This is a genomic window from Acinetobacter sp. HZNU-JH01 (assembly GCF_037996845.1).
GTDB lineage: Bacteria > Pseudomonadota > Gammaproteobacteria > Pseudomonadales > Moraxellaceae > Acinetobacter > Acinetobacter haemolyticus.
Genome location: NZ_JBBMZX010000001.1, coordinates 1,787,818 through 1,845,488 on the forward strand (window position 1 = coordinate 1,787,818; position 57,671 = coordinate 1,845,488).

General features: G+C 40.3%; 56 protein-coding genes and 1 pseudogene (2 of these 57 only partly in view). 36 read left to right on the forward strand and 21 right to left on the reverse strand.

The window, feature by feature from the left end; translation table 11 throughout:
- The 4 genes from urtB to AAC851_RS08580 all read right to left on the reverse strand — a co-directional run.
- Positions 1–130, reverse strand: partial view of an urea ABC transporter permease subunit UrtB gene (gene urtB, locus AAC851_RS08565; RefSeq protein WP_445290554.1) — the beginning only. It extends 1,505 nt beyond the left edge of the window; only the first 130 of its 1,635 coding nucleotides appear in the window; the start codon lies at positions 128–130; its stop codon lies off the left edge, out of view.
- A gap of 91 nt (positions 131–221) precedes the next feature.
- Entirely contained in the window at positions 222–1,499 is a 1,278-nt protein-coding gene (gene urtA / locus AAC851_RS08570; RefSeq protein WP_005087235.1) for an urea ABC transporter substrate-binding protein, read from the reverse strand.
- A 237-nt stretch (positions 1,500–1,736) separates the two neighbouring features.
- Entirely contained in the window at positions 1,737–3,620 is a 1,884-nt protein-coding gene (gene parE, locus AAC851_RS08575; protein ID WP_004641617.1) for a DNA topoisomerase IV subunit B, read from the reverse strand.
- Positions 3,617–4,225 (reverse strand): YqiA/YcfP family alpha/beta fold hydrolase, encoded by a 609-nt coding sequence (locus AAC851_RS08580; RefSeq protein ID WP_075314364.1) that lies wholly within the window; start codon positions 4,223–4,225, stop codon positions 3,617–3,619. The genes parE and AAC851_RS08580 overlap by 4 nt, the downstream gene beginning before the upstream one ends.
- Positions 4,226–4,487: 262 nt before the next feature.
- Between AAC851_RS08580 and AAC851_RS08585 the strand changes: the two genes are divergently transcribed.
- Positions 4,488–5,834, forward strand: a complete 1,347-nt coding sequence (locus AAC851_RS08585; protein WP_004641622.1) for a PGAP1-like alpha/beta domain-containing protein — start codon at positions 4,488–4,490, stop codon at positions 5,832–5,834.
- Positions 5,835–5,892: 58 nt separating this feature from the next.
- On the opposite strand, the gene AAC851_RS08590 is transcribed toward AAC851_RS08585, so the two are convergent.
- Both AAC851_RS08590 and gshA read right to left on the reverse strand, forming a co-directional pair.
- Positions 5,893–6,390: a disulfide bond formation protein B gene (locus AAC851_RS08590; protein ID WP_340600766.1), complete on the reverse strand. Its 498-nt coding sequence runs from the start codon at positions 6,388–6,390 to the stop codon at positions 5,893–5,895.
- 71 nt (positions 6,391–6,461) lie between these two features.
- Entirely contained in the window at positions 6,462–8,039 is a 1,578-nt protein-coding gene (gshA, locus tag AAC851_RS08595; protein WP_005087247.1) for a glutamate--cysteine ligase, read from the reverse strand.
- A 183-nt stretch (positions 8,040–8,222) separates the two neighbouring features.
- Here gshA and AAC851_RS08600 point away from each other — a divergent pair, with 183 nt between their 5' ends.
- From AAC851_RS08600 to AAC851_RS08610, 3 genes are read left to right on the forward strand one after another with little or no spacing between them, the layout of a single operon-like run.
- Positions 8,223–8,762, forward strand: coding sequence for a DUF924 family protein (locus AAC851_RS08600; protein ID WP_004641629.1), 540 nt, complete (start codon positions 8,223–8,225; stop codon positions 8,760–8,762).
- Between the two features lie 26 nt (positions 8,763–8,788).
- Positions 8,789–9,346: a CC0125/CC1285 family lipoprotein gene (locus AAC851_RS08605; RefSeq protein ID WP_340600768.1), complete on the forward strand. Its 558-nt coding sequence runs from the start codon at positions 8,789–8,791 to the stop codon at positions 9,344–9,346.
- Positions 9,347–9,363: 17 nt separating this feature from the next.
- Positions 9,364–10,671, forward strand: a complete 1,308-nt coding sequence (locus AAC851_RS08610) for a DUF445 domain-containing protein (RefSeq protein WP_008942118.1) — start codon at positions 9,364–9,366, stop codon at positions 10,669–10,671.
- Positions 10,672–10,770: 99 nt separating this feature from the next.
- On the opposite strand, the gene AAC851_RS08615 is transcribed toward AAC851_RS08610, so the two are convergent.
- On the reverse strand, positions 10,771–11,211 hold the full coding sequence (locus tag AAC851_RS08615) for a hypothetical protein (RefSeq protein ID WP_004641634.1): 441 nt from the start codon (positions 11,209–11,211) through the stop codon (positions 10,771–10,773).
- A 319-nt stretch (positions 11,212–11,530) separates the two neighbouring features.
- On the opposite strand from AAC851_RS08615, the gene AAC851_RS08620 reads away from it, so the two are divergent.
- Together AAC851_RS08620 and AAC851_RS08625 are read left to right on the forward strand one after the other, a co-directional pair.
- A complete protein-coding gene (locus tag AAC851_RS08620; protein WP_340600769.1) occupies positions 11,531–12,685 on the forward strand; it encodes a methionine aminotransferase in 1,155 nt (384 codons plus the stop codon).
- Between the two features lie 100 nt (positions 12,686–12,785).
- Complete coding sequence (locus AAC851_RS08625; RefSeq protein ID WP_005087253.1) at positions 12,786–14,153, forward strand: MATE family efflux transporter; 1,368 nt, start codon at positions 12,786–12,788, stop codon at positions 14,151–14,153.
- A gap of 46 nt (positions 14,154–14,199) precedes the next feature.
- On the opposite strand, the gene AAC851_RS08630 is transcribed toward AAC851_RS08625, so the two are convergent.
- Entirely contained in the window at positions 14,200–15,027 is an 828-nt protein-coding gene (locus tag AAC851_RS08630; RefSeq protein WP_075314354.1) for an SDR family NAD(P)-dependent oxidoreductase, read from the reverse strand.
- 304 nt (positions 15,028–15,331) lie between these two features.
- On the opposite strand from AAC851_RS08630, the gene AAC851_RS08635 reads away from it, so the two are divergent.
- The 3 genes from AAC851_RS08635 to phoR all read left to right on the forward strand — a co-directional run bounded on the left by AAC851_RS08635 (position 15,332) and on the right by phoR (position 18,334).
- Complete coding sequence (locus tag AAC851_RS08635; protein ID WP_075314352.1) at positions 15,332–16,009, forward strand: TetR/AcrR family transcriptional regulator; 678 nt, start codon at positions 15,332–15,334, stop codon at positions 16,007–16,009.
- Between the two features lie 250 nt (positions 16,010–16,259).
- Entirely contained in the window at positions 16,260–16,970 is a 711-nt protein-coding gene (gene phoB, locus AAC851_RS08640; protein WP_004641646.1) for a phosphate regulon transcriptional regulator PhoB, read from the forward strand.
- Positions 16,971–16,978: 8 nt separating this feature from the next.
- Complete coding sequence (phoR, locus tag AAC851_RS08645; protein ID WP_004641648.1) at positions 16,979–18,334, forward strand: phosphate regulon sensor histidine kinase PhoR; 1,356 nt, start codon at positions 16,979–16,981, stop codon at positions 18,332–18,334.
- Between the two features lie 65 nt (positions 18,335–18,399).
- Here the strand turns inward: phoR and AAC851_RS08650 are convergent, their stop codons facing one another.
- Entirely contained in the window at positions 18,400–18,852 is a 453-nt protein-coding gene (locus tag AAC851_RS08650; RefSeq protein ID WP_340600770.1) for a PACE efflux transporter, read from the reverse strand.
- Between the two features lie 94 nt (positions 18,853–18,946).
- Here AAC851_RS08650 and AAC851_RS08655 point away from each other — a divergent pair, with 94 nt between their 5' ends.
- Positions 18,947–19,837 (forward strand): LysR family transcriptional regulator, encoded by an 891-nt coding sequence (locus AAC851_RS08655; RefSeq protein ID WP_340600771.1) that lies wholly within the window; start codon positions 18,947–18,949, stop codon positions 19,835–19,837.
- Between the two features lie 469 nt (positions 19,838–20,306).
- Positions 20,307–21,326, forward strand: coding sequence for a hypothetical protein (locus AAC851_RS08660; protein WP_100833045.1), 1,020 nt, complete (start codon positions 20,307–20,309; stop codon positions 21,324–21,326).
- Positions 21,327–21,418: 92 nt separating this feature from the next.
- Here AAC851_RS08660 and asd read toward each other — a convergent pair whose 3' ends face one another.
- From asd to AAC851_RS08685, 5 genes are all read right to left on the reverse strand, one after another.
- Positions 21,419–22,270, reverse strand: coding sequence for an archaetidylserine decarboxylase (gene asd, locus AAC851_RS08665; RefSeq protein ID WP_335963983.1), 852 nt, complete (start codon positions 22,268–22,270; stop codon positions 21,419–21,421).
- A complete protein-coding gene (locus tag AAC851_RS08670) occupies positions 22,267–23,115 on the reverse strand; it encodes a sulfurtransferase (RefSeq protein ID WP_005087267.1) in 849 nt (282 codons plus the stop codon). The genes asd and AAC851_RS08670 overlap by 4 nt, the downstream gene beginning before the upstream one ends.
- A 380-nt stretch (positions 23,116–23,495) precedes the next feature.
- Positions 23,496–24,707: a nicotinate phosphoribosyltransferase gene (gene pncB / locus AAC851_RS08675; protein ID WP_125502525.1), complete on the reverse strand. Its 1,212-nt coding sequence runs from the start codon at positions 24,705–24,707 to the stop codon at positions 23,496–23,498.
- Between the two features lie 138 nt (positions 24,708–24,845).
- Entirely contained in the window at positions 24,846–25,331 is a 486-nt protein-coding gene (locus tag AAC851_RS08680) for an ankyrin repeat domain-containing protein (RefSeq protein ID WP_125502488.1), read from the reverse strand.
- A gap of 129 nt (positions 25,332–25,460) precedes the next feature.
- Positions 25,461–26,984, reverse strand: a complete 1,524-nt coding sequence (locus AAC851_RS08685) for a catalase (RefSeq protein ID WP_100833041.1) — start codon at positions 26,982–26,984, stop codon at positions 25,461–25,463.
- Positions 26,985–27,185: 201 nt separating this feature from the next.
- Between AAC851_RS08685 and dtd the strand changes: the two genes are divergently transcribed.
- On the forward strand, positions 27,186–27,626 hold the full coding sequence (gene dtd / locus AAC851_RS08690) for a D-aminoacyl-tRNA deacylase (protein ID WP_100833040.1): 441 nt from the start codon (positions 27,186–27,188) through the stop codon (positions 27,624–27,626).
- A 54-nt stretch (positions 27,627–27,680) separates the two neighbouring features.
- Here dtd and AAC851_RS08695 read toward each other — a convergent pair whose 3' ends face one another.
- From AAC851_RS08695 to serB, 3 genes are all read right to left on the reverse strand, one after another.
- Complete coding sequence (locus AAC851_RS08695) at positions 27,681–28,160, reverse strand: SCP-2 sterol transfer family protein (RefSeq protein ID WP_100833039.1); 480 nt, start codon at positions 28,158–28,160, stop codon at positions 27,681–27,683.
- A 148-nt stretch (positions 28,161–28,308) separates the two neighbouring features.
- Positions 28,309–28,644, reverse strand: a complete 336-nt coding sequence (gene aciT, locus AAC851_RS08700) for a ciprofloxacin tolerance protein AciT (RefSeq protein ID WP_100833038.1) — start codon at positions 28,642–28,644, stop codon at positions 28,309–28,311.
- A gap of 408 nt (positions 28,645–29,052) precedes the next feature.
- Entirely contained in the window at positions 29,053–30,273 is a 1,221-nt protein-coding gene (serB, locus tag AAC851_RS08705) for a phosphoserine phosphatase SerB (protein WP_340600772.1), read from the reverse strand.
- Between the two features lie 86 nt (positions 30,274–30,359).
- Here serB and AAC851_RS08710 point away from each other — a divergent pair, with 86 nt between their 5' ends.
- The 12 genes from AAC851_RS08710 to AAC851_RS08765 all read left to right on the forward strand — a co-directional run bounded on the left by AAC851_RS08710 (position 30,360) and on the right by AAC851_RS08765 (position 44,944).
- A complete protein-coding gene (locus AAC851_RS08710; protein WP_100833036.1) occupies positions 30,360–31,634 on the forward strand; it encodes a hypothetical protein in 1,275 nt (424 codons plus the stop codon).
- A gap of 284 nt (positions 31,635–31,918) precedes the next feature.
- Positions 31,919–33,040, forward strand: a complete 1,122-nt coding sequence (gene ribBA, locus AAC851_RS08715) for a bifunctional 3,4-dihydroxy-2-butanone-4-phosphate synthase/GTP cyclohydrolase II (protein ID WP_004637205.1) — start codon at positions 31,919–31,921, stop codon at positions 33,038–33,040.
- A gap of 11 nt (positions 33,041–33,051) precedes the next feature.
- Entirely contained in the window at positions 33,052–33,522 is a 471-nt protein-coding gene (gene ribH / locus AAC851_RS08720) for a 6,7-dimethyl-8-ribityllumazine synthase (protein WP_004637206.1), read from the forward strand.
- A 3-nt stretch (positions 33,523–33,525) separates the two neighbouring features.
- Positions 33,526–33,975, forward strand: coding sequence for a transcription antitermination factor NusB (nusB, locus tag AAC851_RS08725; protein WP_004637207.1), 450 nt, complete (start codon positions 33,526–33,528; stop codon positions 33,973–33,975).
- Between the two features lie 14 nt (positions 33,976–33,989).
- On the forward strand, positions 33,990–34,907 hold the full coding sequence (thiL, locus tag AAC851_RS08730; protein WP_125502490.1) for a thiamine-phosphate kinase: 918 nt from the start codon (positions 33,990–33,992) through the stop codon (positions 34,905–34,907).
- Positions 34,885–35,406 carry a phosphatidylglycerophosphatase A family protein gene (locus AAC851_RS08735; RefSeq protein ID WP_005088737.1) on the forward strand — a complete coding sequence of 174 codons (522 nt, stop codon included), beginning with the start codon at positions 34,885–34,887 and terminating at the stop codon, positions 35,404–35,406. Before thiL ends, AAC851_RS08735 begins: the two co-directional genes overlap by 23 nt.
- 22 nt (positions 35,407–35,428) lie before the next feature.
- Positions 35,429–36,793 (forward strand): bifunctional UDP-N-acetylglucosamine diphosphorylase/glucosamine-1-phosphate N-acetyltransferase GlmU, encoded by a 1,365-nt coding sequence (glmU, locus tag AAC851_RS08740; protein ID WP_100833034.1) that lies wholly within the window; start codon positions 35,429–35,431, stop codon positions 36,791–36,793.
- A 12-nt stretch (positions 36,794–36,805) separates the two neighbouring features.
- Positions 36,806–38,644 (forward strand): glutamine--fructose-6-phosphate transaminase (isomerizing), encoded by a 1,839-nt coding sequence (gene glmS / locus AAC851_RS08745; protein ID WP_100833033.1) that lies wholly within the window; start codon positions 36,806–36,808, stop codon positions 38,642–38,644.
- 154 nt (positions 38,645–38,798) lie between these two features.
- On the forward strand, positions 38,799–39,602 hold the full coding sequence (locus tag AAC851_RS08750) for a heteromeric transposase endonuclease subunit TnsA (protein ID WP_005087286.1): 804 nt from the start codon (positions 38,799–38,801) through the stop codon (positions 39,600–39,602).
- Positions 39,586–41,727: a Mu transposase C-terminal domain-containing protein gene (locus AAC851_RS08755; RefSeq protein WP_005087287.1), complete on the forward strand. Its 2,142-nt coding sequence runs from the start codon at positions 39,586–39,588 to the stop codon at positions 41,725–41,727. The genes AAC851_RS08750 and AAC851_RS08755 overlap by 17 nt, the downstream gene beginning before the upstream one ends.
- Positions 41,728–41,756: 29 nt before the next feature.
- The gene (locus AAC851_RS08760; RefSeq protein WP_005087289.1) at positions 41,757–43,439 is read left to right on the forward strand and encodes an AAA family ATPase; all 1,683 of its coding nucleotides are present in this window, start codon (positions 41,757–41,759) and stop codon (positions 43,437–43,439) included.
- A 2-nt stretch (positions 43,440–43,441) separates the two neighbouring features.
- Positions 43,442–44,944 carry a TnsD family Tn7-like transposition protein gene (locus AAC851_RS08765; RefSeq protein ID WP_005087291.1) on the forward strand — a complete coding sequence of 501 codons (1,503 nt, stop codon included), beginning with the start codon at positions 43,442–43,444 and terminating at the stop codon, positions 44,942–44,944.
- Here AAC851_RS08765 and pdxR (AAC851_RS08770) read toward each other — a convergent pair.
- The gene (pdxR, locus tag AAC851_RS08770; RefSeq protein ID WP_340600773.1) at positions 44,941–46,428 is read right to left on the reverse strand and encodes a MocR-like pyridoxine biosynthesis transcription factor PdxR; all 1,488 of its coding nucleotides are present in this window, start codon (positions 46,426–46,428) and stop codon (positions 44,941–44,943) included. The genes AAC851_RS08765 and pdxR (AAC851_RS08770) overlap by 4 nt on opposite strands.
- A 105-nt stretch (positions 46,429–46,533) precedes the next feature.
- On the opposite strand from pdxR (AAC851_RS08770), the gene AAC851_RS08775 reads away from it, so the two are divergent.
- From AAC851_RS08775 to AAC851_RS08785, 3 genes and pseudogenes are all read left to right on the forward strand, one after another.
- The gene (locus AAC851_RS08775; RefSeq protein ID WP_005088748.1) at positions 46,534–47,730 is read left to right on the forward strand and encodes a benzoate/H(+) symporter BenE family transporter; all 1,197 of its coding nucleotides are present in this window, start codon (positions 46,534–46,536) and stop codon (positions 47,728–47,730) included.
- A 67-nt stretch (positions 47,731–47,797) separates the two neighbouring features.
- Entirely contained in the window at positions 47,798–48,619 is an 822-nt protein-coding gene (locus AAC851_RS08780) for an MFS transporter (RefSeq protein ID WP_340600774.1), read from the forward strand.
- A 36-nt stretch (positions 48,620–48,655) separates the two neighbouring features.
- Positions 48,656–49,003, forward strand: a pseudogene (locus tag AAC851_RS08785) (MFS transporter); the annotation flags it as partial.
- A gap of 49 nt (positions 49,004–49,052) precedes the next feature.
- Here AAC851_RS08785 and AAC851_RS08790 read toward each other — a convergent pair.
- Positions 49,053–49,289, reverse strand: a complete 237-nt coding sequence (locus AAC851_RS08790) for a thioredoxin family protein (protein WP_005087304.1) — start codon at positions 49,287–49,289, stop codon at positions 49,053–49,055.
- A 147-nt stretch (positions 49,290–49,436) separates the two neighbouring features.
- Here AAC851_RS08790 and AAC851_RS08795 point away from each other — a divergent pair, with 147 nt between their 5' ends.
- Together AAC851_RS08795 and AAC851_RS08800 are read left to right on the forward strand one after the other, a co-directional pair.
- Positions 49,437–49,739, forward strand: coding sequence for a winged helix-turn-helix transcriptional regulator (locus tag AAC851_RS08795; RefSeq protein ID WP_005087308.1), 303 nt, complete (start codon positions 49,437–49,439; stop codon positions 49,737–49,739).
- 143 nt (positions 49,740–49,882) lie between these two features.
- Positions 49,883–50,338: a GNAT family N-acetyltransferase gene (locus AAC851_RS08800; RefSeq protein WP_005087311.1), complete on the forward strand. Its 456-nt coding sequence runs from the start codon at positions 49,883–49,885 to the stop codon at positions 50,336–50,338.
- Positions 50,339–50,382: 44 nt separating this feature from the next.
- Here the strand turns inward: AAC851_RS08800 and AAC851_RS08805 are convergent, their stop codons facing one another.
- Positions 50,383–51,168, reverse strand: a complete 786-nt coding sequence (locus AAC851_RS08805) for a DUF4145 domain-containing protein (protein WP_005087312.1) — start codon at positions 51,166–51,168, stop codon at positions 50,383–50,385.
- A 185-nt stretch (positions 51,169–51,353) separates the two neighbouring features.
- A complete protein-coding gene (pdxR, locus tag AAC851_RS08810; RefSeq protein ID WP_005087314.1) occupies positions 51,354–52,793 on the reverse strand; it encodes a MocR-like pyridoxine biosynthesis transcription factor PdxR in 1,440 nt (479 codons plus the stop codon).
- A 105-nt stretch (positions 52,794–52,898) separates the two neighbouring features.
- Between pdxR (AAC851_RS08810) and AAC851_RS08815 the strand changes: the two genes are divergently transcribed.
- From AAC851_RS08815 to AAC851_RS08845, 7 genes are all read left to right on the forward strand, one after another.
- Positions 52,899–53,681 carry an aldolase gene (locus AAC851_RS08815; RefSeq protein ID WP_005087316.1) on the forward strand — a complete coding sequence of 261 codons (783 nt, stop codon included), beginning with the start codon at positions 52,899–52,901 and terminating at the stop codon, positions 53,679–53,681.
- Between the two features lie 5 nt (positions 53,682–53,686).
- The gene (locus tag AAC851_RS08820) at positions 53,687–54,571 is read left to right on the forward strand and encodes a dihydrodipicolinate synthase family protein (protein ID WP_340600775.1); all 885 of its coding nucleotides are present in this window, start codon (positions 53,687–53,689) and stop codon (positions 54,569–54,571) included.
- 82 nt (positions 54,572–54,653) lie between these two features.
- Positions 54,654–55,109, forward strand: coding sequence for a hypothetical protein (locus tag AAC851_RS08825; protein WP_005087319.1), 456 nt, complete (start codon positions 54,654–54,656; stop codon positions 55,107–55,109).
- A gap of 119 nt (positions 55,110–55,228) precedes the next feature.
- Positions 55,229–55,969: a YggS family pyridoxal phosphate-dependent enzyme gene (locus AAC851_RS08830; RefSeq protein ID WP_005087320.1), complete on the forward strand. Its 741-nt coding sequence runs from the start codon at positions 55,229–55,231 to the stop codon at positions 55,967–55,969.
- A gap of 3 nt (positions 55,970–55,972) precedes the next feature.
- Positions 55,973–56,233 (forward strand): hypothetical protein, encoded by a 261-nt coding sequence (locus tag AAC851_RS08835; RefSeq protein WP_004910162.1) that lies wholly within the window; start codon positions 55,973–55,975, stop codon positions 56,231–56,233.
- Entirely contained in the window at positions 56,230–57,417 is a 1,188-nt protein-coding gene (locus tag AAC851_RS08840) for an aspartate aminotransferase family protein (protein WP_151707849.1), read from the forward strand. Before AAC851_RS08835 ends, AAC851_RS08840 begins: the two co-directional genes overlap by 4 nt.
- A protein-coding gene (locus AAC851_RS08845) for a glutamine amidotransferase (protein ID WP_005087327.1) crosses the window boundary here: on the forward strand, positions 57,414–57,671 show its 5' end (the start). Its footprint extends 441 nt past the window's final position; the window shows 258 of its 699 coding nt (coding positions 1–258); it begins with the start codon at positions 57,414–57,416; the stop codon falls past the right edge of the window. The genes AAC851_RS08840 and AAC851_RS08845 overlap by 4 nt, the downstream gene beginning before the upstream one ends.

The window sequence follows — 57,671 nt, forward strand, 5'->3', positions numbered from 1 at the left end:
TCGCATCTTGGCTTGCAACAGGCGTTATCACTGAAGAGGTGGTTGCTAGAGGATCTTGCTCTGCCCATGCAAGACTACAAAAAAAATGTGTCATCACGCAGAGCAATGCTAAAACATAGTGTTTTGCCATACGACTCGCCCTTATGGATCGTAGATTTTACGAAGAACCGAAAAAGAAAATGAAGAAACCTGCCATCGAAATAGCAGGTTGTAGAACAAGCTTATTTTGGGATATAAGGGCTCCAAGGCTCTGCCTTGATGGTTTCTGGTGTTTTATAAACCACGTCAAATTGCCCATCTGCACGAATTTGTCCGATCATCACAGGTTTGTGTAAATGATGGTTGCTTTCATCCATTTTTAAGGTATAACCTGACGGCGCTGCGAAAGTCTGTCCTGCCATTGCTTCACGGACTTTATCGACATCTGTAGTCCCCGCTTTTTCAACCGCTTGCTTCCACATATTGATCCCAACATAGGTTGCTTCCATCGGATCGTTAGTCACAACTTTATCGGCATTTGGAAGTTTGTATTCCACAGCAAATTGCTTGAATTTATTAACAAACTCAGTATTTTTTGGATTTTTGACTGACATGAAATAATTCCATGCTGCCAAATGCCCCACCAATGGTTTGGTATCAATACCACGTAACTCTTCTTCACCCACCGAAAATGCCATGACAGGGATATCAGCGGCTTTAATCCCTTGGTTACCCAGTTCACGATAAAATGGTACGTTTGAATCGCCATTGATGGTCGAAATCACTGCGGTTTTTTTACCTGCAGAAAACTTTTTAATATTGGCAACAATAGTCTGATAATTACTATGACCAAATGGGGTGTACTCTTCCATAATGTCCGCATCGGCAATGCCTTTAGACTTCAAGAAAGCACGTAAAATTTTATTGGTGGTCCGTGGGTAAACATAGTCTGTTCCAAGTAAGACAAAACGTTCAGCCTTGCCCCCTTCATCACTCATTAAATATTCAACCGCAGGAATCGCTTGCTGGTTTGGCGCTGCGCCAGTATAGAAAATATTCTTAGATTGTTCCTGACCTTCATACTGCACAGGGTAGAACATTAAACCATTTAATTCTTCAACGACGGGGAGAACTGATTTCCGCGATACTGATGTCCAACTCCCGAAAATCACGGCAACTTTATCTTGAGTAATCAGCTGACGTGCACGCTCAGCAAATAACGGCCAGTCTGATGCAGGATCTACCACCACAGGCTCTAATTTTTTACCTAAAACCCCACCGTTGGCATTGATCTCATTAATGGTCATCAAGGCTGTGTCTTTCAGTGAGGTCTCAGAAATCGCCATCGTTCCTGAAAGTGAATGTAAAATTCCGACCTTAATGGTTTCACCGCTTGCTGGTGCAGCTTTTGCTTCGGTTGTGCTCTGTTCTGTTTTCTCGGCTGGCTTTGAACACCCCACAAGCCCCACCCCCATCATGGCAGCCATCAGTACAGACATTGACATCATTTTATTTTGCATCTTTGTTCTCCACAGTTTGATCTTGTGATTTTGACTGAATGGAGTTATTCAATTTTCATGCCAATAGTTTAATATATTGTTTTATATATGTTTTTATAAGAATTGTTCTACAAAAATCCCATCTTGTATACAACATTGCATACAAAAAATACGCAGTGAACTAAAATGATGCATTTTTGATCTTCATAAAAAAGCCAAGCATCTGCTTGGCTTTTTCCGTTGAGCTTAGCCCATCATCTAAACCGCAATATCTGCCAAATTGCCTTTTTGCTCTAACCAATGCTTACGATCCGCCGCTCGCTTTTTCGCAAGTAACTTATCCAGCAAACCAGCAGTTAAATGTGCATCATCCAAGTCCAACTGAACCAAACGGCGTGTATTCGGATCCATGGTAGTTTCACGTAGTTGGCTGGCGTTCATCTCACCCAAACCTTTGAATCGCGTGATTTGTGGGTTCTTGTTGCCTTTAATATTTTTTAGAATCGCTTCTAACTCATCATCGTCCAATGCATAGTGCACATCTTTTCCGATATCAATTCGATATAACGGCGGCATAGCAACATATAAGTGGCCTTCTTCTACCAATGTCGGGAAATGCTTCACAAACAAAGCGCACAATAATGTTGCAATGTGCAGTCCATCCGAATCCGCATCGGCAAGGATGCAAATTTTTCCATAACGTAATTCTGATAGATCATCACTGCCAGGATCAACCCCGATCGCAATCGCAATGTCATGTACTTCTTGTGAAGCCAATACCTCATCAGAAGACACTTCCCATGTATTTAAGATTTTTCCACGAATCGGCATAATCGCTTGGAAATTCTTATCTCGTGCTTGTTTAGCACTACCACCAGCAGAATCCCCTTCGACGATAAAGAGTTCACTATCTTCACGGGTTAAGCCCACGCAGTCTGCTAATTTTCCAGGTAATGCTGGACCAGCTACAATCTTCTTACGTTCAACTTTCTTAGCTGCTTTTAAACGACGTCCCGCTTTGGCGATTGCCATTTCAGCTAATTGAGTCGCGATCTCGGCATGTTGGTTTAACCATAATGCAAATGCATCTTTGGCAATATTGAGAACAATATTCGAAGCTTCACGACTGGATAGGCGTTCTTTGGTCTGCCCTGAGAATTGAGGCTCTTGGAATTTCAATGACAGGATGAAATTAACCCCATCCCACACATCTTCCGCGGATAGCTTCATATTGCGCGGCAATAAATTACGTAATTCACAAAACTCGCGCAACGCTTCTGTCACACCAGATCGTAAGCCATTAACATGGGTGCCGCCTTGTGCAGTTGGAATCAAGTTGACATAACTTTCCTGAATCTGTTCACCACCTTCAACATTCCAGCAAATTGCAAACTCACAAGCAGCACGTTCCGCTTGTCCACTACTCACAAAAGCTGGGGCTGGCAAAATTTCACGATCTTCAAGTTCATCCATCAAATAGTCCACTAGACCATTTTCAAATTGCCATTCAATCTTTTCATTATTGATTTTATCGTCATAAATAATTTTTAAGCCTGCTGCTAACACCGCTTTGGCTTTTAAATTATGTTTAAGCGCTTTTAATGCGAACTTAGGACTATCAAAATATTTCGCTTCTGGCCAGAAACGTACCGTTGTCCCCGTCGCACGTTTCGCCACTTTGCCTTCTAAAACAGATAATGGCGCAACAGGCTCACCTTGCTCAAATGCCATCTGATACAAGTTACCATGGCGTTGTACAGCGACTTCAACCCGTGTAGATAAAGCATTGACCACAGAGATACCAACGCCATGCAAACCACCTGAGAACTGATAGTTATCTGTACTGAACTTGCCGCCTGCATGGAGCTTGGTCAGAATAATTTCGATCCCACTTTGTCCATATTCTGGATGAATATCAACTGGCATTCCTCGACCATTATCTTCCACCGATAATGAACCATCTTCATAAATCGTGACCGTCACTTGATTGGCATGACCTGCAAGCGCCTCATCGACAGCATTGTCAATTACCTCTTGTGCCAAGTGGTTTGGACGTGAGGTGTCGGTATACATTCCGGGACGACGACGAACAGGATCTAAACCAGAAAGAACTTCAAGAGATTGTGCCGTGTATTGTGTCACTTGGTCTGATTTCCTTTTTGCAGGGCTGCCGATAAAAATTCGAGTACTAGAGGTAATTTTTCTTCAAAATCATCCATTGCATGATTACCATTAGCGTCAGTTAAAATCAATGATGATGGATGCGCTGCACTATAATAGCCTTGTGCTTGACGATAATCCAAGACCTCATCACCTTGTTGCAATAGCACCAGAATTTTATCAGCATACGCTAAGCTGGTCTCAGCAATCGATTGTAATTGCTGCAATTGATCGACATCAAGTGTCCATGCGTCGGTCACTTTGAGTGGAATCTGTTCAATTCCGAATAAATCTTGAAACAACTGCCATGGTCGCATAGCGGGATTGATCAAAACAGCAGGACATGCATATTTTGCGACAAGATAGGTCGCATAAAATCCCCCTAAACTGCTTCCCACCAACACCACTTGATCGAGTGGTAAACTTTCCACCAATACCGAAAGATGCTTCAAAACCTGTTGTGGTGGGTGATTTAAATCAGGCAAATGCACGTGAATGTGATCATAATTTGCACAATACTGATACAACTGTTGCCCTTTTATTGACCTTGGGCTACTTCGAAAACCATGTAAATAAATAATTTGCATACGCACCTACAGCGTCATTTGCTTGACTTAAAGCCAGATAGATCACATTATCGATCACAATTGATAAATAAATAACAATATAATTTACAGATAAGCCCGAAATTGTCAGACACAAAAAACGATACTCTGCACCGTTCATCAGTATTCTAAAAAAAATACTGTTGAAACAAGAAAAGATGCATGCGTTTGCTGTAGTTTATCTAAACAATGTTAGGTCAATAACTTCAAACCTTCGGTATATATCAAGGATGAGGAAATCAATATGCCAAGTTTAACACCTCTACATGAAACCTACTGTAAATGGGACAGTACCCCTCCCAGTCAGGCGGATGTTTTGGAAGGTTTGGCACAACTCGTAAGCACTAGCTTAAGTGGGGTGCACGAATTAGTGCAATTGGTACAAACTGAAGTGTTACGGACAACGCTTGGTTTGAGTGCACAAAAGGCCAAAAAATTACAAAAGCACCCACAATTACAGAGATTTTACCAATTCTCCTATGTCGCGATTCAAAAATACGGCGTTAGCTTCCTTGCACCAAACTTGCGCAGAGTCATTGCAAAATTTCCAGTGCTGCATGACAAGCCGTTGAGTCCTTCTTTACACTTTGTAGTCGGCGCACTCAATGGAATCTTTGGTGATTTTTTCTTAAAACAGCATAACCCGATGGCACTCCCTATGGTGCTGTATGATCATTATGGTTCATTGCAACAAGGTGAACTCACAGGTCGTGTAGTCATTTTGACACATGGTCTTTGTATGAACCATTTAACTTGGTCGAATCATCGCTATGGTGGCATTGGTGAACGCTTGCTTGCGCAACGTGATAACAACACCATGCTGTATCTCAACTACAATACAGGGCGTCGTATTTCAGCCAATGGTCGTAGCTTTGCCAATGTGCTAGAAGATTTAGTTCAACGTAATCCACGCATCACCAGTATCGATTTGATTGGGCATAGTATGGGAGGATTAGTCTCTCGTAGTGCTCTGTTCTATGGTAAGCAGAACCTATGCCAATGGGTTCACATGGTTGAAAATTTGGTCTGTATTGGCTCACCGCATCATGGTGCAGTACTTGAACGTTTTGGTTTCATTCTGCAAGATAAACTCGGTGCATTTCCATTTATTAGCCTTATCGGTCAATTGGTCAATATTCGCAGTAATGGGATTTTAGATTTACGTCACGGTAGCGTACGTGATGATGACTGGGAACATAATGATGCACGGATTGGTTTTGAAGATGACAATCGTAAGCCAGCACCATTACCATCACATATCAACACCTTCCTCATCGCTGGTACACTTGAATTCGAAAAGCTTAGAACCAAAGCACTCACCGTAATTGGTGACTATTTGGTGAGTGTTAAAAGTGCTTTAGGTGAACACCCAAATCCTCGCTTCCAACTTAAACTTCCTGATACACATAAAGCGGTTTTCTATGGTTTGAACCATTTTGAGATTCAATACCACTCTAGTGTCGCAGAGCAAATTACCCGTTGGTTATATCCAGATGTGAGTGATAAGGTTGAAGCAGGTGTTCAAACCCATCTCATTAATATTCCAAATAATCATAGCTTTGAAGATCTGGAAGGAATTGTTGAAACCTAAACAGTGCTCCAAATTTTATCCAATAAAAAAGCCAACATCATGTTGGCTTTTTTACCAATTAAGCAGGATATTTTCTAAAGAGTTGCCATAAACAAATCACAAGGATCAGGCTGAAATAGATCAAAGACCAAACAGGTAGTGATTGTCCCAGAAAACTCCAATCAATCATGGCACACTCTCCTGAGCCAGACAGCACTTGCTGCAAAACTGCTTTCATCGGCAAAACATCAACCAAATAGTCTAAGCCTGGTCCACAACTCGGTACTTGATCTGGTGGTAAATGTTGTAACCATACATGCCGTGCGGCAACGCCAGCCGACCATCCAATCGCTAAAGTTGCCAACAAGGCATAAAAGCGCTTAAAAAAGTTTGAAATTGGGTTGTGAATAAATGCAACTAATGCAATTAAACCCATGCCAATTAAACCAATTCGCTGGAAAATACATAAAGGACAAGGTTCAAGACCTTGCACATGTTCTAAATATAATGCAAATGCGAGCCCAATAATGCTCATCAGTACCAATACAGTACTGACTAAACGGTAATTCCAGCGCATGGAAAATCCTCTAAAAAATGTCCTCTGTCGCAATAAGAATGATCACCCTTACGATAAAATATCGACAGACCCTAGCGGTATTGTGCAAGATATTCTGCAAAACTCATGTGATTATCTTGTTCGAGTTGAGACTGTTTTTGCAACGAAGTTTGTGCCAAATGTTCGAAATATTGTTTTCTTTCTAAACTGATTTGGTGCTGCTCATAATCCTGTACATGCTGTTGAGCCATGATACTACCAAAGTTCCATGTCCCTCCATGTTGCAAGGTATCATTGATTACCTGCTCCGAAAGCGTATTTTCAACCTGATATAAGCGGTGTTGCATCACCTGTACAGCATCTTGATATAGTGAAGTGCGGTCCATTTGATCCAATAAAATCGCGCAGGCTTGAATCTGACCAAGATGACGTTGTGCCCAATCTTGGAAAGGTACCTCAATCGGTCCATCTTTAATTTTGGCGTCTGCCGCACGCCCTCGATTGACAATTTCGGTTTGATTTAGATCTATCTGATCTTGTTCATCTGCCCACAATTCAGGGCTGTCATTCAACAAACAATACAAAGCTAAACTTTCCAAAAATCCAGCTGCAGTCTCATCAATACCAATCGCACGATAAGGATTGACGTCCACGGCACGTAACTCTACATAACCCACACCACGATTTTTTAACGCTTGGGAAGGTGTCTCACCTTGTTCTGGTACTTGTTTTGGGCGAATCAAACTATAGTATTCATTTTCAATTTGTAGAACATGATCATTGATTTGAATCGGCTCACCTTGCTCATCATCTAAGCCTAGGGCTGTAAATTGAGGGTAAGGTGTGTGCACAGCTTTTTGTAAACCCTCTAAGTAATCATGCAAATCGTTATAGTGAATACCAAGCTGCTTTTGGGCTGAATTCTGATACCCTAGACGTCCCATACGTAAGGCCGTTGCTTCTGGCAAATACAATGTCCCTTTGATCAATGCTTGTAAATGATGCTCACGACCAGTCAAAAAACAACGACATACGGATGGACTAGCACCCAATAAATACATCACTAAAGGCGTCAGTCGAATAAAGTTACGAATCAAACCAAAATAACGATGGCTACGATAATCCTGCAAACTGAGCTGCTTTAATTCAGCATTGGTTTCATGCTGTTGTAGGTCTTCAAACAGTTGATCGGGAAAAGACAAGTTATAATGTACACCTGAAATAGTCTGCATACGGCGACCATAACGCACACCTAAACCATGACGATATAAAGTTTTAAAACGACCAATATTGGATGTACCATACTGCGCCAATCTAATATTTTCTTCATGATCATCCAACATACACGGCATGGAAAGCGGCCATAACTTTTCCCCGTCTTGCAAATGCTGATGCACCACATGATGAATATCACGCAACTCATCTAACGCAGCCGCAATCGTACTATGCGGTGTCGTGATAAATTCCATTAATGCTTCAGAATAATCTGTCGTGATGTGCGGATGTGTCAGTGCTGAGCCTAAAGCAATCGGATGGTTTTTTTGTGATAAAAATCCATTGCTTTGCATACGCAAACTTTCACGCTCGATACCACGTAACATACCTGCCAATTGCGAAGCATCTACCCAAGTTGGTATCACAGAGGAAGAAAGTGCGCTGGGTTGATTCATAATATATATGCTCATTGATTCACTGGCCAAACACTGAGTAGTGGCTTGCTTTTGTCAATTATAACGACTATTGCCATCTAGTCAGCTGATTTAATTTGGCAATTTTTATCACAAACTTGTTATTTAAGACATGCCGAAATTGTGATTTTATTAAAAAATAATTCTGCTGATGGATAACTTCTTATGCAAGCACAAGACATTCTAAATTTTTGGTTTACTCCCGATCATCAACCACTTTGGTTTGCTAAAAGTGATGCCTTTGATGCCAAAATTCGTGAGCTTTTTCAATCAATCCATCATCAAGCTGCACAAGCAGAACTTTGGTCTTGGCGTCAAACTGCTGAAGGACGCTTGGCCGAAATTATTATTTTAGATCAATTTTCTCGCAACTTATATCGAGATCAAGCCCAAGCTTTTGCCTATGACAGCATGGCACTGATGTTGGCACAAGAGGCAATTAGTTTGCAACTCGACACTGAACTGAGCCCCGAACAACGTTCGTTTTTATACATGCCGTTTATGCATAGTGAGTCCAAAATGATTCACGATTATGCCCTAGCGTTATTTCAACGTTTAGGCAATCCCATCAATTTAAGCTTCGAAGAAAAGCATAAAGTGATCATTGATCGTTTTGGACGCTATCCACATCGTAATGCGGCACTTGGTCGAGTTTCAACAGCAGAAGAACTTGAATTTCTAACTCAACCGGACAGCCACTTTTGATCCGATCTTCCAGAGAGGAATAACAAATGAAATCGTTATTAATGTGTATGCCTGTACTCATCGCACTGACCTTTGCAGGATGTGCAACTGTTCCTAAACAGCCCAAGACGTTTGATCAACTCGGTCAATTTACCGCTTATCCATTAAATAACAAAAGCTTTCGTATCAGCTTCCAAGCAGGAAATAATCTGAGTTATGGTACAGCGGAAGAAATCACTTTATTAAAAGCAGCTCAGACCACGGTACAAAACGGTTTCAGATTTTTCACTGTCGTTGATGATCCGAGTAATGCACGTATTAAAGAGCAACGCCAAGCGGTGATTTATCCAAGTCGACCTTATTATCCGTATGGTTATTATCGTCGCCACCCTGCGTTTTGGCCGGATCCATTCTATGATATGCCACAAGTGGTCAATCTTGATCCAATCCAAGTGTCGTATACTATCGAATGCTTCAAGACTCAACAGCAATCGCCTGATGCCTTTGATGCGCAATTAATTCTACAATCCTTAGGTCAAAAATACGGATTGAGTCCAACAGGAGAAGTGTTGCAGCCACCTGCCTCACCTCAAAACAAAAAATGAATGAATAGGATGACTCAATGACTTCAGCCGAAGAAATCCACGTCCCAAGTCTGCAAAGAAGTAAAAACTTTGCCACCATCGCCTTGATTATTGCTGTCTCGGCATGGGTTGCTCTCATGATTGTGGCGCACTTTCTACCTGAATATAAATGGCTCATCCATATCTTCATGTTAGGTGCTGAAGCGGGTGTGGTCGGAGGATTAGCAGACTGGTATGCCGTCACGGTATTATTCCGCAACCCATTTGGAAAAATGCCCCTACCGAAATTGTTACGTGACCATACCGAGATTATTCCACGTAATAAGGCACGTATTGCTGAATCGATGGGACGTTTTGTGCAAGAGAACTTCCTCTCTCCTGTGATTGTACAGCGCAGCCTACAAAACACCGATATCAGTCTGGCAGTGGGTGAATGGCTTGCCAATCCTAAAAATAACGGGCAAGTGGTGCAGATCATTCAGCAAACGGTGCCGAAAATTTTTGAGTTTGTCAGTCAAGATCAAATTGCAAATTTTGTCCAAAATAACAGTGTGCAATGGGTTCGCAGTACCAAAATCAATACCCTAGCCAGTGAGATGCTACGTGCCGTTTTAGATAATGATTTCCATCAAGATGTGTTACAGCGTGGTTTGGATGTTGCTCACGAATGGATGGTTTCTCATCCCGAAGAAGCACGCGAATTATCACGTACATTGTTTAAAGAGTTAGGGGTGTGGAAATTAGCAAAAGGTGCAAGTTGGATTGGTATCGACGTACAACAACGTACCATTGACTCACTGATTGAACGAGTTGAATCCATGCTTGCCAACCCAGACCATCCGTGGCGACAGGATATTGAAGCTGTAACCCATAAACTGATGTTGGAACTTGCAGACAATGACAGTGAAGCCAGCCAACGTTTAAACAATGGTAAAGATGCGCTACTCGACAGCCCGCAGGTTTTGAATTTTATTACAGGTGCAATCGCAATCTTATGTGATGCAATCAAGACGGATTTGATGCAGGAAGATTCCGGCATTGCCACCAATTTACAAGCTGCAATCCAGCAACTTGGGGTGAGCTTGATCCAAAATGATAAGGTTCGCCAAGTCCTCAATACTAAAATGGTGGGCTTAGCGACCAATTTTAGTGAACAATACAGCGATAAAATTATTCGTTATATCAGTGAACGAATCCATGAGTGGGATTCACGAGAAATGATTGCCAAAATCGAGAGTGAAGTTGGCGGTGATTTACACATGATTCGTGTGAATGGTGTGATTGTTGGTACGTTTATCGGTTTGATCTTAGGGATCATACGTGCCGTTGTTGAAAATGTTCTGTAAAGGACAGGCATATCGCAAGATATCTCATTTTTGCCGTATTCGGCCCTAACGCGCATGTGATTAGGGCTAACTCTTGTAAACCGTTCATGGTGAAATAGATCAACAAGCCAATTGTTTACTTTGTTGATAGTATCGTACCAAAGTATCGGTATCTTGCTTCAAAAATGCGGTCAGGTACGTTTTCACTTGTGCCAATGAAATTTGATTAAAATGAATTCTTTCTTTGGCTTGAAAGGTAATCAATCCAAAAACTTGTTTTTTGGGTACCACCACTGCAATGTCCGTTTTTACGATAAAGCTCAGCTCTTGAGACGAAGAATAAGTATTCAAGATAATTTCAATCGTATGTTCCGTATTTCCATCTGTTATCGTAAAAGTCGGACTTGCTCCATCTAACTGTAACCAACGACTTAAGAGTTGTTTCCAAGCCATTCTATCAAAGCGAGTTAATACGCCTATCGTATTCAATGCTTCGAACTGATCGACATCTTTTAAATCGATATGATGTGGGTAGCGTATTTTTAGATCGAAATTGTCCATCTCTGAATGTCCTATTTCACAATAATTCGTATTTATTTTAATCACTCGCTATAAATTATATCGCTTAAAGATTAAAATTAAAACACATTATATAATTGAAAAATAACAATTTATTTGACAAATTTAAATAAAAAAAGACCAATTCCGTCACTATTGTTTTTATTCAGGCACATTTTCTATCTTTCTATTGATATAAGACACATTTTTTAAGATAGTAAGTGAAAGGCGCAACTTTTTCCTTTGGCATCGACCATTTGGAAAATGACCGTTTATCTCGATACAATCACATCAAAATAAAACGTAAATTAGGTTAAAAACAATGTTGCAGCTTCAGTCAAAACTTCCTCGTCAAGGCGTAACCATTTTTAGCGTGATGACTGAGCTCGCTCATAGGCTCAATGCATTGAACCTATCACAAGGATTTCCTGATTTTCCCGCTCCGCAGGCGCTACTTGAAGCACTCAGTCAAGCCACCCTCGATGGATACAATCAATATCCTGCTGGAGATGGTGTATTGGCTTTACGTGAGCAAATGGCACAGCAATTTTTACTACGTGATCAATTGCAACTAGATCCTATCACTGAAATCACGATTACTCCGGGTGCAACCATTGCGATTTTCTGTGCGATCCAAGCCTGTATTCATGCCGATGATGAGGTGATCATTTTTGATCCAAGCTATGACAGTTATGCACCTGCGGTACAGCTTGCAGGCGGAAAATCTGTTCATATCCATTTAGATGCACCCAGCTTTCAAGTGAATTGGCAAAAGGTCAAAGACAGCATCAATACCAAAACCCGTATGATCATTGTCAACACACCACATAATCCAACAGGTGCAATTTGGTCAGAACAAGACTGGCTACAATTGATTGAGCTGATTCAAGATAAAAATATTGTGGTGCTTTCCGATGAGGTGTATGAACATCTCGTTTTTGATGGACAAAAACATTACAGCGCACTGCACTTTCCAGAATTACGCGAACGTAGTTTTGTCATCGGATCATTTGGCAAAAGCTTTCATGTTACGGGCTGGAAAACTGGTTATTGTGTAGCCACACCACAGTTAATGCAGTTGTTCAGGCAGATTTACCAATTTGCCAATTTCTGTGGTACCACGCCTTGTCAAATCGCACTCGCCAATTATATGCAACACCATCCTGAGCATATCCAAACACTGCCTGATTTTTATCAAACCAAGCGTGATTTATTTAATCAACAGATTCAAAATTCTCGTTTTAATTTTATTCCCTCACCAGGCACCTATTTCCAAAGTTTGGACTACTCTGCCATCCGCCTAGATTTAGACGATGTGGCCATGTGTCAGTTCTTGGCAGAACAACATAAAATTGTAGCTATCCCTATTTCCGTATTTTATCAACAAGCCCCTGAATCACTGAGGCTGATTCGTTTTTGTTTTGCCAAGACAGATGCAACGCTTCAACGAGCAGGTGACATCCTAATGCAGTGTTAATCAACAAAAAATCAACTGAATACTCATAACTTGATGCTAGCTTATGCTATGTTGAAAACACAGCAGATCCATTTTCGGGACGAAGTATCAAGGAATTTGAATGACACCACACCAGCCTTTGGTGATGCAACCCAATCTATGGAAAACCTTTTTTGTTTTTCTCGTCCCACTGATTGCAACCAATATTTTACAAAATTTGTCGGGAACGATTAATACCATCTTTGTAGGTCAAATGATGGGGGTAGATGCTGTTGCTGCTGTCTCGGTATATTTTCCGGTCTTGTTCTTTTTGCTTGCTTTTATTATTGGACTCTCTGCGGGAACAACCGTTTTAATTGGACAAGCATGGGGCGCACAGAACCTAGAAAAAGTGCGTAGCGTTATTGGCTCTACGCTGTTTATGACCTTAATTGGGGGCAGTATTATTGCCGTCCTCGGGTTATTCTTTGCCGAACATATTTTAATCCTGCTAGGTACTGATCCTACTGTGATGCATCTGTCATTGCCTTATGTGCAATGGATGATGGCAGGTAGTCCATTGCTTTTTGTGTATATTATTTATACCTCGATCTTACGCGGTGTTGGTGATAGCGTAACGCCACTGATTGCATTGGGTTTAACCAGTTTGATTGGTTTAGCCGTCACCCCCATACTGCTAAAAGGTTATTTCGGCTTCCCTGCGCTTGGTATTGTTGCGCCCGCAATCGCCAGTATTATCGGTTATTTGGCAGTGCTGGTTTTTTTGGGCTTTTATCTGAATTATAAAAAACATCCACTCAAAATCGACCGTCAACTTTTACAACATCTACGTCATGATGCAGAGTTAAGCAAACTCATCCTTAAATTGGGTATTCCTACAGGGATTCAAATGGTCACCACTTCATTGGCTGGTTTGGTGATTATTGGCTTAGTCAATCGTTATGGTGCAAATGCGACCGCAGCCTATGGTGCAGTCAACCAAGTTCTGAATTATATCCAATTTCCAGCACTTTCCATCTCCATTGCCGCCTCTATTTTCGCAGCACAAGCCATCGGTGCAGGAAAAGCAGAGCTACTCAGTCGCGTTACTCGTACTGCATTAAGCATGAACTTCCTGTTTACAGGTAGCTTAATTGCTTTAGGCTATCTATTTTCCAAATATTTAATGGCACTGTTTATTACCGATCCTGAAGTGGTCGTTTTGGGTCAGCAGCTATTATTTATCGTGTTATGGTCATTGCTGTTTTTTGGTGCAAGTGCGATTTTTGCTTCGATTATGCGTGCTAGCGGAACGGTTACTGTACCGATGTTGATTAATATCTTCACCATCCTTCTGATCGAGATTCCTTGTGCTTATTGGTTTACCACACTATGGGGACTAACAGGAATTTGGATGGCCTATGCTCTGGCTTTTGTCTGCTTATGTGTATTCCAAGCCACGTATTATCAGTTCGTTTGGAAGAAAGGGAAAATCAAAGTTTTGATTTAAAAAAAAGCCATTCGGTTTAGAATGGCTTTCTCAAAGCGAATTAGAATTACATCATTTTGGTCGCCAAAGCCGCTATACGTTGATAGCCTGTTGGGAATAAGCGCTGGAATGAATCAACGATACGAGCATCTGTTCCAATTAATAAACGGCGTTTATCTTTCAATACTGCCTGAAGAATTTGACGAGCCGCCTCTTCAGGAGGTGTCCGCAAAAACTTATCAAACTGCTTAATCGATTTATTTGGGTCCATCCCCAAGCTCTTTAAGCTGTCATTCATTTTTGCAGCTTTTGCAATATTGGTACGGATACCACCCGGATGTACACAAAGTGAGCTTACGCCACTTTTCTCAATATCTAACTCTTGGCGAAGCGATTCAGTAAAACCACGCACCGCAAATTTAGTCGCATTATATGCAGACTGTGTCGGTTGTGAGGTTAAGCCAAAAATACTAGAGATGTTGATGATATGGCCATCTTTAGTTTGTTTAATAAATGGTAGGAATTCTTTAGTACCGTAAACCACGCCCCAAAAGTTAATTCCAACAATCCATTCTAGATCTTCGTAGCTTGCACCTTCTACAGTTGAGCCTAATGCAACACCTGCATTGTTGAAGATCATATTGACCGAGCCATGATCTTGTACGGTATCTTGTGCCCATTGTTTCACCGCATCACGGTCAGAAACATCAAGGACTTTGGTGGTTACGGTAACTGGATATTGTTTAACCAACTCAACAGTCTGTGCCAAACCTTTGTCATTGATATCACTCAATGACAAATGGCAGCCTTGTTGAGCCAACAAAAGTGCCAGTTGTTGTCCAATCCCAGAGCCAGCACCTGTGATCGCTGCGACTTTATTTTTAAAGTTTTTCATTGCCTATCCTTTGTATTGCGAATGATATGCACATATTCGCTCAGATCATGTGCCGTTTAACTTGTAACCAATATAATTTTGACAATACATGTTGTCAATATAGTACACTATGCTTTTAAGACAAATGGCAAGAACAAACATAATGCTTGTCATAAATGCTCGTTCTAAGGTCTGTTAGCATTTGAGTCATACATCGTGTTATTGGCTAAAGCGACAGAAACAAGACATATTATTTTTAAACAGTTTGCAATCTAAGCGCTGCTAGACATACGATATATAGACTTTTTTAGGGAACGGTTTTTCGATGACAACTGAGAAGCAAGCCAATACAAAGAAAAAAACGAACGAAACCAAAGAGCGTCAATTTAAAGGTCTGTCTTTAACTGAGCGCAAAGAAGCTCGTCGGGAAAAACTGATCGAAGCAGGTATTACGATGTATGGGACACAAGGATTTTTCTCTGTGACCGTCAAAGATGTTTGTAACGAAGCAAAACTCACTGAACGCTATTTTTATGAGTCATTTAAAAAGAGTGAAGAACTTTTCCAAACTGTTTTTTTACGCATGATCAGTAAAATGCAAAGCTGTTTGACCCAAGCTGTACTCATGGCTGCTCCTGAACCGAAAAATATGGTCACAGCAGGGTTATCTGCGCTACTGAATACCATTAAAGATGATCCACGCATGGCACGAATTATTTACATTGATGCGATGCTCGTCCAAGACCTACACAATCAAGCGACAATCCAAGAAACGCTGACGCAATTTGATCGGATTATTCAAGGCTTTGTGATGATCACGATGCCCAATGTACCGCAAACCACTGAGGAGGTATCTCTGATGGCGACAGGTTTAAATGGCTATGTCACTCATATTATTATCCGTTGGGTATCAGAAGGCTTTAAACAGCCATTGGAAGACGTCCTAAATGCCTGTTGTGCGGTGTTTTTATCATTTATTGAAAACACGACACAAAAAAATTAAAATCGTTTTACAGTTTTGTGACAAATGTAACTGCTACAAGACAGCGCTGTTAAACAGATGAATTTATTTGTTTTAATTTCAAGCAAACTGTCATCAATTAGTCACTCCTCTGCCCCACAATTGTCACAATTTATTGCTAAATTCGACTTTATTTACTCTTTTGCAATGATATTGTCATAATTAATCTTTGTAATAAGCCTGTCATAACAACAAAACGGTTAACCGTTACAGATTTTGAGGGTATTGCGCTGTGAAAGATGACTATATTTTAATTGTCGATGATGAGCTACCGATCCGCGAAATGATCCATACCTCTTTGGATATGGCTGGCTTCCAATGTTTACAAGCTGAGGATGCTAAGCAAGCGCATCAGATTATCGTTGATCAGCGTCCTGCTCTTATCTTGCTGGATTGGATGCTGCCAGGTGGCGTAAGTGGTGTAGATTTGTGCCGTCGCTTGAAACGAGATGAGAACTTGGCAGAGATCCCTGTGATCATGCTCACAGCTCGTGGTGAAGAAGATCATAAGGTTCAAGGTCTGGATGCAGGTGCAGACGACTACATGACCAAACCTTTTTCGACCCGCGAACTGGTTTCTCGTATCAAAGCAGTATTGCGTCGTGCCAATGCACTGAGCGGTGAAAAAGTGATTGATGCCAATGGCTTAATGCTAGACCCAGTGAGTCAGCGTGTGAGCTTTGGTGAGAGTATTCTCGATATGGGTCCAACTGAATATCGTTTACTGGCCTTCTTTATGACACATCCAGAACGTGCTTATACACGTGCCCAATTACTTGACCAAGTATGGGGTGGAAATGTGTATATTGAAGACCGTACCATTGATGTGCATATTCGTCGTTTACGTAAAGTGTTAGAACCTTTTGGTGTTGATCGCTTTGTTCAAACGGTACGTGGCACAGGTTATCGTTTCTCTACACGAGCTGATTTGGCAGCAGGTTAAAACCCTTTATGTATGAACCATATCCCGTCCCTGAGCTGGCGCGCGAACATCAACGTTTTCAATACAGCAGCTTATGGACGTTTGCAAAACAAGATTTAAGACTATTATTGTTTTTCTTATTGATTGCGAGCTTAATCGGATTTGGAGTTGGATACTTTTGGAGCTGTATTTTCGTCGCTTTTGTGGTGTTTTTCATCCTACAGCTTCGCTCACTTTATCTCGTCAATGAATGGATCTCTAATCGTCCTTACGATATGCCACCGAATCTGAATGGGATTTGGGGTGCATTATTGTTCAACGTTTATCGCGCTCAACGCCAAGAACGTATTGTACAAGCCGAAATGGTAGGTTTGATTGACCGTGCACAATCATCATTGGTAGCGTTGGCAGAAGCTGTTGTCTTAATTGATGATCAACATCAGCTCGAATGGTGGAATCCAGCCGCAGAAAAATTATTGGGTATCAATCCAATGGATCGTGGGCGTAACTTGCTGTCGATCTTGCGTCAACCCAATTTTATTGAATATTTTAACCATAGTGATCAAGCACCCGATGGCATCCGTCTACAAGCACAAATGGATGAAGAGCGTTATGTGCAAGTCAAAATTACCCGCTTTGGGGGGGAAAGCCGTCTTTTGGTCGCACATGACATCACCCGCATGCATAATCTTGAACAAATGCGTAAGGACTTTGTTGATAACATTTCACATGAGTTACGTACCCCGCTGACCGTACTCAGTGGCTATATCGAAACCTTTACTGATCAGGACGATATCACCCCTCGCTGGAAACGTGCTTTTACGCAAATGCAGTCACAAACCAAACGTATGAATGCATTGGTTAATGACTTATTGCTCTTGTCCAATCTCGAAAATAATAAAAAAGTTGCAAAAAATCAGATTATTGAGATGGCAAATTTGATGAATCAATTATTTGATGATGCTCGTGCCTACAATCTTGATTATGGTCACACACTCAACTTAGATATTGATAGTCACTGTGATCTGATCGGCTCAGACATGGAAATTGCCAGTGCTTTCAGCAATCTCATCACCAATGCGATTAAATACACGCCCAAAGGTGGCATTATTACCATTGGATGGCATGAGGATGGCGATCAAGCCTATTTTACCGTTCAAGACAATGGCATTGGAATAAATCCGAAACATTTACCTCGTCTAACTGAGCGATTTTATCGTGTAGATAGTGCGCGTAGCCGTCAAACAGGTGGAACGGGTTTAGGCCTTGCGATTGTGAAACACGTATTGATGCAACACGGTGCACATCTAGAAATTAGCTCCAAAGAAAATGAAGGCTCAACTTTTACAGCCGTTTTTCCAAAAGAACGTCTCTATATTGGATAAATGGGCAGTTGAATAACTACAGACAGCCGATCTAAACAGATCGGCTATTTTGATTTGGAATTGAATTAATTATTTACTGTTGCATTCAACTGCTTTGCTTCAAGTAAATGGCTCGGTAAGCCAAAAATATGATCAAAGAAATAGTTATACACAAAGGTATAACATGGGATGAGGATCATCAAACTAAAATCCAATAAGAATGCTTTGAGTAAACTGATCTGCATCCACCAAGCAATCAGTGGAATCAAAATCATCACGAGGACAATCTGGAAGCCAATTGCATGTGCCACTCGTCTTTTCACTGTTCGTGTTTTTGAAATTTGTCGTTTTTCCCACATTTCAAACACATAGTTATAAAAGAAGTTAACGATGACGGCGATGACCGCAATCAAAATCGACAAAGGTCCTGTATGACTGATCGTTGTACCCGAAAGCACCGCTAAAATCATGGCACAGATCAAAAAGCTAAATACTTCATAGAAAAATACGTATGTGACTCTTCTCTTGGTTCCTTGCATGACGACACCTTAAAATCAACAAGGAGTGGATTTTACGCCTTCATTCTGATAAAAAAAGTTAATCGTTATCAGATCTACTGACAAGGGAATCACCATGAAACTCAATAGTGAACAACTTGAGTTAATTCTTGAAGTTATGGATCGTGGAAATTTTTCCGCAGCAGCACGTGCCTTAAACCGAGTCCCTTCCGCAGTGAGTATGGCGATTGCCAATTTAGAAGCGGAATTAAATTTACAATTATTCGAGCGTAGCAAAAACCATTTACAGCCGACAGAAGTTGCACTTTCAATTGAGCCACATGCAAGATTAATCGTCACCAAAATGCGTCAGCTCGAAATGCATCTGACCGAGCTTTCAATGGGACTAGAAACACACCTCTCAATCGGTGTTTCAGCCGACATTAATCAAAAGTTCTTATTGGCAGGCATTGAACACTTAACTCAGCGTTATCCACTTTTAAATATTGAAATGGTTTGTGCCCCACAACAAGAGTTAAAAACACGTCTGCAAAACAATGAAATTGATTTGTATGTTGCTTATAGCTCATCGAATATTGATATCAATCAACGTTTTCGGTTATTGGGTGTTGAAAAATTTGTGGCTGCTATTTCACCCAAAGATGCGCAACAGCTCAAAGCTCATCATAAAAATGAACTCACCATGCTGTCTGAATTTAGGCAAATTATTGTTGCTACCAAGCATCTTCCTCTACCTGATCCTCGTATTTTGGTTTCAGATTCTTGTTGGTATACCGATAATTTATCCATGGCAATTCATATGGTAGAACAAGGGATGGGTTGGGGAAATTTTCCGCTTTCAGTCGTGTCGGAGCATTTTACCAAGCACAGTTTAGTTCGTTTAGAATTTAGCGATACCACCAATGGTCTAGATATGCCAATTCATGCGGTTTGGCCGAGTTATAAACCTTTAAGTAAAACAATTCAGCTACTGATTGAACTTTGGACTAAGGAAGTTTTTGAATAGGCATAAAAAAGCCCGACATCCTGTCGGGCTTTTTCGTATTTTGCTGCTAGGAACAACTCCTGTCGTACCTCACGTCCTGATGCTAAAACTTATGATTCTTGTTTTATGTTTTGGAACTTCCTGTTCCTGATGAGTTCATATTAGGTAATTTGATTGGGTCTGAATATGGGATATTGCCCTTAATCTTTGTAGGAAAAAGCGTACAGGATTAGGGCTAATGCTTGGCAAGAAATATCAAAATTGCTCAAAAAGAAGCCAACTTGTTTCCAAGTCGACTTTTTGTTGTTTTGTTAGGGTGGTGATAATTTTTTAAAATACTAATTTAAAATAACTTTTTAAAAATTGTTTCGCATAAGCGCCATTATGTTAAATTGAGTTCAATAAAAAATAGAGACTTAATCATCAATAAATTAAATTTACTTCTAAGTAAGTAATATATAATTAATAAAACTGTTTGAAGAAATTTAAAATGACTTGGAACTTAGTAAAAAAATTTTTCATGAATTACATTTGGGGGGGAATAGTTCTCTTACTGTTATCAATAATTCTTGAATTGATTTTCATACAACCAGATCGTCATTTCTCAGTTAACTTACTGATATTAATTTTTAATTATGTGGGAATAGCCATTATTGTATCTGCTATTTTTTCCTATGCATCTGGAACTTCCCAATTCATGGATCAAATAAAATCTTTGTTAGAAAGTATTGTTATTAAAAGAAACTTCCTGAACAACATTGATCCTAGTTCGAAAAAAGATGTTCTTAAAGCACTATTAGAGCCTTCCATTGCTGAAACAAATAACTATCCAAATATAGGAAATTATTATGGAAATTTTATTGAAAAGGCACTAGAAATTAGAAAAAAGAACGTGCGAAGTAACTATGCAGTTAATGCTCATGTTCATTTTGATAAGAGTTCTAAAAAGATAGCAATTGATAGTCGTTATAGTTATAGATTATATCCATCTATTGATGGTTATGGTGATGTTATTGTTGGGTTTGAAGAGCCAGTAGATGGACCTTGTCAATGTTCGCTATTAAGTATAAGTACACCTGACGGATATCGAGTAAAAAAAGAAAATCTAGAATTTCAAGAAGATATTAATGAAGGTAAAGTTTGCAAAGTTTCGAAGACATCAATTAATCAGGACCTAAATCTTAAAGATTGCAATCATTTGGATGTTGATTTGAATGTTAAGGAGTTTGGAGGTGATCATTGGGCTCTTTTATCATTTAAGGCTTTACAACCGACTGATGGATTCAAGTTCTACTTGAAATGTACTGAAGATATCGTTGTAAAAGAATTTTCCGTATTTGTAGTAGGAGCAACTTATGATGTTCAACAAAGCGATGATAAGAAAGAGATTACTATAAGCTGTAATCAGTGGATTAATGAGGGATCTGGATTATCTATTCTAATAGGAATACCTCATATATTAGACAATCCATCAGATTCAAAAGGAAAAAGTATTCTTAAAGTAGCGTAATAAGAATTTCTACAATTAACATAATACGCCTTATGCGAAATACGTAAAATAAAAAGCCCCAATTTCGGGGCTTTTTAAAAATTACTTATAAATTAAACCGAATGACCTAAACGCTCACCCATCACCACGGTCAAATTGGCTTTGAACTGCTCTTCCCAAACCATTTTATCTTTTTCAAATAAAACCACTGCAGTCGAACCTAGATAGAAACGACCTAACTCTGCACCTTTATCTAACTGCATTTGATGATGTTGCAATTCAACACGACCCGTCGGTTTTACCTTACCTGTCGCAACTGTTTCAATCCCTGCAACAATCATTGCACCAACCAACACCACTGCCATACGACCAAGCTCAGTGTCAAACAAACACACCATACGCTCATTACGCGCGAATAAACCCGGAACATTTTCAGCCGTGGTTTGGTTGACTGAGAACAACTCACCTGGAATATATAAAGTTTCGGTCAATGTACCTGCCAATGGCATATGCACACGATGATAATCTTTAGGTGACAAATAAACAGTTGCAAACTGCCCATCAATAAATGGTTTTGCTAACTGTGGGTCGCCAATCAATTTCTCAACAGAAAAGCTTTGACCTTTCGCTTGAAAAATATCACCCGCTTCAATCTTACCGAGCTGTGAAATCGCACCATCCGCAGGACAAACAATACTATCGGTACGCTCATCCACACCACGTACACCTTGTTTCAAAGCACGTGTGAAAAACTCATTAAATGATTTATATTGATTTGGATTGGTTTGTTCAGCAATGCTCATATCAATGCCATATTTTGCTTTAAACGCCTGAATAACAGCAGTTTTCACCAAAACATTTTCACTTGCGGCAACCTTGCCAACCACACGGCTAAGTTGATGTTGTGGTACTAAATTTTGTGCTTTGATAAAAAGTTGTTTTTTTAAATCTGCTGCGAAACTCAAGATGGTGACTCCCCTGTAGTAATAGGACTATCGAGGCGATTGCCCCATTCACTCCACGCACCATCGTAGGCTCTCACTTGCCAATCAAGCAATCTTGCTAAAATATATGCCAAACCAGAACGGTGATGTGACTGACAATACACCACTACAGGTTGTTGTAAATTAAAGCCGAGTTGCTCTAAACGTTGTTGAGTGCGTTCAAGCGGGTGTAATTTTAGATGATTTTCACGATTAAGGGCAGTACTCCACTCAAAATGCAGTGCATTTGGGATGTGACCGCCGCGTCGCGCAGCTAACCGTAACCCTGTATATTCCTCATTACTACGACAATCCCATAGTTGAATATCACCTTGTTCGACTTGCGCCAATAACTCTTGATATTCAACTCTGTACTGCTGTACCGCGTTCAAGTCAACTTGCACTAATTCCTGAACAGGGCTAAAACGCTCAACTTCAGCACTTGTTGGAAGTCCAGCACCTAACCAAGCATGAATGCCACCATTGATCAGACTGGTTCGCGTAAAACCAAGGCAATGTAAATTCCAAATTAAACGCCCAGCCCAAGCACCGCCTTCATCATCATAGACCACGACATGATGCTGAGGAGAAATATTTAGCTTTTCAATTAAAGCGCTTAAACCGTCATTATCTGGCAACACCCCATTGGCTTGTTCATTTTGAGCAACTAAATATTTAGGTTGCAAATGAATGGCATGCGGAATATGTAATTGTTCATAAACCGAGGCACGGCTTAGATCAACAACACGAATTAGCTCATGCCCTAAATAAGGAACAAGCTGTTCGGGCTCAATCAGTAAACCGAGTTTAAAATCAATATCAGTCATTGTTATGCGCTTGTGTCATCACATCATGTTTGATTTTAGCATAGCTCACTTTTTATCTTTGCTCGATTTTTTGCATTCATTTAGCAGAAAAGGAGATATACAGATAAATGAATGTCCATAAAACGCGTCAAATTTAATATGACCTATCGCATGTAATAGGATACTCGCAAACGTCATCCACAACCTGCGCAATATTTACAAGATATTGTTTCTGCGAAAGATAAAATAGTAGAAGGAAATGAACAGGTTTTGTGGATGACAATGGTTTTGCCTACTTTTCCCGAAAGAAAAGTAGGTCGAACCGAAGGTTTATCCAGATATTTCAATAATGCTCGGTAAGATACCGTGATCACTACTCTCTAAATCAGTTTGCTTAAAGACTAGCTTTCATTTTCCTCAATCTCAAACACCTGACGCAAATACGCCAAAAATGTTTCATTATCAGTCATGGTTTTACCAGAACTATCCGAAATCTTTGCGACAGATTGACGATTGCACTCGACCAACTTCAACACAATATTCAGCGGTGTCTGTCCCATATCATTGGTCAGATTAGTTCCGATCCCAAAACTCACCTGAAAGCGATCTTTAAAATATTGATGTAATGCCCAAGCTTTCTCTAAATTCAACCCATCACTAAAGGTCAACATTTTGGTTTTACTATCGATTTTCAACTTACGGTAATGCGCATAGGCTTTATCGCCCCATTCGTAAGGATCACCACTATCATGACGCAAACCATCAAACAGCTTGGCAAAATACAAATCGAAATCACGTAAGAATGCATCCATGCCAACCACATCGGTCAAGGCAATACCCAAATCGCCCCGATATTCTTGGACCCATGCTTCCAGCGCTGCTTTTTGGAAATTACGTAATCGTACATCTAACGCCTGAAAGGCTTGTAAAAACTCATGTGCCATCGTACCAATTGGGCTGATACCTAATTGCTTGGCTAACAGCACATTACTGGTTCCACGAAAAACTTGCGGCGCTGCAGTATGAAAAGCCTGTACCACATGCTTTTGCCATTCAAAGCTATAACGGCGGCGTGTGCCAAAGTCTGAGACCAAAAAGGGTGGATCATTTTCTTGTTGTTCTTGCGCATATTGTTGCAGTTGGACCAATTTCTGTTGTAAACGGCGCTCCCCTTCCTCCAACACAGCATCAGTACGAATACGGCGGAAATACAATTCATTGACAATGGCCAACACAAAAATCTCAAACATCATCGCCTGAACCATCGGACCTTCAATACGAATATCCAATCGACCTGCATCATCAAGACTGGCTTGAATAAAACGACGCTTAAGCTGGAAGAGTTCTAAATAATCAACAAAATCACTTTTGATAAAGCGTAGTGAACGCAGGTACTGTAGTTCGTCTTCCTTAAACTGCAATTCACACAATAGATCTAACTGATGATTTAACTCAGACAGAATGTCTGATAAAGGATAAACCGTATCATCCAAATTACGACAACGGAATAAATAAACACTATGCGTTTGTGGAAACTGATGGAGCACCACCTGTAACATGGTGAATTTATATAAGTCGGTATCCAGTAATGATTGAATAATAGGTGTAGACATGACTGACTTAGAATCTGCTTTATTCATAGCATTAAAACACACTTTTCCATAGAAAAAAGCGGATCTATACGCCAGATGTGGCAACGACAACATAATCGAACAGTCTTTATTTCACTGAGATAACCCGTGATATGAAGACTATTGCGTGGCTACCGACTGAATCTCTTTTAAACGCTGTTGTTGCCCAAATTGAATTGCAAACTGTTCTGCGGTCAGCTGACCTGTTTTTGCAGCATTGGCATCACAATCGACTTGACGCAATTGTTTAGCAATACCCCATTCTGCTTTTACGATGGCCCCCATTAATGCAGTATGTCCACGTTTATCTCTAAGACAACGATTGGCTCCTTGTTCTAGCAACACTTTTACTGCATCTTTCTGCCCATAATAACTTGCCATCATTAATGCGGTATAACCAGAATGATCCTGAACATCAATCGGAAAACCATAGCTTAAAAACTCTTGTAGAACGTCAACATTGCCGATTTTGGCTGCTGAAAAAAACAATTCAATGACTTCTGCTGGACCATTGTCCTGTGAAGATGGTATTGCTGCATAAACCGAAGCTCCTATACTGCTGCACAGCAGACAAGTTGCAAGAAATACCGAGCGTAAATGAACCATAACAACATCCTCAAAAATCTGAATAAGGAGTGCCTGTAACACTCGCCCTAGGTGCAGGAAAGGCTAATGAGGTTACAGGACTTTCTGGGGGTAACATTTAGGCACCTGTTACCACATGATTAAGATGCGTTATTCATCTTTAAGTTGGGCCGCTTTGGCTTGTACTGCTTTTAGATCAGCGCCCACCGCTTTTGCAAGGCGAGTCCCATAATCTGTATCTGCTTTGTAGAAGTAAGACACCATGATGGTTTTGGTTTCAGTATTCTTCACTTGGCCTAAGTCAGCAGCTAGATTACGGATTAAATCTTTTTTCTCTAGCGCAGAATAACTACGATATAAGTCACCAGCTTGCTTAAACGGTTGTTGTTTCTGGATTGCATGTTGCATCACTGTACCTTGTAAAGGTGTCTGAATAGCTCTTGCAATCTCAGTCGATGGCTTTGGTTCCATCGTACTTGGCTCATAATTGACATGGGATTCAGTTTGTCCCATGTTCATAAACCCTTCTTGGTTGTTGTTATTCACCACAACACGAGGGCGATTCACTGGAAGTTGTTGATGATTTGCTCCTAAACGATACAGTTGGGTATCTGAATAAGAAAAGACACGGCCCTGCAACAAACGATCTTCAGAAGGTTCAATCCCTGGAATTAAATTCCCTGGTGCAAAAGCAGATTGTTCTGTTTCTTGGAAGAAGTTTTTCGGCATGCGGTTTAAAGTCAAAGTACCCACTTTAAACTCTGGTACTAACTCATTTGGCCAGATCTTGGTTGCATCTAAAGGATTGAAATCAAATTTATCGAGGTCTTTTGGATCAAGTACCTGAATGTACAAATCCCATTTCGGATAATTTCCCGCATAAACATTTTTATACATATCATTGGTTAAATGGTTCCAATCACGCCCTTGAACCTCTCTAACCTGTTCTAAATTCAGCCCCTTCACCCCTTGCTGAGAACGCCAGTTAAACTTGACATATTTATAGTCACCTTTGTCGTTATACAGCTTAAAGGCATGTACCCCAAAACCATCTAAAGTCCGATAGCTCTCAGGTGTGCCCAGGTTTGAATAAACATAGGTCAACATATTGATTGACCATGGCTGACTTTGTAAGAAATCAAAAATACGGTTTGGATCTTGGACATTGGTGACTGGATCAGGTTTCATGGCATGAACAAAGTCTGGAAACTTAATCGCATCACGAATAAAAAACACAGGTAAATTGTTTCCCACCAAATCCCAGTTGCCCTGTTGGGTATAGAACTTCACAGCAAAACCATGCGGATCACGCGCAGTTTCTGGTGAACCTTTTGGATGAATCACCGTTGAAAACCGAACAAAAACAGGCGTTGTCGTTCCTGCTTTAAACATGGAAGCGACCGTTAAATCAGAGAGGTCTTTAGTCGCAACAAAGTCACCATATACCCCAGTACCTCGTGCATGTACGACACGCTCGGGAATACGTTCACGACCAAAGCGTTGTAATTTTTGAATAAGTTGTACATCTTGCAACAGCGTTGCACCATTTGCTCCCGCTGTCATTGAGTTTTGATTATCACCAACAGGTGCACCATTATCTTTTGTTAAAGGCGCTGCATACGCTGTGCCTAGCGTTGCCGCAATAATTGTGAATAAAAATGTGTGCTTCAACATGCGCTTTCATCCCAAATCTAAATACCTTTCCTGCCCCTGAACTATACAAAGGTTTTAAAAATAGATAAAAAAGATAATTTTAATGACTTCAATCGAAAAATAAGATTATTAGTTTTTGCCTCTCTCCAGCCCTATACTTTGCAGACTCACCAAATCTGCTAGACTGCTGAACCTATTGAATGGTTAATCTTAGATTGTTCTATGCGCGCATTAATTCAACGCGTCCTCGAAGCCAAAGTTGTGGTTGAGGGCCAAACCAGCGGTGAAATTCAACATGGCTTATTGGTATTCTTAGGTCTAGGCAAAGCAGATAACTTAGCAACAGGCCAAAAGCTAATTGATAAAATTTTGAAGTATCGCGTTTTTGATGATGAGAACGGCAAAATGGGCTGGAATGTCAGCCAAGCGAAAGGCGGAATTTTATTGGTATCACAATTTACCTTGATGGCACAAACCCAGAAAGGGCTGCGTCCAGACTTTGGCCCCGCAATGCCACCATCCGAAGCCAAGGCCTTGTATGAACAATTGGTTGAATATGCACGTCAACAATTTGCAAATGTCCAAACTGGCATTTTTGCTGCCGATATGAAAGTCCATCTCATTAATGATGGTCCAGTGACATTTAACTTGGAAGTTGAATAATACTGGACATAAAAAAACTCCCAAGCCATAGGAGCTGGGAGTTTTTATGCGCTCTTATTTGCCTGTTTTTTCTTTAATAAATGCACGCGCCTGACGAATTTTTTCTTTTACTGGCTTCGGTACTTTTGGTGGAATCAATTTCGCAGCTTGGTTAAACCACACCAATAAGCTAAAGTCACCTTCCATTTTGATGCTGCCATCTTGCATACCTGTCATAAAAGCCGTTGGATCACCTTTTAATAAGGTTTTCACGCCTTGTTCACTCGATGCAAATTGCAGGATAAAGTCAGCTTGTTCTGGATTGCCTGCAACCGTTTCAATTTTGCCACGATTGACCGTAATCTGACGAGCCATACCTAGATCTGTACCGATTTGAATACGAAACTCACGATCATGAACCAACTCAATAAACTTTGGGCTAGTGCGTGCCAACTGCTTCATACGTAACGCCAAACCCGCCACCAACAAATCAAGCGGATCAGTGCTTACATCAACGATAGGTAACTTAACCACAGGTAAAGAAGAAAGCTTCATGACATTTATGCCTACAATATTATGATGAAAATTAAGACAACCGTATCCTAGCACAATTGTAGATCGGACAGCCAAAGCTTTGTCACAGAAAGTTAACGCAACAAAGGCATGCGTAGCATGCCTTTGTTGTTGTTCAAATTATTATAAATTATCGGCTAGAACATTGTTGCTGATCATCCTTATATACAGGGGTATGTTCAATATACTGGCGATTTGCCAACTGTTTTTGTGCTTGTTTGTCTTCACGTAAAAGAATAAATGTCACCGTTACCATCGCGAGGCTCAAAGCAGTCAAATAGCTATAGGCGACTGATATATCGAAGATGCTTTGCACACCAAAGCGTACCACTTCTAACAGTCCCCAGCAGAGCATACCCGCCAACATAAAACCTAACCAACGACGATAAGGAGAAAAGAAAACAGCAATAACTGCGACAGCGATTAAGCCAAATCCAACCCACATGGTGAAATTCGCTGCTTCCATAGGAACCTCCGTCTTTAAAGGGATGGTCTGTGTCTTGCGCAGACCTCATCATAATTGTTCTGTAATCTCTAACAGTACTACGTATTGCATTTGCGTCTTTATGCATTATGGAGGGTTTTTTTTAGAAAAAAAGAGCTTGAAATTAACCGTACGACACAAGCTGTCGCAATATGCTTTTGTCATTACATTTTTTAAAATTACAAAAGTCATGAATCTCCATATAGCATCAATTGCAGCGTGTCATTACAAAAAACTATCGTTGTTTTTTGCCTTAAAAAAACTTTTTTTCGAATTTTTTTATCGTTGTTTTTCTATACATTTAGACATAAATATGACGAAATCGTGACGTCTTTAAAATGTACAATGCCGCTTATGAAAAGCGGCATCATTGGAGCCTAAAAGCAGTGCTTAAGCACGATTCAGATCTTTGTCATGCATACCCAATAGGTACAAAACACCATCCAAACCTACACTGGAAATCGCTTGATTCGCATTCTGACGTACCAACGGTTTAGCGCGGAACGCCACACCTAGACCCGCGATCGAAAGCATTGGCAAGTCATTGGCACCATCACCTACCGCCATCGCTTGCTCAAGTGAAATCCCCATTTTATCCGCCAACTGGCGCAATAACTCGGCCTTACGTGCACCATCGACAATTGCACCCTTCACTTCACCCGTGACCACGCCATCCTGTACATCCAAAATATTGGCATGTACCTCATCAATTCCAAGTTTGGCTTGTAAATATTCAGCAAAATATTGAAAACCGCCCGATAAAATTGCGGTTTTATAGCCCAGTGCTTTTAAAGTTGAAATGAGAAGTTCAGCGCCTTCTGTCACGGTTAAACGCGCTGCGATCTTAGGCAGCACCGAAGCATCCAAACCTTTCAATAAAGCCACACGCGCACGGAAACTTTGTTGGAAATCAAGTTCACCTAGCATGGCACGTTCAGTAATTTCAGCAACTTGCTCCCCAACACCTGCTTCTAATGCAAGCTCATCAATCACTTCTTGTTCGATCAAGGTTGAGTCCATATCGAAACAGACTAAACGGCGATTACGACGGTAAGCATTATCTTCTTGTACGGCGACATCAATATTTAACTCACCTGACAAACTTAAACAAGCAGCACGCATCGCTTGTGCATCGAGCATCTGCCCGCTTAGACCAAATTGTACACAAGCCCGACGTGGGAATGGGCTTTCTTCATCTAACCCTAAACGTCCCGACAAGCGTGTAACCGTTTCAATATTAAAGCCTTGACTCGACACAATTCGGGTAACAGCTTGCAAGTGTTCTGCGGTCAACTCTGGCGCAAGCGCAGTCACGATATAGCGTGTACGCCCCCCCTCACTCACCCATTGATCATATTCTGCGTTGGAGATTGGTTTAAATCGCACAGTGAGACCAATATCATGTGCTAAAATCAAAATCTCTTTCATTGCCAATGCTGTTGCAGTCTCATTATCCGAAGCTACAACGATCCCAAGGGTCAGTTGATTATGGATAACAGCCTGACCAACATCGAGTATTTGCAAAGAATGTACGGAGAGTACCTGCATTAATCGAGTAAACTGATTCGGTTGATCTGGTCCTAGAAAGGATATAAGAATGATTTCTCGCATGAATTGACTCGTGTTTGAGCGACAACTATTGTGTGTAAGAATCATAACATAACCGAACCTAAATCTATTTACCTTGGAAGTTTAACTTGAATGCGCCTCGCCAAGGGCTATTTGCTAGCCTACTGATCGTAAGTTTTGCATTGCATACCTTTTTATTGGTGATTGCAACGACACATCAACTCAATGAAAATCGTGCCAGCCAAGGACAGTTGATGACCAGTCAACTGGTGGCCGACAGTCTTGCTGAACTAGAACCAGCCAATACGGTTTCATTGGCATTGGTCGCCAATCGCTATGCAACCAATCCAAGTGTTGCATCTATTCGAATTTTAGATGCGAATAAACAAGTGCTGGCAACCAGTGGTATGGCAAAAACTCGCCAAGGTGAAGTGTTTGTCCGTGATGCGCTGCAAAATGAAAAGAAAGTTGGAACCGTTGAAATTACACTGATTCAGCCAAGTATTGGTGAAATCTTACGAACTCAGTGGTTAGCCATTTTTGCTTCATTATTCCTTCATTTCCTCATCTGGCTGGCATATCGAGTCATTGCGCGTCCAACCCGTAGTGAATATTTGACGCGAATCAACCAAGAAAATCATTTAAAACATGAGATTCAACGCTTAACTCAAGCCCTTGCTTTAGAAAAGCAAAATGCCATCACTTTGGTTGCACAAGCACAACAGCAAGCAAAAACCCAAAACAAAACTCCAGCTGAGAAGAAACCAAGAGAATCTACTCAATTGGATGATCATAGCTTGGCTTTAAACATTCAGTTTTATGATCCGAAACAGTTACTAAATAGTGTCAACCAATCTGTTTCTGTGCCTTATTTTAAACTATGCCAATTGTTTCTCGATAAAAGTATTGATCTGTCAACTAAGCATTATCAGATCGATTCAACACAAATCCATGTGGTACAAGAGTTTAGTGCGGAGGGTGCAACCTTGTCGACAACTTCGGAACAACCTGAAGCGCTTGAATGTCTGATGATGATCGGTGCTGTGTTCCAACTATTATCAGATGTTTTATATAAGCGTTATCGAGAAGACAAACGTTTTGCACTGCAAACACGAGGGGCTGTTGCCAGTGCCGTCGATGCGATGCAATTAGATGCAGTTGAAGCTGCAAAACGTTTAACACAACATATTCATGCCAAAGAAGCTGCTTTGCATTTGAACCATGAACAACTCAAAACCATTCAAAATCATTATGAACTGGTCGCAATGCCAAACCCAAGTAATATCATGACCCGCCATGCCTTTATGATTAATGGCATGAATGAAGATTGTGCAACCGTGGCGCAGACACTACGCACTGAAATCTTGATGGGCAAGAAAGCAAAAGCAGCAACCGAATCCTGATTCAAGTGCTGTAGCTGATTAAGATATTTGATCCAATTGCTCAATCTTTAATAAAAATAAGGCTTTGTTTTACGACAATGCCTTATTTTTTCCTGTGCAAATTCATCAAAAAATCATCATCAAAAGCCTATGACTGTGTATCCAGCCCAAGCCAATATTTGCTTTTCCACATCGCATTTTTGAATTGATCAAGAAGCACAGGCGAAATTTTTTAAAATGCGTTAAACTATGCCAGATTTATCGAATACTAGTGCCTGAAAAGGCAGCATCAAGGGTGAAAGCGAATGCCGCTGAGTCGTGTTGAAGAGCTTGTCGCAGATATTCGTGCAGGCAAAATGGTCATCCTTATGGATGATGAAGATCGTGAAAATGAAGGTGATTTAGTTATCGCTGCTACGCATGTACGTCCTGAAGATATTAACTTTATGATTACTCATGCCCGTGGTTTGGTCTGCCTAACCCTCAGTCGTGAACGCTGCAAACAACTCAATCTTCCGTTGATGGTTGATCAAAATGGTGCTCAACACGCCACCAACTTTACACTCTCGATTGAAGCAGCCGAGGGTATTAGCACAGGTATTTCAGCAGCTGAACGTGCGCATACCATTCATGCAGCAGTTGCAGCACATGCTAAACCAAGTGATATCGTACAACCTGGGCATATTTTCCCATTAATGGCACAACCAGGTGGTGTATTACACCGTGCAGGACATACCGAAGCAGGCTGTGATCTTGCTCGCCTTGCAGGTTTAGAACCAGCCTCTGTCATCTGTGAAATTATCAATGATGACGGTACCATGGCACGTCGTGCTGATTTGGAAATTTTCGCTGAAAAACATGGTTTAAAGATTGGAACCATTGCGGATCTTATTCATTATCGTATGACCAACGAACAAACCGTAGAACGTTTATCTCAAGAAACTATTGAGACAGAATACGGCACTTTCGATTTATATAAATATCGCGAAATTGGTGACCCTGATATTCATTTAGCATTGGTTAAGGGCGAGCCGAAAGAAGGCGTGACCACAGTTCGTGTGCATGGTTTCAGTCCTGTCCGTGATCTGCTCAAACTCAAAAAAGCAGATGGTTCAGCAGCGTGGAATCTTGATCTTGCCATGAAAACCATTGCCGCAAGTGAACGTGGCGTGTTGGTTTGGATTGGTCAAGATCATTTGGAAGATTTGGGTCATGCACTTCATCAGCTCAATCAACCAAAACCATTGAAATCAAATGCCGCACTATCGCAGCAATATCAAACCATTGGTGTAGGCGCACAAATTTTACGCGATCTAGGTGTGGAAAAAATGAAACTGCTCAGCTCACCGCTGCGTTTCAACGCCTTATCAGGATTTAATCTAGAGGTAGTGGAATATATCACTGCCGATCAAATCACAGCAAAATAATCGAGGTTGCTATGGCAATTCGCCGAATTGAAGGTTTATTACATCTCGCAAGCGAAGGTCGTTATGCGATCTTAGTGGGTCGTTTCAACAGCTTTGTGGTTGAACATTTACTTGAAGGTGCGATCGACACCTTAAAACGTCATGGTGTTGCAGAAGATGCAATTACCGTGATTCATGCACCTGGTGCATGGGAACTGCCTATTGTTGCAAAAAAATTAGCCGCATCAAATAAATTTGATGCCATCATTGCATTAGGTGCAGTGATCCGTGGTAGCACACCACATTTTGATTTTGTTGCAGGCGAATGTGCCAAAGGTTTAGGTGTGGTTGCACTTGAAAGCACAATGCCAGTGATCAATGGTGTCTTAACAACTGACAGCATTGAACAAGCAATCGAACGTTCTGGTACGAAAGCAGGAAACAAAGGTAGCGAAGCTGCATTAACTGCAATCGAAATGGTTAACTTATTAAAGGCAATTTAAAGCATGTCGCAAACACTTCAGGCCGCTTATGCAGCGAAACGCAAAGCACGTCGTTTTGCTGTACAAGGGATTTATGAATGGCAAATGAGTCAGAATCCTGTTCATGAAATTGAAGCACGCACGCGTGTAGAAAATGCCATGCACAAAGTTGACCTTAACTATTACCATGAATTGCTCACTCAAGTGGTTGCTCAACATGAAGCTTTAGATGAGTTACTCGTTCCTGTACTTGACCGTGAGTTATCTGCACTGGATGGTGTAGAACTTGCAACGTTACGACTAGGCGCGTATGAATTAAGAGATCACCTCGAAGTTCCGTACCGAGTAGTACTTGATGAAGCAATTGAGCTAGCAAAACACTTTGGTGGTGCAGACAGTCATAAATATATCAATGGTGTATTAGACCGTCTTTCATCAAAGCTTCGTGAAGCTGAAAAACAACAAGCAAAATAATAGGCTTGTGTACTATGGCTGAGTTTTCCATTATTGACCAATACTTTAAACGCCCATCAAACGTTGATGTGAGTTTAGGAATTGGCGATGACTCAGCCATTGTTACCCCTCCTCCCGCACAACAACTGGTGATCTGTACAGACACATTAGTTGCTGGCCGACATTTCCCCTTAAATACTTCTGCCCATGCCATTGGCTGGAAAAGTGTCGCGGTTAATTTATCCGACCTCGCAGCTATGGGTGCAAAGCCACACAGTATTTTATTGGCACTGAGTCTACCAACGATTGATCACGAGTGGTTAACTGAATTTAGTCGCGGACTATTTGAATGCTGCGATCAGTTCGGTGTCAGTTTAATTGGTGGTGATACCACCCAAAGCACACAACTCACGATGAGTGTCACTGCACTTGGTTGGATTGAACAAGGTCAAGCCGTTACACGGGCTGGTGCACAAGTGGGTGATTATATTTGTGTCAGTGGACAAGTTGGAGATGCCGCATTTGGATTACAGCATTTAGGGCATCCCTTACAGCAACGTTTGGATTATCCAACACCACGTTGTCAATTAGGACAACAGTTGAATGGTTTGGCATCGAGTATGATTGATGTTTCAGATGGTCTCGCCCAAGATCTAGGACATATTTTAAAAGCATCCAATGTCGGTGCAAAATTGCAGCTCGATCACATTCCGATAGATACATCACTAAAATTATTAGAAGCGCAACAAGCCTGGCATTATGCACTGGCTGGCGGTGATGATTACGAATTATGCTTTACAATATCACCGCAAAACTATGAAAAACTATTGCGACAATCTTTAGATGTTCCGCTTACAATAATCGGCGAAATTACCCAACAAACTGGATTGTTATTTGAGTATATGGGTGAAACTTACCCATTACATGTTCATGGATACCAACACTTTGCATAAGCCACCCATTCACTTTAATCAAATGACTTGGTTTGATCGATTCATCGTTTTCTGCGGTGTCGGTTTTGGTTCTGGTTTAGCACCCAAAGCACCAGGGACTTTTGGTTCTGCATTTGCCTTGCTTTTTATTCCAATTTGGCTACAGCTTGGATTCATGGGCAGCATCATTGCAATTGTTTTCATGTCATTGGTCGGTATTTATATTTGTGGACATACCGCAAAAGTGATTCATGTTCACGATGATGGTCGAATCGTTTGGGATGAATTTGCAGGACAATCCATTACTCTGCTGCCTTTAATTTATTTACAACAAGTGAACTGGTTATGGGTCATTACTGGTTTCATATTATTCCGTATCTTTGATGTCTGGAAACCCTTTCCAATTAGTTGGGCCGATCAGAAAGTATCTGGTGGTTTAGGGATTATGCTCGATGATATTATCGCAGGGCTATGGGCAGCACTTTGTATTTGGATCATTCATTTTTATTTTTTAACTTAAACCATTGATACTAGAGTTAGGCATGTCAACAACAGTTATTATTCTTGCTGCAGGGAAAGGAACGCGAATGCGTTCACAACGACCAAAAGTATTACAACCTCTCGCTGGTCGTCCCTTACTCGGCCATGTGATTCAAACTGCTAAAAAACTGAATGCTCAAAATATTATTACCATTTATGGGCATGGCGGAGAGCTGGTTAAACAAAGTTTTGCTGAAGAACACATTGACTGGGTTGAACAAGCTGAACAACTCGGTACTGGTCATGCGGTTCAAATGACACTGCCTGTATTACCACAAGACGGTACTTCGCTGATTTTATCGGGTGATGTACCTTGTATTCATGCAAATACCCTACAAAAATTATTAGATGCATCTACTCAGACAGGGATTGGTTTGGTGACACTTACCGTAGAAGATGCAACAGGCTATGGTCGCATTGTTCGTCAAGACGGTAAAATTCAGGCCATTGTTGAACATAAAGATGCCAGCGAGGCACAACGCCAAATTAAAGAATTTAATACTGGTATTTATTGTGTCAGCAACGCAAAACTACATGAGTGGTTGCCTAAACTATCGAATGAAAATGCACAAGGCGAATATTACCTGACCGATATTGTTGCAATGGCGATTGCGGATGGTATGGAAGTTGCCTCTGTTGAACCAGAGCTGGCATTTGAGGTGGATGGTGTCAATAACCGCCTCCAACTGGCGACTCTGGAACGTCAGTTCCAGCAACAGCAGGCCAAAGAATTGATGGAACAGGGCGTGCATTTGATTGACCCGAATCGTTTTGATTTACGTGGTAGTCTCAAGTGCGGTCAAGACGTGCAAATTGATATCAATGTCATCATTGAAGGTGACTGTGAACTGGGTGATAACGTACAGATCGGCGCAGGTTGTATCTTAAAGAATACCCGTATTGCTGCTGGTACCAAGATTCAAGCCTATAGTATTTTCGAAAATGCAGTCGTCGGTGAAAATACCCAGATTGGTCCTTTTGCACGCTTACGTCCAGGTGCAAACCTAGCCAATGACGTACATATTGGTAACTTTGTTGAAGTCAAAAACACGAATATTGGTCAGGGTTCTAAAGCCAACCATTTTACGTATTTAGGTGATGCAGATATTGGCGCAGATTGTAATATCGGTGCAGGTACCATTACTTGTAATTATGACGGTGCAAATAAGCACAGAACAATTATTGAAGATCATGTTTTTATTGGGACAAACAACTCATTGGTTGCACCGATCAAAATTGGTCAGGGTGCAACAACCGGTGCGGGCTCGACGCTGACTCGCAATGTGACTGAGCATAGTTTGGCTGTCGAACGATCAAAACAGTTCGAAAAAGCAAATTATCAACGTCCCCAAAAGCTGAAAAAATAAGAGGGTAATTATATGTGTGGTATTGTTGGTGGCGTAGCAGAACGTTGTGTAACCGATATCCTGATTGAAGGACTCAAACGACTAGAATATCGCGGCTATGATTCCGCTGGTCTAGCCTTATTAAATAATCAAAAAATTCTACGCGAACGTCGTGTTGGTAAAGTTGCAAATCTAGATGAAGCCGTATCAGAACAACAATTGACTGGTAATATCGGGATTGCACATACCCGTTGGGCAACACATGGCAAACCAACCGAAGACAATGCACATCCTCATATCTCAGGCAATGTGGCTGTCGTTCACAATGGTATTATTGAGAACTATCAAGAACTCAAAGATGCATTACAAGCGCAAGGCTATGTATTTACGTCACAAACAGATACTGAAGTTGTTGCCCACCTCGTCAATCATGCGCTCAAGAACACGGATAGCTTACTTGAGGCAGTTCAACAAGTTGTTCCACAGCTAAAAGGTGCCTATGCACTTGGTATCATTCATACTGAACATCCAGATGAGTTAATTACCGTCCGTGAAGGTTCACCTCTAGTGATTGGTGTGGGCATTGGTGAAAACTTTATTAGCTCAGATCAATTAGCATTACTTCCTGTCACCAACCGCTTTGTGTATTTAGAAGAAGGTGATATTGCACGCTTAACTCGTACTAGCATTGAAGTGTTTGTCAATGGTGAACGTGTTGAACGTCCAGTGAAGGAACTAGATGCAACAGTGAGTAATGCCTCAAAAGGTGAATATAAGCATTTCATGCTTAAGGAAATCTATGAGCAGCCTGAAGCAATTCAGCAAACCATCTCCCAAGCGCTTAATGGTAATGCGCTACGCGAAGATTTCCTTAGCCATGCGAATGCGGATTTTAGTAAAATTCAGCAAGTGCAAATTATTGCTTGTGGTACCAGTTATCATGCAGGCATGATTGCCAAATATTGGTTTGAGCAATTAATCGGTGTCTCTTGCCAAATCGAGATTGCAAGTGAGTTCCGTTATCGTAACCCTGTGATTGTGGCGAATACACTATATATCTGTATTTCTCAATCAGGTGAAACTGCGGATACCTTAGCTGCGTTGCGCGAAGTTCAGAAACGCGCCAAAGCACAAGAGATTTGCATTAGCACGATGACCATCTGTAACGTTGCAACTTCATCAATGGTGCGTGAAACAGATCATCATTTGCTCACCTTGGCTGGCCCTGAAATCGGGGTTGCATCCACCAAAGCGTTTACCACGCAGTTAGCTGCATTAATGCTTTTAATTCTAAAGATCGGTCAAGTCAAACAGCAAATTACTGAAACACAATTAACCGAGATTATCAATGGATTGTGGCATTGCCCTAAAGTCATTTTAGATACCTTACAATGCGATACTGAAATTCTACGCTTATCTACGCTATTCGTTGAGAAAAACCACTGTCTATTCTTGGGTCGTGGCACACATTTCCCAATCGCATTAGAAGGTGCTTTAAAACTTAAAGAAATTTCTTATATTCATGCTGAAGGTTATGCAGCAGGTGAGCTAAAGCATGGTCCATTGGCATTGGTGGATAACGAAATGCCAGTAGTCATTTTAGCGCCTCAAGATGACATGTTGGACAAATTAAAATCAAATATGGAAGAAGTTCAAGCACGTGGCGGTGAACTATTTGTATTTGCAGATCAGCATAGCGGCGTGCATGCGAAAGATCGCCAACATGTCGTTCATATTCCAGCAGTTTGCGAATGGTTAGCACCAATTGTTTACAGTATTCCTGTGCAATTATTGTCTTATCATGTTGCGGTCTTACGTGGGACGGATGTCGATCAACCACGCAATCTCGCCAAGAGCGTTACTGTAGAATAATCAGATAGATAAAAGGAGGTTTCAATGTATGAGAGTAATAAAGTATCATCCTAAGTAATATAGTTTCATCTTAGGTAATAAAGTATCATCTCATATTGCTCAAATAACAATCGCCTGCTATTCTTAAATTAATGAGAGTAGCAGGCGATTTGCTATGGCGACTGAAAAACAACAAGACAATTGGATTAAAGAAGGTCATGGTCAGGGCTACTTAAAGAACTATAAGCCTTGGGTGACTGTGCGTGATTTTGGCTCAAAAGGTCGCTCACATCGTGTATATGGACATACAACCAAACGTACACATCATTTATTGTCTGATTTAGAACTTGCAACCTTTTTACTTTTAGACTGGAATCCATCAGTTATTGATATTCGAGAACAGTTTCCCTTACCTCTCCAAACTACAACCCAAATTGCAGAACAGGCTCAAATTACTCACCCTAGAGTTCGTAATGCCTTACAAATTATGAGTTCGGATTTTTATATAGATCATAAAGATTCCAAACAACCCAATTTTGTTCTGCAAACGAAATACGTAGCAGATTTGGAAGATATGAGAACCATTGAAAAGCTGGAGCTGGAACGAAGATATTGGGAAAGTACAAAGATACCTTGGTACATTCTTACAGAAAAAGATATTCCTGCCACTGTACTTCACAATATCAAATGGCTCTATCCTGCTATGAGGGAATCTACTATCCCTGTTTATGAAAAGCTCAATGAATATATCCAGAAATTTACCCAATATCCTCATCTCACATTAATCGAATTAAGTAAAAAAGTAGATCAGGCATATGATTTAGAACTAGGTTCATCTTTATCAGAAATTCGGGAGCTTCTTGCTCAACGTTATTTTATCTTTGATATAACCAAAGACTATAAAAAGCTCAAATTATCTGAAATTACATTAGGTGATATTGAAGTGTGGGAGGAAATTCGCCATGTTTCGAATCAATGATGTTTATAAGCTGCACGATACATCTTTTCGTATCCTTAAAATGACACTTTATCACATCGTATGGATTGATATTGATAGTCAGAGTGCTAACCCCTTTCTGATCGAAAAGAATGAGTTAATTCAATCCATAGAAGCAAATGAAGCGGAATTGATTGAAGACCCCTTTGCAGATATCGCATTGCTAAAAGTTGTTGAGGGTAGTATCCAGCAGCAAAAACGTGATGCTGGAATGGCGTTAATCAGACCGCTCATTACACATGATCAATTTTTTGACCCATCTATTCGCTTTGATCTTGTTAAACGTATATTGGAGCAGCAGAAATCTACTCACCAGACGATTTACAGGCTTGCCCGCAGGTATTGGCAACGAGGTCAAATACCTAATGCTCTTATTCCAAGTTATCAAAATTCTGGTGCCAAAGGTAGTAAACGAATTGCCAAAGATAAAAAGCTGGGACGACCCAGAAAATCTATGCCAGGTACAGGGGCACTTATTGATGTAAATATTGAGCGATTATTTAGAATTAATATCAATAAATATATGTTAACCAAGAATAAACATTCTTTAGGTTATGCCTATCGTAAGTTCTATACAATGTATCATTCATTATTTCCTGATGTTCAGGATACTGAGATTCCATCAATATGGCAGTTTAAACATTTTTATGAACGTGAATTTCCTAAAGTTGCCCAGCTTACTGCCCGTAGTAATCCAATTCTCTATAACAAGGATATTCGGGCACTTCACTCGACGGTGAATACCCAAGTCTTAGGGCCAGGATCACGTTATGAGATTGATGCAACGATTGCCGATATTTATCTTGTTTCAGATTCTGATCGTGCCTGTATTGTGGGAAGACCAACGATTTACTTCATCGCTGATGTATTTAGCAGAATGGTAGTCGGTTTTTATATTGGTTTTGAGAATGCTTCATATGTAACCGCAATGCAGGCTCTACAAGTTGCCATGACCGATAAAGTTGAGTTATGCAGACAGTATGGTTATGAAATTACCATTGATGAGTGGCCTTGTATTGGATTACCTGATGCTATTTTAGCAGATCGTGGAGAATTATTAGGTCATCAGATTGAGGCACTAGAACATAGTTTTTCAATTCGGATTGAAAATACTGCGCCATATCGTGGGGATTTAAAGCCTATTGTAGAGCGCTATTTCAGAACTGCTCAGGCAACATTTAAGCCTTTTGCTTCAGGTGTGGTACAGCCCTTTAAAGAAAAAAAACGAGGTGGTTCGGACTATCGCCTAGATGCTACGTTAACAATTCATGATTTTAAGCAGATTATTATTGGTTCAATCCTCACTTACAACCTGACCCACCAATTAAAAAAGTATGATCGTGATATTGATATGCCAACGGATTTACCTTTAGTCCCAATTCATCTCTGGAACTGGGGTATACAACACCGAGTGGGCAGATTAAAACAGGTTTCCGAAAAGGCATTACGTGTTGCACTGCTTCCTAAAACCAAAACAACCTTATCTGATCTTGGGCTCAAAGTTTTTGGCGTATTCTATTATTGTGCGGAAATTCATCAACAAGGCTGGATGCACCGTAAAAAATCAATCTCAAGACCAGATACTTTACAAGTCGCTTATGATCCCAGTAATGCTGAGATAATTTATGTTTTTTATCAGGAAGATAGCCTACACTATTGGGAAGCTGTACTTGCACCAAGATCAAGAGAATTTACGGGTTGTAGTTTCTGGGAGGTTTGGCAGGTTCAACAGGAACAGAAGCAAACCCAAGCAATTCAAGAACTGGAAACCAATAAATCTAAAGCTGCTCTTGAAGAGCATATAGAATCTATTATTGCTCAAGCAAATGCTCAAAAGCCAAAGACAACATCAAGCAAAAAACAACGTGTTACAGGCATTAGGGGAAACCGTCAACGAGAAAAGAATTATGAACGTTTGGCGAGGAAAGCAGATCATCTGAAAAATCCACTTCCTGAACAACCAACTGAAACTATATCTGAATCAACAAATAACATTATTCAGATGCCTAAGTCCAAACAGAAGCTGGAACATGATGAGGATTACCAACTTACTTTTGGTATTTATCAGGACTTGCTGGAAGATATTGATCACTCTGATGATGATTAATACATCCAGCTCTACTCTAGGATATGTTTATGACAAATCAAAATGATTATGCAGTATATACGCCTAGCCCAGTTTCGGATTATCAGGGAAATCCTTTTATCGAGGCGTTGCCACCCATTTTTGAGGCACAGGACACGATTCAAGCGATCAAAGGTTCAATCGAATTTAAACAATCTGATCGGCAGTTACCGAATAATACTCGTGCCCATATTATTTCACAGCTATTTAATAACTTTTTTCATCCTATCCGCAGGCACTTAGAATTAGAGCAGAAAATCTCCATCATGCTGAGGAAAGGCTATGTAGGGAGGAATATTGTGACTGGCGACTTTAATCGAATTCTAAACCGTAGTCATCAAATCGCTTTATCCAACAATTTTGAACCAACACCCTCTAATGATGTACGTTCTACAGCACAGAGCCTTACCTTTATTGGTTTTTCTGGCAGCGGGAAAACCACCACACTGAACCGAATTTTAAGAAATTACAAACAAAAGATTTACCACCCTGAGCATAACTTTACCCAACTTGTCTATTTAAAAATCGACTGTCCTTATAATGGTTCACTTAAGTCGTTATATTTAAATTTCTTTAGTGCCGTAGATCGTGCATTGGGAACAACTTACGAAAAACAATATACGCAAAAACGCCATAATGAACAAAAGCTGTTACAGCTTATGGGGCATATTGCCCATCTTCATGCCATTGGCTTATTAGTCATTGATGAAATTCAACACTTATTAGCAAATCGATCCAAAAATTCGGATGAGATGCTCAATTTCTTTGTCACATTAGTCAATATTTATAGTCTCCCCATCGTCATGGTCGGGACACCTAAAGCAATTCAAATCTTTGAGCGGGATCTCCGTTCATCACGTAGAGCGGTAGGTTTGGGGTCAATTCATTGGGAACCGATGAAAAATGAGCCTGCAATCACCACACCAGATGGAAAAGTCAGAAAATCCGAATGGATGACATTTACTGACTCACTCTGGAAGTATCAATGGTTGAGAAAATCGGACCCTGTATTATCTGAAGAATTACGCCAATGCTGGTTTGATCTTAGTCAGGGTATTCTGGACATTGTGGTCAAACTGTTCGTTCTGGCACAGATACGAGCGATTGAATCAGGTTTGGAACGTATTACGGTTAAACTGCTTAAAACCACATTTCAGGAAGATTTTAAACCGATTCATAAAATTATAGATGTCTTACGCTCTGGTGATGCAAGACGAATTGCAGAATATTCCGACTTGATTACACCTGAAGTAGATCGACAATTATTAAAACTGATCTCTCGAATTGAAGAAAGTAGTCTAGATCAAAATGACCAACTGGCAGAATATCGGGGTCATGCTGAATCTATACGCTTGCATAATCTATTGCTTGAGCTTGGTTATGATTCCCAGCTTTTAATTCCCCTTGTGAAAAGAGCATTTAAAGAACATCCAGATCGAAAATTAACTGAACTACTCCCTATTATTATGCGTTGGTTAAATCAGGATGTTCCGCAAGACTCCAACTCATCGTCATCAAAACCAAAATTATCACAAGGTAAAAGTACCAAACCTGATCAATGGCAAACCTTAGATACAGCAGACTTACGTTTTCAATTCTCACAAAAAGAAAGTGAACATAGCTTTTATGAACATTTAAAAGCTCAAACCAATGTAGTTTTTGATCTTGATCACTGGATCAAACAGGTCAGTTAGCCATGCTAAACTTTCCTATGCCTTATGAACACGAGCTGATTTACAGTACTGTGGCTCGGGCAGGGACTCGTTTGGCTTTGGAAAGTCCCAAACAATTACTGGATGAAGTCTTTGAAAACCGTAAGGTGATTGCAACTGTAGATTTGCCTTGTCACCTAAACGCTATTATTTACCAATTTCCCAACCATCAATTTACCGTTGAGGAGATCGCCTATCAACATTCGCTGTTCCCAATTTATGCGCCTTTTGTTCCCGAAAAAAGACGACAACAATGCTTAAAGTGGATGGCTGATATTTCTCAAGGTTCGATTCATCTCGCATTAGGCATTAATGCCTCACGTATCCCACCTATTCATAAATTACGTTATTGCCCACAATGTTTAGCAGAACAATTAGAGGAATATGGTGAATATTATTGGTTTCGCTTATGGCAAATACAGGGAGCTTGCTGTCTCCAACATGGTCAACTCATTGACTCAGAAATGGATTTAAGATCATTACATCGGCATGATTTTTTGGTTCCGTCTCATCAATCATGTCCTAAAACAGAACAAACCATTGCCAATTCTGATCACATTTTTATTACGTCCAAATTGTTAGAGTTATTGACTTTGCCTCCCTCTGATTCACCCAGTTATGAACAATGGACCATGTTTTATTATGAATTGGCTCGGCAGAATGATTGTATTCGAGGACAACGGCAGGTTCTTCATGAATCTATTTGGGAAAAGATGACAGCACATTGGTCAAAGAAATTTTTAGAGCAGTATTGTTTAGCCGATTTAACTTCCGAAACATCTTGGTTACGCAACATTTTCAGAAAACATCGAAAAAGCTTTAGTTATCTGGAGCATATCCTTACGATTGAGGCTTTAATCAATAGAGAATGGTCTTTTGCTGAAATTCTCCAACAAGTCCGCTCTTTCCGTAAAATAAATCAAAATAATCATATAGATGCTCATAACAACCATACTACTGATCTCACCATAAAAAACAGAGAAAATTGGCTGAACTTGATCAGACAAAATGGCGTAAAGCCTGCCCGACGTTTAAATGCTGCTTTATATGCTTGGTTATACCGTAATGACAAGAATTGGTTATTAGATACCAATCGGGGGGTTCACCAGAAACATATTCCTCAAGGTACTAAAGTGGATTGGCATAGCCGTGATCTAGGTTTCGTAAAACAGTTGATTAAACTTAACAATGATTTACTTTGGGATTTAGATAGTCCTAGACGTTCAGCAAAATGGTGGATGAAACAAACCTTGCATAGCTCAACTATTGAAAAAAACCTTTCTCTATTACCATTAACACAGCTATTTCTAAGAAAATATAGTGAAAGCATAAGTTTCTATCAGATCCGTCGTATCAGTAGAACACTGATTAAAATGACGCTTGAGCATCAAAATAACCATCGATGGCGTGTATTAAGATTATCGGGTCTAAGTGAGGAACGACTTACCTACGAAGCCAATGCTTTTTTAAACTTTCTCATTCCTTAAATTTTCTCTTTTTGAACTTGCCTTGCCAGTTTCTCTATATGCTCTTTAATTTCATCAGGTGTATGTGCCGCATAACCAAACAGTACGGCTGCTTTTTGGGATGAAGTCTGACAATATCGGGATAATGGTTGTACCGATAAACCTACTTGTATACATTGGGCTATAAAATCCTGCTCTGTCCAATTTGCTTTTAGCCAACACACCAAATGAATCCCTGAATCGGTAGATTGTACATCCAATACATCCGAGAGATGATGTTGAATCGCTGCAATTAAAGTCTGCTGCCGTTCATAACATGCTTTACGGATTTTACGCACATGCCGAGCATAATGACCATCTTTTATAAATTCGGTTAGTGCTACTTGTTCCAGATAAGAACTACGAGTATCAGTATAATATTTTGCCAAACTGAATGTATCAATTAAGGCTTCTGGAACGACCATAAATCCAAGTCGAAATTCAGGAAACATCATTTTGGAAAATGTGCCTGCATAAATTACCCGTTGCTGTTGGTCTAAACCCTGCAATGCCTGAATAGGGTGCGTGCCATAACGAAACTCGCTGTTATAGTCATCTTCAAAAATCCATTTTTGCTGTTGAGCCGCCCAATCCAGTAAGGCAAAACGTCGGGCAAGGCTTAATGTGCCGCCAAGTGGAAACTGATGCGAAGGGGCTGTGTAAACTAATTTACTGGCTGCATGGTGCTGAATAATCTCTGGGACTTTCATGCCCTCATTATCACTTTCAATCGGCTGTACAGTCACGCCAAAGCTACGAAATATATGAAGAGCCGAATCATAACCTGGTTCATCTAAGCATACTTGGTCGTGTGGCTGTAATAAGGCATAAGCTGCCAGATGAATTGCTTGCTGTGTACCATTCACAATCAAAATTTGTTCTTCGTTACAGTTTAATCCTCGTGTTGATTGGACGTATTGGCAAATTGCCTGACGCAATGGCAAATATCCTCGTGGATCATGGAATTGTCCAAGTTGATAATAGGACTGTCGCCATGCTCGCCCTAATAATTTTCCCCAAAGTTGATGGGGGAATAAGTCCATACAGCCCACACCAATATGAAACATTTTCTTTTCTTGGTTAGAAAAACTCTGCTTATGCCAATGAGGTAATAAATTGGCTATATGAGGATTAATATTGAGCATTTGCGTGGACTGATATACAGCTTGTTGTCTATCGTTTTGAATTTGAATCAGTTGGTCAGGTATAATATCGGCAACATAAGTACCAGAACTGGGCTTGGTGACTAAATAACCCTCATCAAGCAAACGTTCCAATGCTGCCAAGACTGAGTTACGGGAAATCGACATCATTTCTGCCAAAGCACGGCTTGAAGGCAATTTTGTACCCGCAGATAGGCGCCCCTCTAAAATTGCATCACGCAAAATACAATATAAACCGTCTTTAATTTGTTGCCCTTTGGGCAAAATTAAGTGTGGAAAATAAGCAGATGGTGATGTTGCCATGGTTAAACTGGTACTTTAAAAAATATCCAAACTGTATCTTATGACAATACCATAATTAAAAATACACTCTGCTACTTAATTTTTAAAATTTTTAGGGGTTGGGTTATGTCTGGTCAATACTCATCTTTTCAGCGTCATTCCAATGATTTGCTGCCCCCAATTATGGCAGGTTTAATCTCAGTCATTGTCAATTATGGCGGTACATTTATTTTAATCTTTCAGGCTGCACAGATGGCAGGACTTAGCCCTGAGCTTACTGCTTCGTGGGTATGGTCGATTTCGATTGGTGTCGGTATAACAGGTATATTATTAAGCTGGTATACACGAGAACCGATTATTACGGCATGGTCTACCCCTGCGGCAGCTTTTCTGATTACTGCTCTTGTAACTGTACCCTATGCCGAAGCGATTGGGGCATATCTACTTTCTGCCTTAGCCTTTGTCATTTTAGGAATTACAGGCTATTTTGAAAAATTGATTCGCCTGATTCCGATTGGCATTGCCTCTGGTTTATTGGCAGGAATTTTATTACAGTTTGGGATTGCTGCCTTTACCAATATGACCATTGACCCATTTCTGGCGATTTCATTATTTTTTGTTTACCTCATCACCAAGCGTTTTTCAGCACGCTATGCGATTGTCAGCGTTTTAGTTTTTGGTTTTATTTTCCTGATGTTGCAATCACGAATTGACTTTGCAGGATTTGAGCTAAAATTGGCATCACCAATTTTTACTGCCCCTGAGTTTTCGATTAATTCGATACTCAGTATTGCCTTGCCTTTATTCCTGATTACCTTAACAGGGCAATATATGCCAGGTTTATTCGTGCTTAAAAATGATGGTTTTAAAACCAGTGCCAAACCGATTCTGGCGGTGACTGGTTTAGGTTCATTTGTCATGGCATTTTTTGGTTCACATGCGTTTAATCTGGCTGCCATTACCGCAGCAATCTGTACAGGTAAAGAATCACATGAAGACCCATCAAAACGCTGGGTCGCAGGAATTGCAGCAGGGATATTTTATATTTTGGTCGGGATTTTTGGCGTGACATTGGCCGCAGTATTTGCAGCATTTCCAACCGCATTTATTAGCACACTGGCTGGGCTTGCCTTGTTAGGCACGATTGCAGGAAGCCTTGCCAATGCCATGAGTGACGTTGATAGCCGTGAAGCCGCTTTAATTACCTTTGTTGCCACTGCTGCCAATATTAGCTTATTTGGAATTGGTGGGGCATTCTGGGGATTAGTTCTAGGATTAATTTCTTATCTTGTACTGAATGGTAAATTTAAGTTCAGTTCATGAGTCAGCCATTGATAGTCAGGGTATCACGCATACCCTTTTTGTAATTTAATCATCTTGAGGCAATCCATTGGAAAGAAGTGCTAAAGTTCTCTTAACTTACATCTCAATTGTTCATGCCATTAGTCATATTCATATTATGACTTTACCTGCTTTATTACCCATTTTACCAAAAGCTATCCATGTTTCCTTTATGGAACTGGGCATTGCAATTGGTGTGTTTAATGTGGTTTCTCTGCTGGTACAAGCTCCATTTGGCTTTTTAGTAGACCGTCTTGGGGCAAGAAAGATGCTGATTTATGCCCTATTATTGGGTACAGTCAGCTTCACTTTAGTTTTTATCAGCACATCCTATATTTCACTTATCGTTGCAATGGCATTGGCAGGTGTGGCAAATGGTGTATATCACCCTGCAAACTATGCTTTACTTTCTACAGGCATTCTTACAAAACAGATGGGTCGGGCTTTTTCCATTCATACTTTTTCAGGTTTCTTTGGTGCTGCAATTACGCCATTGATGATGATTGGTATAGGCATGACCTTTGGCATAAATTGGGCATTCGCTTTGGCAGCAGTCATCAGCTTTGTTGGTCTATTACTGTTGTTGAATCTCTCACAGATTCATATTCAGCCTCGTCAACATGATAAAAAACAACAACATTTCCATGCGGAAGTTCGCCCTCATGCGATCCATTTTTCAACTATTGCCATTCTGACCCTGTTTTTTACCTTGCTCAGCTTAAGTACAGGAGCGATTGAAAAGTTTTCTGTCAGTTCACTAATCGATGGACTACATATCGACCTCAACACAGCGAATTATGCTTTAACTGCATTTATGTTTTCAGGTGCATTTGGCGTACTGGCAGGTGGAATTATTGCAGATAAAGTTTAGCATCATTCAGCTTTTGCTGCGACAGCGTTTGGTAGTGCTGCCTTAGTACTTATCATAATTATTTGTATACCTATGTCTGCCTTAGCATTGGTGGCTTCATTTGCCTGTGCTGGATTTTTAATGGGCGTCATTGCCCCATCCCGAGATATGTTAGTACGCAAAGCATCCCCTGTCGGAGCAGAAGGGCGTACCTTTGGTATTGTTTCAACAGGATTTAATCTGGGTGGTGTAATTGGTCCGCTTATTTTTGGTTTTTTACTGGATAAGAAACTGGCGATCGGGGTAATGTGGTTAGCAGTTATATTTATTCTACTGACTGTCGTCATTATCTTTATTCAAGAGGTCATGAATAAAAAAATACAGAAATTTTCAGGTTATCCCTGAATATGAATAATTTAACCTCCCTATGGAGGTTGAATTATTCATATAGATCTTATTTTAAATCAGCAATGTCCGCACCAAAATTGATATGGAACACCGTATCGTCTAATACTAATGCAGGTACAGATTTCACCCCTATTGCTTCAGCTTGGGTAATACGGGATTTGTCTTCACCAAGATGGACGATCTCTACATCATAACGTGAACGGTCAAGAGCATTCGCAATACCGTGCTCTGCTGATACACAGACTGGACAGCCTGCATGATAGAAAATAGCTTTACCACTCATTACAGCACCTCAATAATCCATTAAGATAGTCTGTTAGCTACTGCCAACAATTTAATGGTAATGTCAGGATCAATAAACATACAAGCAGGCACAAATCCGTCTGGTAGGTACTTTTTGGTGTAATTTAGTGATTTTACAGGATAAAAAATGAGCAAAAACTATCAGAAACTAGAAGATGTCATTGGTTGCAAATGGTCTGTATCGGTATTGCTTGCAATTGAAGCTGGCATCAATCGCCCTGGTATGCTGGAAAGACATATTGATGGTATCTCTGCCAAAGTGTTATCAGAGCGTCTGCGTAAACTCACAGTGTATGGTTTACTAGAAAAGCATAGTTTTGCTGAAATTCCACCACGTACAGAATATACATTGACGGTTTTAGGCAAAAAGCTGGTCTCTATTATTCAGCAGATTCATGAACTTGATACCAATTCTACTGATACACATTAAAATATTGTTATGACTTAGTTGAGATTCAGAAAGTTTCACAACTGGTACTATAAAAAATATTAAAACTGTATCTTAAAACAGTACCATATCAATATTATGCTTTGCTCATCTATTTTTTAACCCACAAAATCATGGGAGTGGTCATGCAAAGCCAAGAAGTTCAGGTGATTCCTGTACAGCAACAGGATTATCAGCAATGGATACCTTACTGGTTAGCCTATCAGGATTTTTATAAGGTCTGTTTACCCACTAAGGTGACTGAAACCACGTGGCAACGCTTCTTTGACAAAGCTGAGCCTGTATACTGTGCTGTTGCCAAACAGGGTGATAAAGTTTTAGGCTTTGTGCATTATGTGATTCACCGCTCAACTTGGGCAGAAACAAACTATTGCTATCTTGAAGATTTATATGTGTCGCCTGAAACTCGTGGGCAGCATATTGGTAAACGCCTGATTGAATATGTACAAAAACAGGCAATTGCTCAACAATGTAACCGTTTATATTGGCATACTCAAGAAACCAATCATACCGCTCAGAAACTCTATAACTGGGTTGCTGAAAAGCCAGGGATCATTGAATATCGTATGCCTTTGGAATGAGGAAATGAAGTCCACTTTTAGATAAGGTGGACTCTTTCTTTGAACTATTTTTTGATAGGACCTTTTCTTTTCCTAATAGCTTTGGCTAATTTGCCTAACTCATTCTTAGGTTGATATAACTCAATCAAAATATGTTGCATTAATTCATAAGCATCAAATACATCATCTAGAGTAATTTCAGCAGAACTATGGCTTCCTGCATTTCCTAACCATTTAATAGCATAAAGAATATCTTCAAGTTGACCTAAAACCGTATTTTTTGTTTTTGCTTTTTCAATTCTTGTATCTAAATTTAAGCGAACTCTCTTTTTATGCTTATTAGTAGTGGTCTTAGGAATACTAAATTTAGTAAGTAAGTTTTCTATGGATACACGAACTTTATTAGCTGCCGAACTAGGAGAAAGTAGAGTTATAGAAAAAGCTTCAAGCAATGGATTTCTGATTTCTTCTGGGCAATTATCTGGAATTTTGAAAAAGTGTAACGTTGGTTGAAAGAATTTAGGATTATAAAAACATACATATTCTGTCGTAGTATATGTATAACGATCATCTTGGGTAAAAACTGGTTCTTGGCTAACAAAGCCAGTACCAGAGCTTACTACATGCTCCTCACAATTTGAGTTTTGGCAAACAAAAATTGCTGTATATATAGAAGATATCCACTCTTCTTCCCAATAACTCTCTTCTTTCATCATTTTTCGTGATGAAGAAGAATCAGAAGTATGAAACTTACTTTTATCAAGCTGTAAACTAAAATTTCCACATGTAGGACATGTGAAAGTTATTCCTTCATCTATAGTAAAAGGTCTTTTAAATAATTGTCTATCCATACATTTGAATTATCTGAATATTAGGTCATTCTGAAGTGGTACAACTGCATTCTATGTTAAATGGTATATTCTTGATCGCACGAATATGTCACAGTGAAAGTTTTATATAAGCATCATATTTAATTTTTCAAGGTCAATTTATCATCAAGTACATACCGATAGTCTTTATGCACAAAAACTATCGCCTATCTCTCCAAAAGAGCCTGATACAACATCTGAACAATGTGGGTTATTTCTTCTTCACTCAAAGCAGCAAAACCAAAGCGGATATGGAAATAATTTGATATATCTTGAAATACTGAACCAAATTCATATTCAGAGTCAATATGTAGCTGTTTAAGAATTTCTGCAAACTCCAAGCGATAAGACAGCTTAAATTTTACCCATAATGCCATTCCACCCGCAGGTGTAGTAATTTCAACTTTATCCTTAAAAATCTGTTGAAAGGTCATGACTGCAAAATCTCGACGACTTTGATAAATCTTCCGCATCTTTCGGGTATGTCGTTTGATTTCACCTTGCTGCATTAACTCAGCGATTGCAAGTTCGGTAATCGCATTGCCCTGTTTATCAATGAGTAAAATATCCTGTTTCATGGCGTGGATAATATTTAGATCTGCCACTACATAACCCACTCTTAAACTTGGGGCAAAAACCTTAGACAGTGAACCAATATGAATAACTTTATCGGCAGATGGCAAGCTGATTAGAGGTGGAATAGGACGGCTGTCATAATGAAATTCATGGTCATAATCATCTTCAATAATATAGAAATCAAAGGTCTTAGACAGTTCCAGAAGTTTTAATCGCCTATCCATCGACATGGAAACAGTGGTCGGATATTGGTGATGTGGCGTGGTATATACTGCTGCAACCGCATGATTTTCCAATATTTTGACTAGGTGGTCAGTGTCCAGACCATGTTGGTCTAATCGAACAAGAATAATTTGAAAATGATTGGATAAAAACGTTTCTACTGCTGGCGGATAAGACCATTGTTCCACCACAATGACCTGACGTTGCAGTTGTGATTTGGCAAGTACACGAGCCGCAAGAAATATCCCCATTTGGCTACCACGAACTACGCAGATATGCTCTAGAGTGGTTTGAATAAAGCGTTCCATTGACAGCATATTCAATAAGGCTTGACGTAACTCAAGACATCCTTGTGGATCACCATAACCCATAATTTGCTGTCGAGTCACCTTAATCAGGGCATGACGATAGGCACGGGAAAATAGCTCGTAGGGAATCAGTCTGGTATCTGGAACACCATCATTCTTAATGGCTTCCTGTGAGGTGTGTGATTCGGTATGAGGTTGAACAGATGTCATCATGATATATGGTGAATCAAGTTTGAGATCGGGCAAATGTTCAGAAACAAAAGTCCCTTGTCTCGGTTTTGATACTAGCCACCCTTGTGCTTCTAAGTCTTCATACACCGATTGTACAGTTTTTCGGTTAATCCCCAGTTCATCTGCTAAGGTACGTGAACCCTGTAAACGTGTACCTTGCCTTAATCGACCAGACAAAATTTCCTGAATAATTTGATTTGCCAGTTTAAGAAAAATGGTTTTTTCTTCACGTTCAGCAAGATGTAGTCGCATTTTCCACGGTTGTTGCATGATTTACTGGACCATATAAGTTTTAAGAACTGGATATTTTAAACCATCCACAGATTTCTTATTCTGCCCATGTCGCAATGACAAATCAACCGAATAGGAGATCTTATGGAAACTGCACTACTTGATAAGCAACAGTTGATGCAAAATGCCCAACAGAGTATGCAACAGCTTTTTCAGGATGAAGGCTACACCGATCAACAAAAACTTGCTTTAACGTGTCGCATCTTATTTGAGCATGGTCATGATTCTGGACTTGCTGGGCAAATTACTAGCCGTACCGAAAAAGGCAATACCTTTATTACCCAACGTTTCGGTTTAGGTTTTGATGAGATTACCGCAGCCAATCTACTGGAAGTTGACCAAGACCTTAAACCTTTAAATGGTGAGGGCATGGCAAATCCTGCCAATCGTTTTCATACATGGATTTATAAAGAACATCCTGAAGTGAACTGTATTATTCATACCCACCCAACGCATATCGCTGCCCTATCGATGCTGCGTGTTCCCTTGATTGTGTCACACATGGACACTTGTGCCTTATATGAAGATTGTTCTTTTGTCAGTGACTGGCCAGGTGTACCTGTTGGTAATGAAGAAGGGATTTTTATCTCGGCAGCACTAGGTCAAAAACGTGCAGTTCTACTCTCGCATCATGGTCAGTTGGTGGCAGGAAAAACCATTGAGGAAGCCTGTAATTTAGCCATTCTGATTGAACGTGCAGCACGTTTACAGCTTTTGGCAATGGCAGCAGGACAAGTTCAGCAGATTCCACACGAACTTGCCAAAGAAGCTCACGACTGGCTTTCAACCGATAAACGTAATAAGGTCAATTTTGCCTATTACGCTCGTAAAGCTTTGAAAAATCATTCAGATTGCATTGAGGGATAATCACGATGAAATTAGAAGGCATCATTGCTTATCCGATAACTCCCTTTAAAGCTGAGAATCAGGAAGTTGATTTTGACGCCCTGACCATTACCCTAAATGCACTACTGGAACATCAATGTGATGCGATTGCACCTTTAGGCAGTGCTGGTGAAAGTGCTTATCTGTCTTGGCAGGAATGGCAACAGGTTGCCGAAAAAAGTATTGAAGTGGTCAATCATCGTGTGCCTGTAATTTTAGGGATTTCCGAACTCACCACCACAATGGCAATTCAGAAAGCCAAAAAGGCAGAAGAATTGGGTGCAGATGTGATTATGGTCATGCCGATTTCTTACTGGAAACTGACAGATCAAGAAATTTATGATTATTATCAGCAAATCGCAGCAGCTACTAAACTGCCAATGATGGTCTATAACAACCCTGCCACCAGTGGCGTAGATATGTCACCAGAATTGATTGCCAAGATGTTCCAAGAGATTGAAAACATTTGTATGGTCAAGGACAGTACGGGTGATATTCAGCGTATGCACAGATTCCATGAACTTACGCAAGGAAAATTACCATTTTATAATGGTTGCAATCCTCTGGCACTGGAAGCATTCTGTGCTGGTGCAAGCGGTTGGTGTACTGTTGCTCCAAATCTGTTGGGTAAATTGCCAAATCAACTGTATCAGGCAGCGAAAAATGGGGATTTAGCTCTGGCACAAAGCCTGTTTTATAAACAGCTTCCTTTATTACGTTTTATCGTACAAGGTGGTTTACCAAAAACCATTAAAGCAGGTTTAAATGAACTAGGCTTTAGTGTGGGTGACCCAAGAAAGCCATTACAGAAAGCCAATCCATCTGAGGTGAATCAATTGAAGTCATTAATGAAAATGGCAATGGCAACTTAAACTGAGACAATATACTGCTACCTAGTCAAAATTTTTCCTTGTCTGGGTAGTAGTGATTCAAATTCATTTTTCAGGGAATGAGATGTATATTTTAACTATTGCAACACAATGGGCGATTGTATTTAGTGGTATTTTTTTATGGGTGGGGATGTTGACTGGGGTTTGGAAATATTACCAGATTCGACATACCGAACGAGCAAGAGCGCATTACTATGTCGATATCGCCCATCGCAGTAGCTTACTGTATGCAGCCGCAAGCTTAATCCTGGCAGCACTTAGCCATTTTACGGTGTTATCTCATTTGGTTGCCTTGCTTTGTGTACTGGCAAATTTGTTCTTTTTTACCTTTGCCATTCTGTCCTATATTTTGCATGGTCTTCTTCAAGACACCACCAATCAATTTAAACAACCTCATCAACTTGGACGCTGGTCACTTCCCAACTGGATGATGACCTTTGCAATGGTCGGTTTAATTGTTGCAGAACTCGGGGCAACAACTATTTTATTACTGGGAACAATTTTTAAATTTCTGAATTGAAAAACTGCACTACTCAGAAAACTTTATTCTTGTCCAAGAAAATATGTGCAAAATACTTGCACTTTTTTTTAAATTCCAATATTGTCCTATGACAATATATATATGTCATAGGTTGCAAGATGAGCCAATATAATACGCCACATAGTCTTGTTGAATTAAAAGAGAATATTCAAGAAATTCAGCAACAGGTTGATGCTGTTTGCCAAAGAATAGGACGTAGTCCAACAGAAGTTCGCTTATTGCCTGTGACCAAGACCTTACCTGCTGAGCGAGTTGAACAAGCCTATCAGTTGGGTTTCCACTGCTTTGGTGAAAACAAGGTATTAGAGGCCAAAGGTAAATATGAAGCCTTGCAGCATTTACCAATTCATTGGATCTTAATTGGACATCTACAGAGTAATAAAGTGAAGTATGTAGCGAAGTTTATTGATGAGTTCCATGCTCTAGACAGTATTAAACTGGCAGAAAAACTGAACCATCGTTTAGTAGAGGTTCAGCGAATACTTCCTGTATTTATTCAGGTTAATACTTCCAATGAACAGAGTAAATTCGGGGTAAAACCAGAACAGGCTTTAACTCTTATTGAACAATGCCAACAATTTCCACAATTAAAAATCATTGGCTTAATGACCCTCGCTATTCATAGCCAAGACCCTACTGAAGTCAGACGTTGTTTTCAAACTTTACGTTTATTACGGGATGATATTCAAAAAACTTATCCCGACATCCAGCGTTTATCGATGGGTATGTCAGGGGATTTTGAGATTGCCATTGAAGAAGGCGCAACCGATATTCGAGTTGGACAGGCGATTTTTGGAGCAAGGGCTTTACCTGATAACTATTACTGGTCGGAGCAATAAAATATGAGCCAAAGCTATCAACTGACAATCTATCAGCATGGCAAGTTAATGGGTAATTTTCAGACCAGCTCCTTGCAGCCGTTGAAAGACATGAAGACCTTAGTGGAATATTTACAACCCCATGATGATTTAAGTTTTGAACTTTATCAGGTCATTGAAGATACACGATTTTTAATGCAAAAAGATGGTGCAATGCAATTGCTGGGTAGCAAGCATCTTTATCAACCTTGTTCTATGGATATTTTGAAAGAGCTAACCACATGAGTTATTTAATGCCGATTTATCAACCTTTGGCAATCGAGTTCCAGCGTGGAGAGGGTTGTTATTTATGGGACACACAGGATAAATGTTATTTCGATGCCATTTCAGGCGTTGGCGTCACATTACTAGGACATGTCCATCCAGTGATTCATGCAGAAATCGTGGCACAGTCACAAACCTTTTTGCATCTTTCCAATCTGTTTAAACATGGTTGGAACGAACGCCTGGCAGAAAAATTAGCAGAGATTACAGGCTTAACACAGGCATTCTTCTGTAACTCTGGGACAGAAGCCAATGAAGCTGCGATTAAAATCGCTCGTGCCTATGGTCATCATCGGGGTATACAACGGCCTAAAATTATTGTGATGCAAAATGCCTTTCATGGTCGAACACTTGGGGCGTTATCTGCAACAGCAAAACCAGCATATCGAGAGGCATTCGGACCTTTATTAGAAGGCTTTGAGTTTGTACCTTTTCACGATCTGGCGGCTATTGAACATTATCAGGATGATCCCGATGTGGTTGCTGTCTTACTTGAACCAATTCAGGGTGAAGCAGGGATTAATATTGCCTCACCACTATACTTAAAGCAATTAAGAAAATTATGTGACCAACAACACTGGTTGCTCATCCTGGATGAAATCCAGTGTGGACTTGGGCGTACAGGAACATGGTTTTTCTATCAACAGGCTGGAATCTTTCCCGATATTTTAACTATTGCCAAAGGTTTAGCTAATGGTGTTCCGATTGGTGCCTGTCTAACCCACGAAAAATTGGGGCATTTATTGCAATCAGGTTTACATGGTTCAACCTTTGGAGGGAATCCATTGGCATGTCGAGTTGCTTATACCGTTCTGGATTTACTGGAAAAACAGTATTTACAGACTGTTAATGACAGGGGTTATAAGCTACTGGATTTATTACAGTCCAAATTAACAGGACTGAAAAACATTCAATCAGTGCGTGGTGCAGGTTTAATGATTGGAATTGAACTGATTCATCCTGTTGCCAATATTCCTCAATTGGCAAGTGAAAAATTCGGGGTATTGCTAAATGTGACACAAGGCAAAGTCATTCGCTTATTACCACCTCTGATTATGAGTGATGACCAAGTTGAATATTTAGCCCAACAAATTTCGCTGTTATTAAAAGAGTTAAGTCAGAATTATGTGGAGCCACAGCCATGAAAACGATTTATGCAATTCAAAGTTTGGCATTTGAGGACTTGGGAAGTTTTGTTCCAGTCCTGAAAGATTTAGGCTATCAAATTCAATATTTACAGCTTGGTGTTGATGTACTGAATGAGGCATTGGCATCGAAACAACCTGTCATTGTATTAGGCGGTCCTATTGGCGTATATGAAACTGAAACTTATCCCTACTTAACAGATTTTATTGCAGCACTGACTCAACGTTTAAAAAAGAATTATCCAACTTTAGGC

What these genes read in the sequence shown, in the direction of transcription:
- urtA (WP_005087235.1), bottom strand. Translation starts at nt 1,499, where the DNA reads ATGCAAAATAAAATGATGTCAATGTCTGTACTGATGGCTGCCATGATG.
- AAC851_RS08580 (WP_075314364.1), bottom strand. Translation starts at nt 4,225, where the DNA reads ATGCAAATTATTTATTTACATGGTTTTCGAAGTAGCCCAAGGTCAATA.
- AAC851_RS08585 (WP_004641622.1), top strand. Translation starts at nt 4,488, where the DNA reads ATGCCAAGTTTAACACCTCTACATGAAACCTACTGTAAATGGGACAGT.
- AAC851_RS08590 (WP_340600766.1), bottom strand. Translation starts at nt 6,390, where the DNA reads ATGCGCTGGAATTACCGTTTAGTCAGTACTGTATTGGTACTGATGAGC.
- gshA (WP_005087247.1), bottom strand. Translation starts at nt 8,039, where the DNA reads ATGAATCAACCCAGCGCACTTTCTTCCTCTGTGATACCAACTTGGGTA.
- AAC851_RS08600 (WP_004641629.1), top strand. Translation starts at nt 8,223, where the DNA reads ATGCAAGCACAAGACATTCTAAATTTTTGGTTTACTCCCGATCATCAA.
- AAC851_RS08605 (WP_340600768.1), top strand. Translation starts at nt 8,789, where the DNA reads ATGAAATCGTTATTAATGTGTATGCCTGTACTCATCGCACTGACCTTT.
- AAC851_RS08610 (WP_008942118.1), top strand. Translation starts at nt 9,364, where the DNA reads ATGACTTCAGCCGAAGAAATCCACGTCCCAAGTCTGCAAAGAAGTAAA.
- AAC851_RS08615 (WP_004641634.1), bottom strand. Translation starts at nt 11,211, where the DNA reads ATGGACAATTTCGATCTAAAAATACGCTACCCACATCATATCGATTTA.
- AAC851_RS08620 (WP_340600769.1), top strand. Translation starts at nt 11,531, where the DNA reads ATGTTGCAGCTTCAGTCAAAACTTCCTCGTCAAGGCGTAACCATTTTT.
- AAC851_RS08625 (WP_005087253.1), top strand. Translation starts at nt 12,786, where the DNA reads ATGACACCACACCAGCCTTTGGTGATGCAACCCAATCTATGGAAAACC.
- AAC851_RS08630 (WP_075314354.1), bottom strand. Translation starts at nt 15,027, where the DNA reads ATGAAAAACTTTAAAAATAAAGTCGCAGCGATCACAGGTGCTGGCTCT.
- AAC851_RS08635 (WP_075314352.1), top strand. Translation starts at nt 15,332, where the DNA reads ATGACAACTGAGAAGCAAGCCAATACAAAGAAAAAAACGAACGAAACC.
- phoR (WP_004641648.1), top strand. Translation starts at nt 16,979, where the DNA reads ATGTATGAACCATATCCCGTCCCTGAGCTGGCGCGCGAACATCAACGT.
- AAC851_RS08650 (WP_340600770.1), bottom strand. Translation starts at nt 18,852, where the DNA reads ATGCAAGGAACCAAGAGAAGAGTCACATACGTATTTTTCTATGAAGTA.
- AAC851_RS08655 (WP_340600771.1), top strand. Translation starts at nt 18,947, where the DNA reads ATGAAACTCAATAGTGAACAACTTGAGTTAATTCTTGAAGTTATGGAT.
- AAC851_RS08660 (WP_100833045.1), top strand. Translation starts at nt 20,307, where the DNA reads ATGACTTGGAACTTAGTAAAAAAATTTTTCATGAATTACATTTGGGGG.
- AAC851_RS08670 (WP_005087267.1), bottom strand. Translation starts at nt 23,115, where the DNA reads ATGACTGATATTGATTTTAAACTCGGTTTACTGATTGAGCCCGAACAG.
- pncB (WP_125502525.1), bottom strand. Translation starts at nt 24,707, where the DNA reads ATGTCTACACCTATTATTCAATCATTACTGGATACCGACTTATATAAA.
- AAC851_RS08680 (WP_125502488.1), bottom strand. Translation starts at nt 25,331, where the DNA reads ATGGTTCATTTACGCTCGGTATTTCTTGCAACTTGTCTGCTGTGCAGC.
- AAC851_RS08685 (WP_100833041.1), bottom strand. Translation starts at nt 26,984, where the DNA reads ATGTTGAAGCACACATTTTTATTCACAATTATTGCGGCAACGCTAGGC.
- dtd (WP_100833040.1), top strand. Translation starts at nt 27,186, where the DNA reads ATGCGCGCATTAATTCAACGCGTCCTCGAAGCCAAAGTTGTGGTTGAG.
- AAC851_RS08695 (WP_100833039.1), bottom strand. Translation starts at nt 28,160, where the DNA reads ATGAAGCTTTCTTCTTTACCTGTGGTTAAGTTACCTATCGTTGATGTA.
- aciT (WP_100833038.1), bottom strand. Translation starts at nt 28,644, where the DNA reads ATGGAAGCAGCGAATTTCACCATGTGGGTTGGATTTGGCTTAATCGCT.
- serB (WP_340600772.1), bottom strand. Translation starts at nt 30,273, where the DNA reads ATGCGAGAAATCATTCTTATATCCTTTCTAGGACCAGATCAACCGAAT.
- ribBA (WP_004637205.1), top strand. Translation starts at nt 31,919, where the DNA reads ATGCCGCTGAGTCGTGTTGAAGAGCTTGTCGCAGATATTCGTGCAGGC.
- ribH (WP_004637206.1), top strand. Translation starts at nt 33,052, where the DNA reads ATGGCAATTCGCCGAATTGAAGGTTTATTACATCTCGCAAGCGAAGGT.
- nusB (WP_004637207.1), top strand. Translation starts at nt 33,526, where the DNA reads ATGTCGCAAACACTTCAGGCCGCTTATGCAGCGAAACGCAAAGCACGT.
- thiL (WP_125502490.1), top strand. Translation starts at nt 33,990, where the DNA reads ATGGCTGAGTTTTCCATTATTGACCAATACTTTAAACGCCCATCAAAC.
- AAC851_RS08735 (WP_005088737.1), top strand. Translation starts at nt 34,885, where the DNA reads ATGGATACCAACACTTTGCATAAGCCACCCATTCACTTTAATCAAATG.
- glmU (WP_100833034.1), top strand. Translation starts at nt 35,429, where the DNA reads ATGTCAACAACAGTTATTATTCTTGCTGCAGGGAAAGGAACGCGAATG.
- glmS (WP_100833033.1), top strand. Translation starts at nt 36,806, where the DNA reads ATGTGTGGTATTGTTGGTGGCGTAGCAGAACGTTGTGTAACCGATATC.
- AAC851_RS08750 (WP_005087286.1), top strand. Translation starts at nt 38,799, where the DNA reads ATGGCGACTGAAAAACAACAAGACAATTGGATTAAAGAAGGTCATGGT.
- AAC851_RS08755 (WP_005087287.1), top strand. Translation starts at nt 39,586, where the DNA reads ATGTTTCGAATCAATGATGTTTATAAGCTGCACGATACATCTTTTCGT.
- AAC851_RS08760 (WP_005087289.1), top strand. Translation starts at nt 41,757, where the DNA reads ATGACAAATCAAAATGATTATGCAGTATATACGCCTAGCCCAGTTTCG.
- AAC851_RS08765 (WP_005087291.1), top strand. Translation starts at nt 43,442, where the DNA reads ATGCTAAACTTTCCTATGCCTTATGAACACGAGCTGATTTACAGTACT.
- pdxR (WP_340600773.1), bottom strand. Translation starts at nt 46,428, where the DNA reads ATGGCAACATCACCATCTGCTTATTTTCCACACTTAATTTTGCCCAAA.
- AAC851_RS08775 (WP_005088748.1), top strand. Translation starts at nt 46,534, where the DNA reads ATGTCTGGTCAATACTCATCTTTTCAGCGTCATTCCAATGATTTGCTG.
- AAC851_RS08790 (WP_005087304.1), bottom strand. Translation starts at nt 49,289, where the DNA reads ATGAGTGGTAAAGCTATTTTCTATCATGCAGGCTGTCCAGTCTGTGTA.
- AAC851_RS08795 (WP_005087308.1), top strand. Translation starts at nt 49,437, where the DNA reads ATGAGCAAAAACTATCAGAAACTAGAAGATGTCATTGGTTGCAAATGG.
- AAC851_RS08800 (WP_005087311.1), top strand. Translation starts at nt 49,883, where the DNA reads ATGCAAAGCCAAGAAGTTCAGGTGATTCCTGTACAGCAACAGGATTAT.
- AAC851_RS08805 (WP_005087312.1), bottom strand. Translation starts at nt 51,168, where the DNA reads ATGGATAGACAATTATTTAAAAGACCTTTTACTATAGATGAAGGAATA.
- pdxR (WP_005087314.1), bottom strand. Translation starts at nt 52,793, where the DNA reads ATGCAACAACCGTGGAAAATGCGACTACATCTTGCTGAACGTGAAGAA.
- AAC851_RS08815 (WP_005087316.1), top strand. Translation starts at nt 52,899, where the DNA reads ATGGAAACTGCACTACTTGATAAGCAACAGTTGATGCAAAATGCCCAA.
- AAC851_RS08820 (WP_340600775.1), top strand. Translation starts at nt 53,687, where the DNA reads ATGAAATTAGAAGGCATCATTGCTTATCCGATAACTCCCTTTAAAGCT.
- AAC851_RS08825 (WP_005087319.1), top strand. Translation starts at nt 54,654, where the DNA reads ATGTATATTTTAACTATTGCAACACAATGGGCGATTGTATTTAGTGGT.
- AAC851_RS08830 (WP_005087320.1), top strand. Translation starts at nt 55,229, where the DNA reads ATGAGCCAATATAATACGCCACATAGTCTTGTTGAATTAAAAGAGAAT.
- AAC851_RS08835 (WP_004910162.1), top strand. Translation starts at nt 55,973, where the DNA reads ATGAGCCAAAGCTATCAACTGACAATCTATCAGCATGGCAAGTTAATG.
- AAC851_RS08840 (WP_151707849.1), top strand. Translation starts at nt 56,230, where the DNA reads ATGAGTTATTTAATGCCGATTTATCAACCTTTGGCAATCGAGTTCCAG.